The following is a 57,671-nucleotide window of genomic DNA, read 5'->3' as shown; positions in this document are numbered from 1 at the left end:
TGGATATATTGGAGAATTACGTTCTGGCATGCGGCATTCAGGGAACCCGCTGGACTGACAGCAATTACGAGTGGCGGGGCATTCCGAGCCTGTCGCTGGAGGAAGGCGGACGGTCCGACGGACGCATGCTGCCGCTGATGGAGAAATGCCGGGAGGCGGTAACGGCGCCGCTCATGGCATTCGAGAAGGCGGTCAGAAGAAGCAAGACCGGCCTGGATTTGTGCAGAGCGGTCTATGGGCTTCTGGACCGGACAGGGGCGGCGCGGAGACTCGAAACCATGAGCGCCGCTGCCCTTGAGGGGGGAAGAACGCTGGCGGCGCGGGAGCACCGCCAGCTGTGGGGAGCGGTGCTGGACCTGCTGGACCAGATCGTGGAGATGATGGGAGAAGAGACCGTGAGCTTCGACCTGTTCGCCGGCATTCTGGAGACAGGGCTTGCCGGGCTTCGGATGGGTCTTGTTCCGCCGTCCCTCGATCAGGTGCTGCTCGGAACGATGGACCGGACCCGGGTAACCGGCATCAAATATGTCTTTCTGCTCGGTTTCAATGAAGGCGTCGTTCCGGCGCTGGCGCAGGAGGACGGCGTTCTGTCCGAGGTGGAGCGCGCCGTTCTGGAGGAAGGCGGCATGGAGCTGTCTCCCGGCGCCTCCCGTCAGATGCTGGACGAACGCTTCCTGATCTATTCCGCCCTGACGTCGGCTTCGCGCCGCCTGTGGATCAGCTATGCCGCTGCGGACGACGAAGGCAAGAATCTGCTGCCTTCGGAGATCATCCGGCATGTACGCCGGATGTTCCCCGGCCTGTCAGAGCAATATCTTCCGGGTGTGCCGGTGTCGGCTCCGGAAGAGGATCATCATGGATTCATCGGGCATCCGGAGCAGAGTCTGCGGATGCTCATCATGCAGCTGCGGGAATGGAAACAGGGACGGGAGATCCCCGCCGTCTGGTGGGATGTCTATAACTGGTTCACAGAGAGCGAGGAATGGCGGCCCAAGCTTATGACGCTGACGGGCTCGCTGTTCTACCGGAATCCGGGGATGCCGCTGCGCAAGGGGACCAGCCTCCGGTTGTATGGAGGAACGACACTTCGGGGAAGCGTCTCACGGATGGAGAAGTTCGTCTCCTGCCCGTTCTCTCATTTCGCATCGTATGGGCTTCGCTTGAAAGACCGGCAGCTGTACAAGCTTCAGGCTCCCGATATCGGGCAATTATTCCATGCTGCCCTCAGCAGCATGGGATCGGATCTGCAGAAGCAGGGGAGAAGCTGGGGCAGCCTTACACCGGAAGAGTGCGTGAAGGAAGCCGGCCAGACGGTGGACAGGCTGGCCCCAATGCTGCAGGGCGAAATTCTGAGAAGCTCGAAGCGCTATGCGTATATCGCCCGCAAGCTCAAGAACATCGTCAGCCGCGCCTCCGTCATTCTGGGCGAGCATGCCCGCCGGGGCAGCTTCGATACCGCTTTTCTGGAGCTTGATTTCGGTCCGGGCAAGCCGCTTCCTCCGCTGCGGGTGGAGCTTCCGAACGGCTGCCTCATGGAGGTCGTGGGGCGGATCGACCGCGTCGATACGGCGGAAGGCGAGAACGGGATTATGCTTCGCGTAATTGATTACAAATCGAGCCGCAAGGATCTGAAGCTGCATGAAGTGTACTATGGCCTTTCGCTTCAAATGCTGACCTATCTTGACGTGCTGCTGACTTATGCCGAGGAATGGCTCGGGGAGAAGGCTTATCCGGCAGGCACTCTTTATTTCCATGTTCATAACCCGCTGCTGTCCTCGTCCAACGGAATGGGCAGAGAGGAAGCGCAGCAGGAGCTGCTCAAGCGGTTCAAGATGAAAGGACTGCTTGTAGCCGACCGCGATATCGTCTCGCTGATGGACACCACGCTGGACAAGGGGCATTCCAGCATTGTCCCGGTTGCGCTGAAGAGCGACGGAAGCTTCTACAGCAGCGCCTCCGTGGCGACGCCGGAGCAGTGGGAGACGCTGCTGGGCTCGGTAAGGGGAACGATTGCGGAAATCGGAACACGGATTACGGAAGGCGATACGGCGATCATGCCTTACCGGATTCAGCAGGAGACCGCCTGTACGTTCTGCTCCTACCGGTCCGTCTGCCAGTTCGACGAGACTGTGGAAGGCAACGCCTACAAGCTGCTGGGCAAGCCCGGCAAAGATGCCGTATGGGAGATGCTCTCCCGTGGAAAGGAAGGAGGACAAGAGCAGTGAGCATCATTATGCCGGCCAAGCCGGAAGGAAGCATCTGGAGCGACGACCAGTGGCGGGCGATCGCCGAGAGTGGGGACGATATTCTCGTTGCGGCAGCCGCCGGTTCGGGTAAAACGGCCGTGCTCGTCGAGCGCATTATCCGCAAAATCCGGGACGAGAAGGGCGGCTTCAGCGTCGATCGTCTTCTGGTGGCTACGTTCACCAAAGCGGCTGCGGCCGAAATGCGGCAGCGGATACGGGAAGCGCTGGACAAGGAGCTGGAGAGCGATCCGGACAACGGACATCTGCAGCGCCAGCTGGCGCTGCTCGGCAGAGCTTCCATCACGACGCTGCACTCCTTCTGTCTGGATGTCATCCGCCGCTACTATCAGCAGATTCCGCTGGACCCGGGCTTCCGCATCCTAAATGAGCATGAAGCGGAAATGATGCGCCAGGAGCTGCTGGAAGAGCTGTTCGAGGAAAAATATGAAGAGGCCGGAGAGGACGGGGTATTTATCCAGCTGGCGGATTGGTTCAGCGGGGAGCGCAGCGACGACGCCGTGTATGCGCTCGTTCAGCGTCTGCATGATTTCGCGCGGAGCCATCCATGGCCTGAGGAATGGCTGAGAGGGACGGCGGAAGCCTTCTCCGCGCCGGATACGGACAGCCTGTCCCGAACGGAATGGGTAAGCAGCATTCTGGAAGAGGCGAGACTGGCGCTTGCCGGAGCCGTCAGCCAGCTCAAGCGGGGGCTGCAGATTTCGCTGCAGCCCGGAGGGCCGGCGCCTTATGCCGACAATATGGAGGCCGATCTGGCGCTCGTCGAAGAGCTGCTGCAGGCGGTCAATGAACGGCCGTGGGCCGGGCTGCACGGTCTGTTCAAGAACGCCGCCTTCGGCAAGCTGAAGCCATGCAAGAAGGATTCCGCCGATCCCGCTCTTCAGGAGACGGTCAAGGGACTTCGCGACGAGGTCAAGAATACGGTCGCCGATTTGCGGGATTCCCTGTTCGGCCGTCCGGCTGAAACCTTCCTCACTGAGCTGCACGAGGCGGCTCCGCTGATGAAGGAGCTGGCGGAAACTGTGATCCTGTTCGGAGACCGCTTTCGGGAAGAGAAGGCCGCCAAAGGTCTTGTCGATTTCAGCGACCTGGAGCATTACTGCCTGAAGATTTTGCGGCACAAAGATTCGAAGCCGGGACTGCCCCTCCCATCCGACGCCGCCATGGAATACCGCTACCAGTTTGAAGAGGTGCTGCTGGACGAGTACCAGGACACGAACAGCGTGCAGGAGGAGATTGTCCGGCTTATTTCCCGCGAAGAGCCGGGGAACCGGTTCATGGTCGGCGATATGAAGCAGAGCATCTACCGTTTCCGTCTGGCGGAGCCGGGACTGTTCCTCGACAAGTATCGCAGCTTCGGCAGGAAGGGCCAGGAAGCAACGGGAGATACGGAGAGTAAAACCCGGAGCAGATTCCAGAGCGAATCTTGGGACGGGCATGCGGAAGGCGAATCCTCAGGCCTGGCGGAAGCCGGATTTGTGCAAAATGTGGAGGGGAACGGAAATCTGACTTCAAACCCCGACGCCGGAGCGGGCTCCAGAGGCATCGTGATCGATCTTTCGCGGAACTTCCGCAGCCGGATGGAAGTCGTGAACGCTGTGAACATGGTGTTCCGCCAGATCATGAACAAGACGGTGGCCGAAATTGCCTATGATGAACGCGCGGAGCTTGTGTATGGCGCGAACTTTCCGGGAGCGGCGGAGAAGGGGCCGGACTTGTCCTATGCGCCGGAGCTGCTGTTGATCGACAGAGGCGGCGCCAAAGGCCCTTCGGAGGAAGCGTCCAGCGATGGCGAAGGGGAGAGTGGCGAGAGCGAGCTGGCCGAGAGCGAGACGGCACAGCTTGAGGCTAGGGCTATTGCCCGGCGCATTGCCGTGATGACGGGCCGAGAAGGCGGGGAGCCCCTGCAAATCTATGACAAGGGTCTCAAGGCCATGCGCCCGGTAAGTTATGGAGACATTGTAATTTTGCTGCGCTCGGCCAGTTTGTGGGCGCCGCTGATGACAGAGGAGCTGCGGCTGGAAGGCATTCCGGCGTACGGCGACCAGAGCCGGGGCTATTTTCAGGCGATGGAGGTTGAAGTGGTTCTGTCTCTGCTGAAGGTGGTGGACAATCCCCGGCAGGACATTCCGCTGGCGGCGGCTCTGCGTTCTCCCGTCGTTGGCTTGACGGAGGAAGAACTGGCGAAGGTCCGGCTGTGCGGCGAAGGTTCTTTCTATGACGCGGTAATCGCGGCGGCTGCCGGCACAGGAGACGCAGCGGCGGATGAAGACAGCTGGAACATCAATGAAGTCGGGGCCGGACAGGATGTTGGCATCGCCGCTGCCCGCAAGAGCGCCGAAGATAACGGTTGGAATGAACAAGACGGCTGGAATGAACAAGACGTTGAAGAGCTGGCTTCTTCGGCGGAGCGGGAGAACCGGGCGATTGCCGAAAGTCTGCTGTCCGCCGGCGAACAAACGGCTGCAGCAGCCGATCGAACTTCTGGCGCGGCTTTCGCCGAAGGTGCTAAAGCGTCCGCACAACCGCAAGCCATATCCGCCAAACTTCAGGACAAGCTGCGCAATTTCCTGGCATTGCTTCACAGCTGGCGGGACGAAGCCCGCCAGGGAGAGGCCAGCGGACTGGTCTGGCGCATATACCGCGAGAGCGGCTATCTGGAATGGGTCGGCGGTCTTCCCGGCGGCGCCGGACGGCAGAGCAATCTGAAGGCTCTATACGACAGGGCCGTGCAGTTCGAGAACGACACCGCTTCCCGCGGTCTGTTCCGCTTCCTGGTCTATATTTCCAGGCTTCGCGAGAATGGCGGGGACCTCGGAGCTTCCGGTGGAAGCTCCGAGGAAGGAGAAGGCGTGCGGATCATGACAATCCACAAGAGCAAGGGACTGGAATTCCCTGTCGTCTTCATTGCCGGCATGTCCAAGAACTTCAACCGGCAGGATCTGTATGCGCCGTTTCTGATGCACAAGGAGCTGGGCTTCGGTCCCCGGTTCCTGGAGCGCGAGACGCGGGTCAGCTATCCGACGCTGCCCTATCTTGCCATCGGACGGCGTTCGCGGCTGGAGCTTCTGGCGGAGGAAATGCGCGTCTTGTATGTCGCCCTGACCCGGCCGAGAGATAAAATGATTCTGGTCGGCACGGTCCGCGATCTTGCGGGCCGGGCAGGCGCATGGATGTCTGCGGCGGGCGGGAATGAAGAGCTGCTGCCGGATCATCTGCTGGCCCGGGGCCGCAGCTATCTGGACTGGGTCGGACCGGCGCTGATCCGTCATCCCGGCGCGGCGCTGCTGCGCAAGATCGCTGGCAGGGAAGGAGCGGAGCCGCTCCAGCTCCGTGGGGATGCCTCCAACTGGAGCGTCGGCGTAGTCTCTTCCGCAGAGCTGGAGAACGGGCCGTCTGCGATCAGGATGGAAGGAGAAGATGCTCAGGAAGCGAGGGCATTGGTCCTGCAGGCGGTGAAGAAAGGCAAGCCGGTAACGGCGTTCACCAAAGGTTCAGGCTGGGCGGCGGAGGCGCTGTCCTGGAGCTATCCTTATGAGAGAGAGTCGCTTACTCCGGCCAAAACCTCGGTCACGGAACTGAAATCGCTGCTGACGCTGCAGAACGAGCCTTCCTACGATCTGCTGGAGGATGAGGTGGACAATCCGGGTGCGCTGAGTGCCGGCAGCGGTAATCTTCATCTGCGGCGGCCGAGGTTCATGGAGCAGCGGGGCGTTACACCGGCTGAACGCGGAACAGCTTATCATACCTTGATGCAGCATATTCCGCTTGAAGGAGCCGTCGACTCCACGATCGTCCGGGATACGCTGGATCGGCTGCGGCAGCTCTGCATCCTGACAGAGGAACAGGCTGAGGCGATTGATCCGGAGGAGGCGTCAGCCTTTTTCAGAGGCCCGCTCGGCGAACGTCTTCTCAAAGCTTCCTGGGCAAGAAGGGAAATGCCGTTCAGCTATATGGTTCCGGCATCGGAGGCGTATGGCGGGCTTCTCTTCTACGCCGATTCGGCGGACAGTGATCTGTTCTCCTTGAGCGGGGAACGAGATGTACTGATCCAGGGGGTGATCGACTGCCTGTTCCGCGAGGACGGCCGTCTGATCCTGCTGGATTACAAAAGCGACGCCGTGCTGGAGCATAAGGGCGGAATAGAGGCGCTGCGCGAGAAATACCGGTTTCAGCTGACGCTCTATTCGAAGGCGCTGTCCGACATCCTTGGCGAGGAAATCGCGGAGTCATGGCTGTATTTCTTCGATGGAAGCCAGGCCGTGCAGGTTAAGTAAGCAGCGGACGAATTAACCTGTCAACATTATCATCAACCGCCGGGAACCCGGCGGTTTAGTTATAGACGCCCATGAGGGCGGGAAAGAGGCGGAGCATGCGGATTTTGCATACGGGCGACTGGCATTTTGGCCGTACGCTTGAAGGGAGAAGCAGACAGAAGGAACAGGAGGATTTCGTCGACGAGCTGGTAAGCATCGCCGAGGAGGAGAAGATCGATCTCGTCATGATGGCGGGGGATGTATATGATTCCGTCAATCCTCCGGCAGCGGCGGAGCAGCTGTTCTATGAAGCCGCTTCGCGTCTTGCTGTAAGCGGAAGACAACTGGTGGTCATCGCGGGCAATCATGACCAGCCAGAGCGGGTGGCCTCGGTAACGCCGCTTGTCTCGGGCCACGGCATTTCGCTGGTGGGCCTGCCGGCCGGCGATCCGGTGACAATTGCCGTTCCCCGGACCGGGGAGACAGCCCTTATCGCGGCGCTGCCCTATCCTTCGGAGGCGCGGCTCGGAGAGCTGCTGGCGGAAGACAGCGAAGAGAACGGTCTGCGCCTGGCTTACAGCCAGCGCGTCGCGCGGCTGATGAAGCATCTGTCCCGTGATTTCTCGCCCCGCACCGTCAATCTCGCCATGAGCCATATTTATGTGCTGGGCGGTGTGGAGAGCGATTCCGAGCGACCGATTCAGGTGGGGGGCGCCTACACGGTCGACCCTTCCGCTCTTGCTTGCGGAGCCCAGTACACAGCGCTCGGACATCTTCACCGTCCCCAGAAGGTGAAGGGAGAAGGCGTCATCCGGTACAGCGGCTCTCCGCTCGCCTACAGCTTCTCCGAAGCCGGGCAGGCCAAATCCGTCACGCTGCTGGATCTGGCGCCCGGTGCGGGCGCGGAGCCGCAGGAGATTCTGCTGCGATCCGGGAGACCTCTCGTGGAATGGAACTGTACCGGAGGACTGGAAGAGGTCTACCGGCTGCTGGATGAAGGCCGCGATCCGGGAGCCTTCATTGATCTCCGAATCCGGCTGAACGAGGCAATGTCCGCGGCTGATATTCAGCGTCTGCGGAAAGCGCGGGAGGGGATCGTACATATCCGTCCGGTGTATCCCGAAATGGAGCAGGAGCTTGAGGCATCGCTTCGTTCACGGATGCCGGTGCAGGAGCTGTTCCAGAAATTTTACCAGCGGCAGACAGGCGGAGCCGAGCCCGAGGAAGAGCTCGTCCGGCTGTTTCTGGAGCTGGCGCAGGAAGAACGCAGCGAGCAGGAAGGAGAGGAGAGCGCATGAAGCCGGTACTGCTGAGAGTAAGCGGGCTGCAGAGCTACCGTGAAGCTCAGGAAATCGATTTTACGGCGCTGTGCGAGACCGGGCTGTTCGGGATATTCGGTCCGACCGGCAGCGGCAAATCAAGTCTGCTTGACGCGATCACGCTGGCCATGTACGGCAAGGTGGAACGCGCGGCGGGCGGCACACAGGGCATTATGAACCACTCCGAGGACTCGCTGTCCGTCTCCTTCACGTTCGAGCTGTCGTCACAGGGAGGCAGCAGCCGCTACCGGGTGGAGCGCCGCTTCAAACGGACGGGGGAGCAGACTGTCAGCAATTCGGTCAGCCGCTTCATCGAAATCGGCGGGGACGGGGAGACCGTCATCGCGGACAAGCTGGCCGAGGTGACCCGCTGCGTCGAGGATAAAATCGGGCTGAAAATGGATGACTTCACGCGAGCGGTCGTTCTCCCCCAGGGCAAATTCGCCGAGTTCCTCTCCCTGCGGGGCGTGGACAGACGGCAGATGCTCCAGCGGCTCTTCCATCTGGAGCAGTACGGCGACCAGCTGGCCATCAAGCTCAGCCGCCGCGTCAAGGAGAATGAGGCGGCACTCCGGGCGCTGGAGGCGGAGCAGCAGGGGCTTGGCAGCGCGCGGCTCGAAGATGTACAGGCCGCTGAAGAACGGCTCGCGGAAGCCGTGAAGACGGCGGCCGTCTGCCGGAAGCGGCTCGATGAAGCGCGCCTCCGTTCGGAACGCTACAATCGGATACGCGAGCTGCAGCAGGAGCGGGCCGTACGTGAAGCCGCATTGCGGGGACTTCAAGCCCAGGAGCCGGAAATCGCCGCACTGGAGGCGCGTCTGCTGCGCGGCGACGAGGCGGCCAAGATCGCGCCTGCGCTGAAGGCATGGCGAAGCGCCGATGAAGCATGGCGCACCCGCCTTGCAGCGGCAGAGCGCCTCGAAGCCGCGCTTGAAGGCTCTCAGCGCGAGGCCGCTGCCTCGGCGGAGGCCGAGCGGCAGGCGCAGGAGGCGCTTGCTGCCGAGGAGCCGCCGCTGCGGGAGCGTGAGGGCCGGCTGCGCCAGGCCCTGGAGCTGGAAGCCGAGCTCGCGGAGCTTCGGCGGGAGCTGGCGGCGCTGGAGGAGCGCCGCGCATCGGCTTCACGCGGCCTGGAGGAAGCGGCCGCGAAGCTCAGCCGGGAGCGGGAGCTTTTGGCCAAGGGCCAAAAGCGGCAGCAGGAGCTGCAGAGCAGCCTGCTGCCGCTTGCGGTCCGCTCCCAGGACCGTCAGGCTCTGCAGGATGCCATGCAGAGCCTCCAGAGCCTGCGCGCCGCCGAATCGCAGGCGGAGCAGGCGGCGCGCGAACGCGCCGAGCGCCTCGCCGCGCTGGCGGCGCAGCGGAGCCGCCTCGCGGAGGCCGAGGCGGCGGCAACGCTGCTGGCGGCGCGGAGGAGCGCCGCCGCGCGGGAGGCCGCCCTGCACCTGGAGGCGGCGGCCACCGCGGAAGAGAGCGCCGCCGGACTGGCCGGGCGGCTCGAGACAGCGCGCGGCGGGCTGCAGGCCGCGCTGCGGGAGCGGGAGCTGCACCGGCTGTCGCTGGCGCTGGCCCGCGAGCTGCAGGACGGGGCGCCCTGCCCCGTCTGCGGAAGTCAGCATCATCCGGCTCCCGCCCTGCCGGATGATGGCGGAGAGGACGCGGCGGCGGAGGAGAAGCTCCGGGAAGTGGAGGCTCTGGCCGCGCGGGTGTCCGACATCCGCGGCGCGCTGCGGAGTCTCAGGGAGCAGGACCGCGTCTGGATGGAGCAGGCATACGGCGAGCTGGCTTCCGCGGTCCCGGCTGCGGCGGCCCCCGAAGCGGCAGCCGCCGGGGCGTTGGCCGCCGATGGATCGGCAGCCATGCAGGCGAACCCGCTGCCGGAGTCTTCGGCTGCGGAGCCATTCTCCGGCTGGGTAAGCGACGCATCCGGCGCGCCAGAGTCGTCACGCGCGGATCAGCTCGTCCTTTCCCGGGAGCAAGACGCAGCCGGGCAGCTGGAGGCGTCGCTGGCCGGCCTGAAGGAGCGGTCCGCTGCGCTGCGCGCCGGAGCTTCCTCCCATCGGGAGGAAGAACAGCGCGTTCAGCAGGAGGTGCTGAAGGAAGCGGCTGCGGTTGAAGCCGGCCGAGGCTGGGAGGCGCAGACGGCCGTCCGGGAGGAGGAGCTGGCCAGGAAGCTGGCTGAGCTGCGCAGCGACTGGCAGCTTCGCTTCCCGCAGCTTGCGCCGGAAGAAGCGGAAGCCGCCTATAGGGAGCTCCAGCGCAAGGACGAGGAAGCGGAGGAAATTCGGGGACGGCTGGAAATCAGCGTGAAATTTCTGGATGAGAGGAATGCCTCCATCCAGAGTCTTCAAGAGGAGATCGCCGGACTTGACCGGGAGCTTGCGGGCTTGACGGCCCAGCAAGGCGGCAAGCAGGAGCTTCGGACTGAGAAGGAGCGCCGTCTGGTCGAGTGGACGGAAGGGCGTCCGGCCCGTGAGCTGCTGAACGAATGCGAGCGCCGGATTCAGGAGCTCCAGGTCGGGGCCGAGAAAGGCCGGCGCCGCAGCCGCGAAGCGTCCGAGCGGGCTCAGCGCGAGGCGCGCGAGGCGGCGATATCCCGCCAGGCGGCCGATTCCGCCCGCGAGCATCTTGATGCGGCGGAACGGAACTGGGAGGCTTCTCTGGCCGCCTCGCCGTTCGGGGACGCATCCGAAGCGGAAGCGGCGGGTGTCGGGCCCGAGGAACGGGAAGCGGCTGCCGCGCGAATCAAGGCGCACCGTGGTGGCGAAGCCGAGGTGACGCTTCAGCTGCGGCATCTGGAAGAGAAGCTGGACGGAGCGGTGCTATCTGAAGCCGAATGGATGGAGAGTGAAGAAGCGCTTCGCATCTGCAAGGAAGAGGATGAACAGGCGCTTCAGAACAGAGCACGGGGCGAACGGGATCTGGAAGACGTGAAGACCAGGCATGTACGCTATAGCGAGCTGGAGAAGGAGCGCTCCGGATATGAGGACCTGCACAGCCGGCTGTCCAAGCTGCAGTCCTGCCTGAGAGGCAACGCCTTTGTCGAGTATATGGCGGAGGAGCAGCTTATGCAGGTATGTCAGGCAGCCTCCCAGCGCCTCCGGTTCCTGAGCGGCCAGCGTTATGCGCTGGAGGTCGATTCCGGCGGCGGCTTTGTGATCCGGGACGACGGCAACGGCGGGGTCAAGCGGCCCGTAACCACCCTGTCGGGGGGCGAGACGTTCCTGACCTCCCTCTCGCTTGCGCTTGCCCTGTCCGCCCAGATTCAGCTTCGGGGACAGTATCCGCTTCAGTTCTTTTTCCTGGACGAAGGCTTTGGCACGCTGGACCCCGAGCTTCTGGACACGGTCATTACTTCGCTGGAGAAGCTGCACAACGATCATCTGTCGGTCGGGATCATCAGCCATGTACCGGAGCTTCGTGCAAGACTGGCCCGCAAGCTGGTTGTCGTTCCCGCACAGCCGGGAGGATTGGGCTCTAGAATCCTAATGGAAAAAAATTAAAATGGACATGGGGGTTGTGATAACTGTCACAGAGACACCCACACCCCCCTGTTATAATACAGTTAAGCCGACATCATTTGAAACACCTCGGCGGACGTATGATAGGGAAACATTTCCTTTTCATACGTCCGCCGCCGAATCAGCTTTATAAGCTGTGAAGGGTGTTTCTTTTTTTTTGTCTTTTTTCAAAAATGATGAATTAGATTAGCTTTCCGCTTAACATCGGCCTTCTATTTCCGGTAATGTCCAGCGCTTCTATGGGGCTGTAAGGCCGGGAATCTTTGTGTCCTGATATTTGATTAGAGCTGTATGTAATACAGTTAATCAGGCGTTTGTATGATGGCATTAACCTTCCAGCACGCAATGCGAGCAGACGGAGAGCATTCCGGAAGATGAAGCCAGCCGGGGGCTTGCGCGCCGAGAAAGCTGTCTCCTTTCGAAAACAAAGGATTTCCTGTATGATGGAAGACATGACGGCTTACTGCCGGCGAATGAACATGTCACTATCAATATAGGAGGAATTGTGGTTATGGAGACCATTTTCAGCAAAATTATCGAGGGCAGCATTCCCTGCAACAAGGTGTTTGAGAACGAGCGGATCCTGGCGTTTTACGATATCGAGCCCGCGGCGCCGGTTCATGTGCTCATCATTCCGAAGAAGCCGATTCCTTCCATGAATGAGGTCGCTCCCGAGGATTTGCCGCTGATCGGGGAGATGCACAGCGTGGCGCAGCAGATTGCCAAGGATCTTGGCATCGCGGAGACCGGCTACCGGCTGATCAACAACTGCGGTCCCGACAGCGGACAAGCTGTTTCGCATCTGCACTATCATTTGGTTGGCGGAGCGAAGCTCGGTGCGCTGGTCGGCGGCTCGTCTTCTCACGCTTAACTGACGCAACTTTTCGATTCTTTACAAAAAGAATGGGCTTATGGTTGACACCATCTTTCCGTTTCACCTATAATGAAATTTGATGAACCGTGTTATGCTCTTGGACGGTCTGGTCGGAGGGAGGGAAAACTGGTGTCTGAAACGAAAGTTCGCAAAAACGAGACAATTGATGCTGCACTTCGTCGCTTTAAACGTTCCATCGCTAAAGATGGCGTCTTGGCTGAGGTGAAGAAACGCAAGCATTATGAAAAGCCAAGCGTTAAGCGCAAGAAAAAGTCCGAGGCTGCTCGTAAGAGAAAGTTTTAGGAGGATCACCCAAGCATGAATCTTAGCGAACGATTGAACGAAGATATGAAGCAGGCGATGAAGAGTAAGGACAAGTTCAAACTCTCCACGATTCGAATGGTTCGTTCCACGATAAAGAATCTTGAAATAGATTTGAAGAGAACATTAGACGACAACGAAGTGCTTGATATCCTTAGTCGTGAAATCAAACAGCGCAAAGATGCCCTCCAAGAATTTGAAAAAGCGGGTCGAGACGAGCTTGCTGCAAGTAATAAAGCAGAAATCGAGATTATTCAGGAATATCTTCCCGAACAGCTTTCCGAAGAAGAAATTCAGGTTATTGTACAGCAGACCATCCAGGAAACCGGTGCTTCTTCGAAGAGTGAAATGGGCAAGGTAATGAGCGCGCTGATGCCGAAAGTCAAAGGACGCGCCGATGGTAAACTCGTGAACCAGGCGGTTCAGAAATTTCTGCAATAATATAAGGTGAACACCTCTTCTTTCGGAGAGGTGTTTTTCTTTTGTTAACCGTGAAACGGCAGAGGGGATAAATCGTATACTTATGTATAGGCTTCAAGAATGCTAAGAGGACAGGAGGGAAGAATGGTGACGCAATTGCGGAAGGCCGCGCTTGCCGTCTGGGCGCTGCTCCTGCTGCTTCTGACGCTGGGAGGCACAGCTCTGGCATCCCCGTCCGGGGAAGCCGCCAGCTCGAAGGAGGGCGCTGTATTTATTCTGCCTGTGGATCAGGAGATCGAGCGGGGGCTTGAGAACTTCCTGAAGCGCGGATTTGATGAGGCAGAGCGGTACGGAGCCTCGCTGATCATATTGGAGATTGATACGCCGGGGGGATTGGTGTCAGCAGCGGAGGATATCGGAACAATGGTTCGGGAGAGCAAGATACCGACGCTTGCCTTTATTAATGGAAATGCCGCTTCGGCCGGAAGTTATATCGCGCTGAATGCGAACAAGATCGTCATGAAGCCAGGCAGCATGATCGGGTCGGCTTCGTTAGTAGACGGCAGCGGTCACAAGGTCGACGATGCCAAACTGGTGTCGTTCTGGAAATCCAAGATGGCGGGAGCCGCCGCATTGAACGGGCGTGACCCCGACATTGCAGCCGGAATGACGGACGCCAATCTGGAGCTCGACAAGCCGGATCTCGGCGTGCATAAGGCCAAGGGCGAAATTATCGCTCTGACGAGCGATCAGGCGCTGAAGGCCGGGTATGCGGATGCCGTCAAAGATTCCCCGGAAGCTGCCGCCGAGTGGATGGGCTACAAGACTGGCGACGTCTTCCGTGTGGAGCATACGGGAGCGGAGAAGCTGTCGCAGTTTCTGACGCATCCGGTCGTCATGACGATTCTGCTCTTTGTCGGCATTGCCGGTGTGGTCATCGAGCTGCTGGTTCCGGGCTTCGGTGTACCCGGGATTCTGGGAACAATAGCTTTTGTGCTGTATTTCTTCGGCAACTATGTGGCGGGCTTTGCGGGCTCAGAGGTATGGCTGCTCTTCATTGTCGGGCTGGTCATGATGGTGCTTGAGCTGTTTGTTCCAAGCTTCGGCATCCTCGGTGTATTGGGATCGATCAGCCTTGTGGCGGGGGTTGTAAGGGCGGCATACAGCTTCACGCATGCCCTGTTCAGTCTTGGAATCGCCTTTGGAGCGGCTGTCGTAGTTATTGTCCTGGTCGCGATGGCGTTCAAGGAGCGGGGAATCTGGAACCGTTTTATCTTGAGCGACAGCCTCAGCAAGGATCAGGGCTTTGTTCCTGTACGGGAGAAGCTTGAGCTGGTGGGTATGATGGGAGTAAGCCTGACCCCGCTTCGGCCTTCCGGAACAGCAATGATCGGGAACGAACGCGTCGATGTCGTGACCGAGGGCGGCTTCATCGCTATCAATCGGCCCATATCCGTCGTGATGGTGGAAGGTTCGCGAATTGTAGTGAAGGAAGCCAATGATTAAGGTTAAACTATGGAAGTATGAACGACTCAACTTGAAGGCATTTTTGAAAAAAGAAAGGATCGATGTCTAACATGGAAGCATCTCTCATTACCGTCTTGCTGATCGCGGTTGTCGTGATCATCGTGCTAAGCGTCTTTCTCAGCTTCTTCCCGGTCATGCTGTGGATTTCGGCGCTGGCCTCCGGCGTCCGGATCGGCATTATTACGCTTGTCGCGATGCGGCTGCGCCGCGTTACGCCAAGCCGGATCGTCAACCCGCTGATCAAGGCGACCAAGGCGGGACTTGGCCTGAATATCAATCAGCTTGAAAGCCACTATTTGGCCGGCGGTAACGTCGACCGGGTCGTCAACGCCCTGATCGCCGCCCAGCGGGCTGATATTCCGCTTGAATTCACCCGTGCTGCCGCCATTGACCTTGCCGGACGCGATGTGCTTCAGGCGGTGCAGATGAGCGTAAATCCCCGCGTCATTGAGACGCCGATCGTTGCCGCAGTTGCGCGCGACGGGATTGAAGTCAAGGTCAAAGCGCGCGTGACCGTTCGCGCCAACATCGACCGACTCGTCGGCGGCGCCGGCGAAGAGACGATCATCGCCCGTGTCGGCGAGGGTATTGTTACGACAGTCGGCTCCAGTAACTCGCACAAGGACGTGCTGGAGAATCCCGATTTGATTTCCCGGACCGTGCTTTCGAAAGGGCTGGATGCGGGAACGGCGTTTGAAATTCTGTCGATCGATATTGCGGATGTCGATGTAGGCAAGAACATCGGCGCTTATTTGCAGACGGAGCAGGCGGAAGCCGACAAACGGATCGCCCAGGCGAAAGCCGAGGAACGCAGAGCGATGGCCGTTGCCCAGGAGCAGGAGATGAAGGCCCGCGTCGTCGAGATGAAGGCGCTGGTCGTCGAATCCGAATCCCAGGTTCCGCTTGCAATGGCGGAAGCTCTCCGGGGTGGCCAAATCGGCGTGATGGATTATATGAACCTCAAAAATATCGAAGCCGATACCCAGATGCGCGGCTCTCTCGGCAAGCTGAACGACTCGGACGGCGACGGAACGAAGAGGGAGAAGTAATGCGCGCCAATCCGGCAAGGGGAGGTGAAGCCCTGTGAGTTGGATCTATATCGTCGCGGTCATTATCTTCGCGCTTATTTCGAACGCGAATAAGTCCGGCAAGCGCAAAAAAGGAAACTCGCGCCGGGGCGGCATGCCTTCCTTCGGCAGGGGTCCGGATGAGAATTCCCGCCGTCCGCATGGGAACGCGGGTCAAGAGCAGTCCCGTGAAGCCCGGGGGAGCGGCTTCCCGCTTCCTTCGGAATCTTCTCCGTACAGGGAAGAACGGAGTACAGAGGACAGCCGTGAGGCGTCTGCTCCTGCGTTCCCCGAACGAGCTCTAAATCCGACTCCCGACTATGATACAGGCGAAGGAATGTCGATGGAGCAGCCCGAGGAGGACGGAGTGGAAATTCGGCAGGAGCGGATGCGCCGCGAGCTGCAGCGCGTTCATAAGGCGCTGGACCGCATCTCGAACGATATGGGTGGAGATGGAACAGGACCGAAATCGAATGTGGATGGTCCTGCATCGTCCACGCCATCCCACTCCGCCGTATCGCCGGCGGATCTTCGTAAAGGCCTGATCTGGGCGGAGATTCTCGGTCCGCCCCGTTCACGCAACCCCATGAGAACGCGGCGGTAAGATGCGTCTCAGCTAGTTTTGCGGCATATTTCTAAGAGAGAACAGGAGCACACCTGTATTCACAGGTCTTTTTCCTAAGATTAGGAGAAGAGGCCGGAGTACAGGGAGTGCTCCTTTTTCGGTTACGGGGCGGAAAGCTTCCGAGCGCTTCATAAATCAGCATGCTTCCGCATAAGGTGTACAGTACAGGAAGGGGGAGCGTCTACATATGACCCGGATCGGCCGCAGTCTGAAGGGATGGACGGGCGGACTGCTGGATTTGCCGCAGGATCTGCTGAGCGACATGCCCCGGATCACCCTCATCGGGAATCGGGAGATGATCATTGAGAATCACCGAGGCGTGCTGCACTTTTCCCCCGGGCAGCTTAAGCTTGCGCTTGCGAAGGGCTCGCTTGAGATCGTCGGAGAGGATCTGGTCGTTACGTCCATTCTGGGAAAAGAACTGACGCTTACAGGCATAATCTGCGAGATCAGATATAAGGAAAGTGGGGAGAGCAGATGAAGGAACCGCCGCTGTCATGGATACGTGGAACGGTGCGTCTGTCGATCAGGGGCGAGCGCCCCGAGCGGTTCATCAATGCCGTGAATGAAGCGGGTATCGCCATATGGAATGTCAAAGCGTCCGGTAACGGGGCGGAGCTGCATGTACTGCTGCATGACTTTTTCGCTCTTCGGCCGCTTCTGAAGCAGACAGGCTGCCGGATGCATGTCAAGGGCCGGATCGGACTGCCGTTCGTGGCGTCCCGGCTGCTGAAGCGTAAATTTTTCGCCGGTGGACTGCTGCTGTTCGGCGCCGCCCTCGTGCTTCTCTGTTCGCTCGTATGGAGCGTAAGGGTGGAGGGCAACAGCCGCCTGGCTTCGGAGGATGTGCTGGATGCCGCCCGCCAGGAAGGGATTTATCCGTTCCAGTGGATCTGGCGCATGAATTCGCCGGACAAGCTCTCCAAGCAGCTTGCAGCCCGTCTCCCCGGGGTATCTTGGGTAGGGATTCAGAGGAACGGGACAGCGGTCACGATCCAGATCGTCGAAGCCGCACTGCCGGAAGCGCAGAAGCTGAACAGCCCGCGTCACCTGATCAGCCGCACGGATGCGGTGATAACCGATATTTATGCGGAGCAGGGCAGGCCGGTCGTAGAGCGGAACGCAAGGGTGAAGAAGGGCGATATACTGATATCCGGCATTCTCGGCGATGAAGCGAACACCCGGAATGTTGTGGCGAAGGGCGAGGTCAGAGGCCTTGTCTGGCATGAATACAATATCGAGGCTCCGCTGTCGCGAACCTATACCGCCTACACCGGGGAAAGGAAGGACCGCAGCTTTTTGGTGATCGGCAACTGGGCCATTCAGCTGTGGGGGTACGGCAGAGGGCATTTTACAGAGTCGCGGACGCTGACCGAGCATGATCCGCTTACCTGGAGGGGATACAAGCTGCCGCTGGGCTGGATGACGGAGAAGGAATTGGAGCTCCAAACTACCGAAACAACCCTTACGCCGGCGGAAGCGAAGCAGGAAGGTCTTGCCCGGGCGGAGGCTGATATCAAAGCCCGTTACGGCAGCGACAGCGTCGTCAAAGCCCAAAAAATTTTGCATGAGAAGAAAGAGAATGGTAAAGTTTATATGAAAGTGTTGTTTGAAGTGGATGAAAGAATCGCGGAAGAGCTTCCGTTAGTATACAACCAAGGAGACTGAGGCTATTTGTCAGATAAGACTGCAAGCATACGCATATCTTTGCAAAACGCGGGAGAAGCGCTGGCGCTTTTCGGCCCGCAGGACGGATTCCTTAAGCTGATTGAGAGAGAAATCCCCGCCGTGATCGATTCGCGGGAAGCGGAGCTTAACGTGCGGGGCGGCGAGCGGGAAGTGGACATGCTGGCCCAGCTGTTCCAATCCCTGCTCTCCCTGGTAAGAAGCGGATATATCCTTAGCGAGCGGGATGTGCAGTATGCCGTCGAGCTGGCCAAGGATTTCCGGGCCGATCAGCTGCTGGATCTGTTCAAGGGCGAAATTACCACCACCTTCCGCGGCAAACCGATCCGAGTCAAGACGATTGGACAGAAGCATTATGTCACAACCATCAAGAAGAGGGACATCGTATTCGGCATCGGTCCTGCAGGGACCGGAAAAACGTATATTGCCGTCGTGCTCGCCGTCGCCGCTTTGAAGGAAGGATCGGTCAAGCGGATTATTCTGACCCGTCCGGCCGTGGAAGCCGGCGAAAGCCTTGGCTTTCTGCCGGGAGATCTGCAGGAGAAGGTCGATCCTTACCTTCGTCCTTTGTACGACGCGCTCTATGACGTCATGGGGCCCGACCAGGTGGCCAAGGCGCTGGAGCGGGGTCTGATCGAAATCGCGCCTCTTGCATATATGCGGGGACGCACGCTTGATGATTCCTTCATCATTCTGGACGAAGCGCAGAATACGACCCCCGAGCAGATGAAGATGTTCCTGACACGCCTTGGATTCGGGTCCAAGATGGTCATCACAGGAGACGTCACCCAGATCGACCTGCCACGGGGCAAAAAATCCGGATTGATCGAGGCCAACACGATCCTGTCCGGAATCGATGAGATCGGGTTCGTCTACTTCGCGGAACAGGATGTAGTGCGGCATTCTCTGGTGCAGAAGATCATTGTGGCCTATGAGCATTCAGCTGAAAACCTTGAATAAAGGGGACCGTCATCATGACTTCAAAGCAACCCTCCAAATTCAGCGGATTCACCTACAACAATTCCGGCTGGAAGTATAGCGCGGGGGCGCGCTATGCTTTGTTTTTGCTGCTGGGTATTTTGTTCTATTTCAGCCTGTCTCCGGATCTGCTCCCCAAACGGTATGACATCAAAGAGGGAACCCACAGCGCCAAGGAGATCACATCACCGAGCAGGATTCCCGATAAAAAGGCGACGCTGAAGGCGCAGGAGGAGGCCGCCCAGAACGTAGATACGAAATACGAGATTATCCAGATCCGTCCGGAGAATCTCGTAACTTCCCTGCTCGACCGCATCGACCGTCTTAATCAGGATGATTCGATCTCCCAAAGCGACAAAACCGCCATCTACCGGGAGGAGATCCCGCAGCGGGCGAATGATTATGTGCTGAGCTTTGTGGCGTCGGCCCGCAATTCCGGGACATACTCGAATAATCTGCTGGATGAGATGCAGACCCGGATCAAAGAACAGGCGTATTCTATCCCGGAAGAAACCTATATCAAGATTCCGCGCCTGACCTCCCAGGACATTATCGAGATGAAGCCGGTAGCCCGTGACATCGTCAGCCGTCTGATGAATGATCAGATCAAGGAGGCCGATGCCGCCCGGGCCAAGGTGGCCGAGCAGGTCAGCATCAGCTCGCTTACGCAGCGTACGGCCCGCGAGGTCGTGCAGGAGCTCGCCCGGCTGGCGATTACGGCCAATAAATTTTACGATGAGGATGCGACCAAGGATGCGGAGGTTCAGGCCCGCGAGAACACGCCTCCCGTCTATATCGAGCAGGGTGAGGTGCTGGTAGCCAAAGGCCAGCTTATCACGCCTGAGCTCTATCAGCTGCTGGACGAGAACGGACTGCTTCGGACCAACATCGATTATTGGCCGCAGCTTGGCCTCTTGATCCTGTCCGCTCTGCTGGCATTCGGTCTCTTAATGTTCATCCGGCAGTCGGGGAGCACCGGTTCTTCCGGCTTCAAGTATAATAACTCCCAACTGCTTATGCTGGTTCTCGTCTTTCTGATTACAATCTTATCCCTGCGAATCGCGGCGTTCCTCCAGAGCGATACCCGGCCTTATATGGGATATCTGGCACCTGTCGCCATCGGAGCGATGCTCGTCTCGCTGCTGCTTGATATTACGCTGGCTTATTTCTGTTCGTTCTTGTTCGCTGCGCTTGCCAGCGTCATTCTGAACCTGCAGCAGAATACGATCTTCGATTTCAATTACGGCTTCTTCGCGCTTGTCGTGTCGTTCACCGCCGTGTTCGCAACCTATCGTGCGGGACAGCGGGCGACGCTGTTCAAGGGCGGCATACTCGTCTGCCTGCTCGGATCGCTGACCGTATTCATGACCAAGCTACTTGGCGGCGGCGACTGGCAGCAGGTTCAAACCGTATATGCCATTGGCTTCGCATTCGCCGGCGGCCTTGTAACCGTCGTTCTAGTCATCGGACTAATGCCTTTCTTCGAATCGGCTTTCGGCATTCTTTCCGCTCTGAAGCTTGTGGAACTGTCCAATCCGAATCACCCGCTGCTGCGCAAGCTGCTGATCGAGACGCCGGGAACGTACCACCACAGCGTTATGGTCGGCAATTTGTCGGAGGCTGCAGCCGAGGCGATTGGCGCGGACGGTCTGCTGTGCCGGGTCGGCTCCTATTACCACGATATCGGGAAGACAAAGAGGCCGTTTTATTTTATCGAGAACCAGAACAATATGGAAAATCCGCATGATTCGATCGATCCCATGCTAAGCAAATCCATCATCGTTGCCCATGCCCGCGACGGGGTGGAAATGCTGAAGGAGTATAAGCTACCGAAGCCGATACGGGATATCGCGGAGCAGCATCACGGAACGACGTTTTTGCATTATTTTTACCATAAGGCGCTTCGGCAGGCGGAGGAAAAAGGCGTGGAGCCCGACTTCACCGAGGATGATTTCCGCTACCCCGGCCCGAAGGCGCAGTCGAAGGAATCGGCGGTCATCGGCATTGCCGACAGCGTGGAGGCGGCCGTGCGCTCGCTGCGTAGCCCTACTGTGGAACAGGTAGAGACGATGATCGAGAAGATTATCAAGAGCCGTCTGGACGATCATCAGTTCGACGAGTGCGACCTGACGCTGAAGGAGCTGGATATTATCGCACGAACGCTGAAAGAGACGGTGATGGGCATTTTCCATTCGCGGATTGAATACCCGGAGGAAGCCAAGAAGCCGAAAAAAGAGGAAGGGGCCGTGCATGCATGAGCTTGCAGCTGGTATGGAACAATGAGCAGCAGGAAATGGAAATCGGCGAATCGCTGATCTCGCTGATGGAGCAAATTTTGGAAAAAGCGGGCAAGCTGGAAGGGGTCGACGGCGGCGAAGTTGATCTGACCTTTGTCGATAACGAACGGATTCATGAATTGAACCGGGAATACCGGGGCATCGACCGTCCGACCGATGTGCTCTCATTCGCTCTGAATGAGTCCGGAGAGGACGAGCCTGAAATCGTCTATGAGGTTGAGGATTCGTCGGAAGACATTCCTGACATGCTGGGAGATATTATCATCTCCGTCACCCGGGCCAAGGAGCAGGCGGAAGAGTACGGACATTCGCTGGAACGCGAGCTGGGCTTCTTGTTCGTACACGGCTTTCTCCATCTGCTGGGCTATGATCATCAGGATGAAGCATCCGAGGCGGAAATGATGGGCAAGCAGGAGCAGGTGCTCTCGCAGGTGGGGCTGACCCGCTGATGCCGAAGAATACGGCGGCGGTCCCAAGCGTTTCTGGAAGTCGTTTCGGTATGCGGCCCAGGGCATCGCGCTTGCCTTCCGGAACGAACTGAATATGAGGGTTCACTCCGGAGTCGCCGTCATCGTGCTTGTATTGGCCGCTGTGTTCCGGGTGTCGCCGGGCGACTGGATGCTCCTGCTGCTGGCAATTACGCTGGTTCTCGGCACCGAGCTGATGAATACGGCGGTGGAATCGGTGGTCGATCTCGTGTCTCCGGACATTCATCCTCTGGCCAAGGCGGCCAAGGATACCGCCGCTGGGGCGGTGCTGCTGACCGCCGTGTTCGCGGTGATTGCGGGTCTGTATGTTTTTTACCATCCGGTGATGGACTGGATCACAGGGTTTATGTCATAACAAGGAATGCAGCCCAATAGGGCACAAATAATTGATATCAGGGAGATGGACAAAAGATGGATTCCAAACTTCTGCTGCAAGAAGCTGTCAAAGCACATGCCAACGCCTATATTCCATACTCCCGTTTTGGTGTGGGAGCCGCGCTTCTCGATCAGGACGGAAAGGTGCACCAGGGCTTCAACATTGAAAACGCCGCTTACGGTGCAACCAACTGCGCGGAGCGCACCGCTCTGTTCAGCGCGATGGCCCATGGACAAAAGCCAGGCACATTCAAGGCGCTCGCCGTTGTCGGCGACACGGATCTGCCGATCACGCCCTGCGGCATCTGCCGCCAGGTGATTGCCGAGCTGTGCGATCCCGATATGAAGATCATCCTCGGCAATATGAAGGGCGATATTCGCGAGACGACGGTCCGCGAGCTGCTTCCCGGCGCCTTCGGCTCCGAGGAATTGAGACAAGGACAGAAACCGGAGTAAGGTTCAGCAAAGGAACTTTGTGCCCTGCGCAGACGTAAGCCATGCTCCGAAGGAGCCAGCGTGCATACGCACACAGCAGCAGGCAAACGCAGCACATCGCTCTTCGTCTTTGTGCGCAGACGTAAGCGGCGCTCCGAAGGAGCCAGCGCGCACACGCACACAGCGGCAGGCAAACGCAGCGCATCGCCCTCGTCTTTGTGCGCAGACGTGAGCGATGCTCCGAAGGAGCCAGCGCGCACACGCACACAAGAGCAGTCAAGCACCCAACGCAACGCCTTCGTCTTTTCACGCAGACGTGAGCGATGCTCCGAAGGAGCCAGCGCGCACACGCACATAGCAGCAAATAACCCGCCACACTAGGCGCCCCACCTGTTTTCCAGGCGCAAACGTGAGCGGGTGACCAAAGGGAACGTAAGCGGGTCCTTCGCCACCGTCCCATCAACGACGCAACCGCAGCAGGCACGCCAATTTCAGGGTGTCCAGAGGGCGGAGCCCTTGGAGTCCCCCTATCAGGGGGATTGAGGGGGTAGAACAGGAGGAAACATATGTCATTCCATTCAGGCTTTGTCGCAATTATCGGCAGGCCCAATGTCGGCAAATCGACACTGATGAACCAGGTCATCGGCCAGAAGATCGCTATCATGTCGGACAAGCCGCAGACAACACGCAACAAAATTCACGGGGTATATACGACGAATAAGTCCCAGATCGTCTTCCTCGATACGCCGGGTATTCACAAACGCCAGTCCAAGCTGGGCGATTACATGAACCAGACCGCTATAAGCACGCTGGGCGAGGTAGAGGCGGTACTGTTCCTGATCGATGCATCCGAAGGACTCGGAGGCGGAGACCGCTTCATTGCCGAGCAGCTGAAAAATGTGAAGACGCCGGTCATACTCGTCATGAACAAAATCGACAAGCTGGAGCCGGATGCGCTGCTGCCGATGATTACGGAGTACAGCAAGCTCCATGATTTTGCCGAGATCGTACCGATTTCCGCCAAAGTGGGCAGCAATGTGAATACGCTTCTGGAGCAGCTGGAGAAGTATTTGCCGGAAGGGCCGCAGTATTATCCGGAGGATCAGGTCACCGACCATCCGGAGCAGTTCGTTATCGCCGAGCTGATCCGTGAGAAAATTCTGCACCTGACCCGTGAAGAGGTCCCGCATTCCATTGCGGTGGCGATTGAGGACATGCGCGCCGAATCGAACGGAGTCGTGCATATTTCGGCTGTTATTTTTGTCGAGCGCGATTCGCAAAAAGGCATTATTATCGGCAAGCAGGGCGCCATGCTGAAAGAAGTCGGCAGACGGGCCCGCACCGATATCGAGAACCTGCTGGGCTCGAAGACGTTTCTTGAGCTGTGGGTCAAAGTGAAAAAAGACTGGCGGAACCAGGAGCGCGTTCTGCGCGATTTGGGCTTCCACAAGGATCAGTAATTTCTTCCTCAGGCGCGCCGGACTGCCAGGAATTGCAAGGATAGAACCCATCGCAAAGGTCATCCTACTTTAGGAAGGCATCGTGATTTGCGAAGGGGGATATACGAATGCGAGATTTTTCGTGGAAGTATTTTGCAATGACTGGTGATGTCGACGCCTACCTGCTGTACCGCCAGGCAGCGGATATGCCTGAAGGGGAAGCCGGAACCGCGGGGGAAGATGAGCAGGTCTATGATGAAGAAGCTCAGTAAGGACTGGTTGCTTGCCCAGTGGTTGGGGGAAGAGGCATGCTACACAGGGTTGAAGGGATCGTCCTCCGCAGTATGGACTACGGCGAAGGGAATGCGATCGTTACACTTTGCACCGAAAACACGGGCAAGGTAGGCGTTCTCGTCAGGGGAGCCAAGAAGGTGAAGAGCCGCCATGCCGCTCTGGTCCAGCCTTTTACACAGGGTCTTTATGTTTTTTTTCGAAATAACAGCGGTCTCGGGACACTGAACTCCGGCGAGATTATCGATTCCCATCATGCGATCCGCGAGGATTTGGTCAAAGCGGCCTACGGCGCTTACGCCTGTGAGCTGCTGGACCGCGTGCTCCATGACGAAGAGACGGGCAGCTTCTGGTTCCGGCAGCTGTCGGCATGTCTGAACGCGCTGGAACAAGGCAAGGAACCGGGCGTTATCATCAATGTGTTCGAGATGAAAATTCTGCAGGCGGCCGGCTACGGACCGCAGCTTGATGCCTGTGTCGTCTGCGGCGAAGAGAAGCCGGACGAGGAGCTGAGAATCAGTCCGAGGCTGGGCGGCGTGCTGTGCCGCGCCTGCCGGCACAATGATCCGCCGGCTATGGAGGTCTCGCTCCGGACGCTGAAGCTCCTGCGCCTGTTCGCCGCCCTCGACCTGACCAGGCTCGGGAATGTCGATGTCAAAGAGAGCACGCGCGAGGAACTCAAAAAGGTCATGCGCGCGTTCATGGACACCCAGCTTGGTCTGCATCTGAAATCGCAGAGCTTCCTGGACCAGCTCGATAAATACGGGATTTGACGAAAGCCCTGTTTTCCGTTAATATAGGAACAGTTTCTTCTTGAAATCTGCCATTCAAAGGCAGTATATCGGAAGGGCCGCCGCCGGATGATCCGGCAAGCATGTTGAACGGAAAAGTAGTGGCCGAGATGCTGATTTTTAGCGAGCCGGGGGTAGTGGAAGCCCGGAGGAGGCAGCGGCTATGAAAGGGCGTCCGGGAGTGCGCAAAGCGGCAGCGAAAGTGGATTCTGATCATCGCCGGAGATCCGGAAGGTATGCGGAATCAAGTAGGGTGGAACCGCGGGAGAATGAACAGCTCTCGTCCCTATGTCTGAACTTCAGGCATGGGGGCGGGAGCTTTTTGATATGTCAAAAGCACCGCCTCCATCGCAGATAGAAATTAAGAAGCGAAGGAGTCGGTGTAACATGAATTTTCAGCAGATGATCTTGACGCTGAATGAGTTCTGGGCGAAACAGAACTGCATTATCGTCCAGCCCTACGATACGGAAAAGGGCGCGGGTACGATGAATCCGATGACGTTCCTGCGTTCGCTCGGACCGGAGCCATGGAAGGTTGCTTATGTCGAGCCTTCCCGCCGTCCGTCTGACGGACGTTACGGGGAGAATCCAAACCGCCTGTACCAGCATCACCAATACCAGGTCATTATTAAGCCGTCGCCGGACAATATTCAGGAAATTTACCTGGACAGCCTGAAAGCGCTCGGCGTCGATCCGCTCCAGCACGATATCCGGTTCGTCGAAGACAACTGGGAGAATCCGTCGCTGGGCTGCGCCGGCCTCGGCTGGGAAGTATGGCTGGATGGTATGGAAATCACACAGTTCACGTATTTCCAGCAGGTGGGCGGCATTGAGACAAGCCCGGTATCGGTTGAGATTACGTATGGCATGGAGCGTCTCGCTTCCTATATCCAGGAGAAGGAAAATGTATTCGACCTGGAGTGGGTGGACGGCCTGACCTATGGTGACGTGTTCCACCAGCCGGAAGTGGAGCACTCCACCTATACCTTCGAGGTGTCGGATGTGAGCATGCTGTTCGGACTGTTCAATACGTATGAGGCGGAAGCCAGACGGGCCATGGACCGGCATCTCGTGTTCCCGGCCTATGATTATGTGCTGAAATGCTCGCACACTTTCAATCTGCTGGACGCGCGCGGCGCAATCAGCGTGACGGAACGGACGGGCTTTATTACAAGAGTGCGCAACCTGGCCCGCCAGGTGGCGGCAACGTATGTAGAGGAGCGCGAGAAACTCGGCTTCCCGCTGCTGAAGAAAGAAGGTGTTCAGCTTGGCTAAGGATTTGCTGTTTGAAATCGGCCTGGAGGAAATCCCGGCGCGCTTCATCCGCGCAGCGATGGAGCAGCTCAAAGAGAGAACGGAGAAATGGCTGGAGTCTTCCCGCATCAGGCATGGCGAGGTGCAGGCGTTCGCAACGCCGCGCCGTCTGGCGGTTCTCGTGAAGGACGCTTCCGAGCGTCAAACAGATGTCAGCGAAGAAGTGAAGGGACCTTCACGCAAAATCGCGCTCGGCGAAGATGGAGCGTGGAGCAAGGCGGCGCTCGGATTTGCACGCAGCCAGGGCGTAAGCCCGGATGATTTTACATTCAAGGAACTGGGCGGCGTTGAGTACATCTACGCCACCAAGAACAGCAAGGGCGTTGAGTCGGCTTCTTTGCTGGCTGAAGGACTGACGGGCATCGTGCATGCGATGACTTTTCCAAAGAATATGCGCTGGGGCGCTTACGACTTCAAGTTTGTCCGTCCGATCCGCTGGCTGGTCGCTCTGTTCGGCAGCGATGTCATTGATTTTGAAATCGCCGGCGTCAAGACCGGCAATGTCAGCCGCGGCCATCGGTTCCTTGGGAAGGAGACGGTGATTCAGCAGCCCTCACAGTATGTGGAGGCACTTCGGGAACAGTATGTAATCGCTGACGTCAAGGAGCGCGAAAGCCTGATCCTGAAACAGATCAACCATCTTGCTGCGGAGAAGGACTGGACAATTGCAATCAAGGAGGATCTCCTTGAAGAAGTGCTCTTCCTGGTGGAGACGCCGACCGTGCTGTTCGGAACCTTCGATCCGTCGTTCCTGAATATTCCCCAGGAAGTGCTGATTACGTCCATGCGCGAGCATCAGCGCTATTTCCCGGTGCTTGACAAGGACGGCAAGCTGCTGCCGTATTTCGTAACGGTGCGCAACGGCAACGCGGAGCATTTGGATACGATCGCCAAAGGCAACGAGAAGGTGCTGCGCGCCCGTCTGTCCGACGCGAAGTTCTTCTACGAAGAAGATCAGAAGCTGAAGATCGAGGATGCACTCGCGAAGCTGGAGAATATCGTGTATCATGAAGAGCTCGGAAGCGTTGCGGACAAGGTGCGCCGCATCCGGCAAATTTCCGACGCGCTGGCTGCCAAGCTTGGCGCAGCTGAGAGTGCGAAGGTCAGCCGCGCAGCTGACATCTGCAAGTTCGACCTCGTGACCCAGATGGTCTACGAATTTCCGGAGCTACAAGGAACGATGGGCGAGGATTACGCCCGTCTCGCCGGTGAAGACGAGCAGGTCGCCAAAGCGGTGTTCGAGCATTATCAGCCGCGGTTTGCAGGCGACGTCATTCCGTCGACCGAAGCCGGGTCCATCGTCAGCATCGCTGATAAGATCGACACGATTGTCGGCTGCTTCTCGATCGGCATCATTCCGACAGGTTCCCAGGACCCTTACGCGCTTCGCCGCCAGACGGCGGGCATCGTGCAGATCGTGCTGGAGCGCAAACTGCCGATCGGATTAAACGATATTTTCGACATCGCCATTCAGGTGCATGAAAATAGCCGAAATTTGAAACTTTCTGAGGGTGAGCTGCGTATAACCCTATATGAGTTCTTCGGTCTTCGCGTCAAGCGTCTGCTGGAAGGCAGTATTAGATATGACGTGATCGATGCGGTGATGGCTGCAGGCTATGACAATATCGTATCCGTTGTGTCCCGAAGCCGGGCGCTGGCGGATACAATCGCGTCCCAGGAGAACTTCAAGACCACTGTTGATTCGTTCACCCGTGTCGGAAATCTGGCCTCCAAGGCCGGAGCAGCCGTGCTCGATCCGGCGCTCTTTAGCGAAGCGGCTGAGGGTGCGCTGTACGAAGCGTGGCAGTCGATTCATCTGCCTTACGCCAAGGCATTGGACAGCGGCGATATGACTCTTGCGCTTTCCCTTCTGTCAGGAATGAGCGACGCCATTACCGCTTTCTTCGATTCGGTTATGGTTATGGCGGACGACGAAGCGGTCCGCGGCAACCGGCTGGCTCTGCTCGCCGGCGTCGATGGAGACATGAAGAGCTTTGCGGATTTCGGCAAGCTGGTCTGGTAGCTTCATTTCGGCCCCTGATCTGACGATAAATAGAGAAGAGGCCGCAAAAGTAGTACAAATCACGTTTTTTGGGTATAAATATACGAAAAGGCGCCGAGCAGCGCTTGCTCTCGGCCTCAAAGCGGACAAACGGATAAGCCTCTGAGCTTATCCTTTGTCTTCTTCTGTGCCTCTTGGGAACAATTCAAGGTTCCTCAGCTGCGTGATCATCAACCGCAAAAGAGGGACAAGGTCTATGCTTCAAGGGAACTCAAAACGGAGTTTTTTCTTATAATATCAGACAGTATAAACCTCAAAGGCCCGGCTACCTGATATTGCAAGAAAAACTGCTCTTAAGAAGGATTTGGCGGCATCTTCGCAAAAACTTCGATTAGAGTTTTCTTATTTTTTAGTTACGGGGAACATGCCGGAAGGATTTTTCCCGCCCGGCGCGTATATATATTACACGGGAAACGGTGACAGCCCATGACAAGTCCTGGCGAAACAGTCGTAGTGGTGGATGCGGACGCCTGTCCGGTCAAGAAGGAGACGGCGGAAACCGCACGCAGCTGCGGCATACCGGTGTTGATGGTCTCCTCTTACGCGCATGAATTGCAGAGCCTGGAAGGAGTAGATATCATCCATGTTGACAACAGCGATCAAAGCGCCGACCTTTATATTGTCAATCATGTCAAGCGCGGAGATGTCGTTCTGACAAGCGATTACGGGCTTGCCGCGATAGCGCTCGCCAAAGGCTGTTATGTCCTTTCGTTCCGGGGACAGACCTACGACGAGAGCAATATGGATATGATGCTGGAAGGGCGTCACGCCAGAGCGAAGGAACGCAGGCGGGGCCGCTATTCCAAAGGGCCGAAGCCGTTTACCGAAGAGGATCGTCGCTTATTTCAACATAAACTGACAAAACTTTTGAGAAATTTGCAGGAGAACGTTCAGCCATAGCGAATACTATTTATTTGTCAAGAGATGAAGGTGGTTGTTAGTGGCAAGCGGACACGGCAATATTCCCGAGGAAGTTATCGAAAGCGTGCTGGCGCGTCATGATATTGTCGATACCGTAGGAAAGGTTGTCCATCTCACCAAGCGGGGTAAATATTTATGGGGCCTCTGCCCGTTCCATTCGGAATCCACCCCGTCCTTCACTGTAACTCCGGAACGAGGAGTGTTTCACTGCTTCGGCTGCGGCATGGGTGGAAATGCCATCAAATTCAGGATGGAAATCGAAGGGTTATCCTTTCCCGAAGCCGTAAGAACAATGGCCGAAGAGAGCGACATTCCGGTGCCGGAAGGTGCGGGCTCACAGTCCGCACACAGTCCCGAAGTGGACCGGCTGTATCAGGCGTATGAATGGTCTGCGAAGTTCTATCACTATCTGCTGAAGAATACGGAACACGGCAAAGCCGCGATGGAGTATTTAAGATCCCGGAAATTCAGCGATCAGATGATCGACCAGTTCCAGATTGGATTTGCGCCAGACCGCTGGGATACGCTTCTGCAGTTTCTGGAAAGACGGGAATTCGATCTCGCCGAGATGGAAAAAGGCGGTCTGCTCTCATCCAGAAGCGAAGGCAAAGGCTATATCGACCGTTTTCGCGGACGGATTATTTTTCCGATCGCGAACCGTGCGGGCAAGGTGGTGGCGTTCGCCGGGAGAATTCTCGGAGAAGGCCAGCCGAAGTATTTGAACTCGCCGGACAGTAAGCTTTTCAATAAAAGCCGGATTCTGTACAATCTGCATCAGTCCAAATCATCCATCCGCAAAACGCGGCAAATCGTACTGTTCGAGGGTTACGGTGATGTCATTTCGGCCTGGGATTCAGATGTGCATAACGGCGTTGCGACTATGGGAACCTCGCTCACGGAGAACCATGTGTCCATGATGAAGGCTCTGGCGGACGAGATTGTCATCTGCTATGACGGGGACCGTGCGGGACAAGCGGCGGCGATGAAGGCGATCCCGATGCTGGAAGGCGTAGGCCTGAGGGTTAAGGTTGCCGTACTGCCGAGCGGACTCGATCCCGATGAATTTGTGACCCGCTACGGCGGAGAACGATTCAGGGAACAGATCGTGGAGTCGGCAGTATCCACTGTAAAATTTAAGCTTATATATCTGAAAAAAAACCATATACTCCTAGAGGAAGACGGCAAGATTGCATATGTCAAGGAGGCGCTGCAAATTATCGCTTCCCTCCATTCCTCGACAGAGAGAGAAGTGTATTTGAAGGAAATCGCCTCCGAGCTGGAACTGAGCTATGACAGTCTGAAGCAGGATTGCAATTTGCTGCGGGCTTCTATGCAAAAAAACATGCCCGAAGGGGATAATAACGATAAAAGGTGGAATAATGGTAGGCATAAAAAAGGGCAGGTGCAGGCAAGAACGCTGCTGCCGGCTTACCATGCCGCCGAGCGGAGCCTGCTGTCGCTGATGTTTCAGGATGGCGACGCTGCCGCCTATGTGAATGAACGGCTCGGCGAAGAATTCAACATCGATGATCATGCGGCAATTGCCGCTTATCTATACGCCTATTACGCTCAGGGCAAGCAGCCGGATATCAGCCGGTTTCTGTCCTCGCTGCAGGACGACAGGCTTGAGAAGGTCGCGGCTTCCATTTCCATGATGGAGACGCCGTCGGCATGGAGTCCTGAGCTTCTGGACGATTACGTCCGCGAGGTCCGGAAGTATCCTAAACAGCGAATGATGGAGAAGAAACGGGAAGAGATGATTCAGGCTGAAAAAGCCGGTGATTTTTTGCGTGCGGCACAAATAGCAAGTGAGATTATAGCCCTAGAGAGACAGTGACCGGTCTCGGAGGAAACACTAGGGAGGAGGGAGTCGAATAATGGCGAACGATCAGCATACCGAACTGGAGACGGAATTCACGCTCGACCAGGTTAAAGATCAGCTTATTGAGTATGGCAAGAAAAGATCTTCACTGAATATCAAGGACATCATGGAGAAATTGTCGCCATTTGACCAAGACCCCGAGCAGATGGATGAGTTCTATGAGCAGCTCAGCGATCTGGGGATCGAAGTGGTTAATGAGAACGATGAGGAAGTATCGCTTCGCCCGAATGACGAGAACGATAACGACAGCGGAGACGATTTCGGTTTCGATGACGATCTTTCGCTGCCGCCGGGCATCAAGATCAACGACCCTGTGCGGATGTATCTGAAGGAAATCGGACGGGTGCCGCTGCTCTCCGCCGACGATGAAGTCGAGCTGGCCATGCGGATCAAGAACGGCGATGAAGAAGCGAAGCGCCGTCTGGCCGAGGCGAACCTGCGCCTTGTTGTCAGCATCGCGAAACGTTACGTGGGACGGGGAATGCTGTTCCTGGATCTGATTCAGGAAGGCAATATGGGTCTTATCAAGGCCGTTGAGAAATTCGACCACAACAAAGGCTTCAAATTTAGTACTTATGCCACTTGGTGGATCCGCCAGGCCATTACCCGGGCCATCGCCGACCAGGCGCGGACGATCCGCATTCCGGTGCATATGGTCGAGACGATCAACAAGCTGATCCGGGTCTCCCGTCAGCTCCTGCAGGAACTGGGGCGCGAACCCACGCCGGAAGAAATCGCGGCTGAAATGGAGCTGAGCGTCGAGAAGGTACGCGAGATCATGAAGATCGCGCAGGAACCGGTGTCGCTTGAGACGCCGATCGGCGAAGAGGATGACTCGCATCTGGGCGATTTCATCGAAGACCAGGAAGCACTCGCGCCTGCGGACGCCGCTGCATACGAGCTGCTGAAGGAACAGCTCGAGGACGTGCTCGACACGCTGACCGAGCGTGAAGAGAATGTGCTTCGTCTCCGCTTCGGACTGGATGACGGACGTACCCGCACGCTGGAGGAAGTCGGCAAAGTGTTCGGCGTCACCCGCGAGCGTATTCGCCAGATCGAAGCAAAGGCGCTGCGCAAGCTGCGTCATCCGAGCCGCAGCAAACGGCTTAAGGATTTTCTGGAATAAAGGCTCTTTATGGACCTTCTGCTGCATGCGGCAGGGGGTCCTTTTGTTTTACAATATAGGAAAGCTGAAGCTGAGCATACATCATTGGTCTTCTATTTCTCGGTAAACGTTCGTGTCAGAGGACACTGCAAACGTTTATCCTTGAGTTCACCCAGCTACCGTCTGAAATGAGGGATAAGCCACTTGAACATGGAAAAAAGGGACATTATTTTAAGAGAAATCCAGTATTGGCGGCGGACCAAGCTGCTCTCCGAGCAATACTGTGATTTCTTGACCAATTTATATGATGACGAAGGAATGGCGAAGAACCAGAATCCCATTACGCTGAAGAATCTGCAGCAGGGAAGCATCAGAATATGGCTGTTTGCTTTTGGAATTATTTCCTTGATTTTGTTAATTGGTTTTTATTTTAGCGTTTTTCCATTAGGTTTGCAACTTGCTACTGCCCTGTCGATGCTGGTGGTGGCCTACGGTTATGCCGGTTTATTGAGAGATCGAATGCCTGCATTCAGCTTCTCGTTGGCGGGAATTGGAGGGTTTCTGACGCTCGGCTTTGGTCTATGGATAATCTCGCTGCATGAGCTAAATGAAGGGATTTGGATTCCCGTCCTTGTCGCACTGTGCGGCTTACTCTGGATTGCGCTCGGCTTCTTCCTCCGGATCGGCCTGCTTCATTTCAGCGGCTTCGGCGCGCTCTGCTTGCTGTATGCTGGATTTGCGGACAGGCTTCGCCCGGATGCCGGGGTCTGGGAGCTGCAGCTGCTCTGGCTGCCGCTGTGCGTGCTGATGATCTGGCTAAGCTGGCTGCTGCATCATCGGCTCAAGGGTGTGTCCGGCGTTTATTTCGGGGTCGGAGCTCTTCTCTGGCTTATGCCGGAGATCGATATGGTGCTTCTGGGCAAGGATTATCCCGGCTGGATGTCGCTGCTCCTGATCGGTAAAATCGCAGTGGAGCTTGCTGGGCTGTTCCTCTTTAGAAAAAAATGGATCGAATGGGTGACTGCATGAACAACATCAAATTATCGCGAAGATTAAGCCTGCTGCTGGAGCAGATTCCGGCTGGAGCCACGGTAGCCGATATCGGTTCCGATCACGCCCTTCTGCCTCTGGCGGCCGTTCAGACAAGGCGAGCGGAGCGGGCCATCGCAGGCGAGGTGAATCCAGGGCCGTTCCGCGCAGCTCAGAAGGCTGTACAGGACGCGGGCCTCGGCGATCTTATCTCCGTCCGCCGAGGTGACGGGCTTGCTGTGCTTCAGCCTGGGGAGGCGGACTGCATCACTATTGCCGGCATGGGCGGCTCCCTGATCGCCGCCATCCTGCAGCGCGGCGCTGAGCAGGGCAAGCTGACAGGCGTCCGGCGCCTTCTGTTACAGCCGAACGTCGGCGAGGACATCCTGCGCCGCTGGCTGCTTGCGAACGGCTGGGTGCTGACGGCGGAAGGGCTGCTGGAGGAAGACGGCAAGCGGTACGAGGTACTGACCGCCGAACCGGAGGACCCGGAGGCGGGGAGAACCAATGACGCACTCTATGCTAATGCGGCTGAGGCAGGAGGCGCGAAGCCGTACAGCATGGAGACGCTTCTGCTCATGGGCCCCTGGCTCATCCGGCAGCGGGGGCCCGTATTCGTAGACAAGTGGGAGGACGAAATCCGGAAGCTGGAGCGGATTTTTCATTCACTGTCCAAGTCGGAGCTGGAATCCGCAGACGAGAAGCGGACGGAATTTGAATCGAGGTTGCGGGAAATCAGGGAGGTGCTGTCATGACCGTCAAAGGTCAAACGGTAATTCAATATATGGAGCAGCTGGCTCCGAAATCGGTAGCTGAGGAAGGCGACAAAATCGGGCTTCAGCTCGGCAGCCTGAACAAAGAAATTACCGGTGTGCTGGTCGCGCTTGACGTGACGGATGATGTGGTGGAGGAGGCAATTGCGAAGGGCTGCAATCTCATCATCGCCCATCATGCGATTATTTTCCGGCCCATACAGCAGCTGCAGACGGACACTCCGATGGGTCGTCTTTACGAGAAGCTGATCAAGAATGATATCGCCGTGTACATCAGCCATACGAATCTGGATGTGACGGAAGGCGGGATGAACGACTGGATGGCTGAAGCTCTCGGCATCGAGAACACTGCTTCGCTCAAGGATATTCATACCGAGCAGCTGTCCAAGCTGGTCGTCTTCGTGCCGAAGGACCATCACCAGAAGGTGCTGGACGCCATTTTGAACGCGGGAGCAGGCTGGATCGGCAATTACAGTCATTGCAGCTTCAACATTGAAGGCGTCGGAACCTTTGTTCCGCGTGAAGGCTCCGATCCCTTCGTTGGCAAACAGGGCCAAATGGAGCGCGCAGAGGAGATCCGTATTGAGACGATCGTTCCGTTCAGCATCCGCAGCAAGGTGGTACAGGCGATGCTCAAGGCCCATCCTTATGAAGAAGTCGCATACGACCTCTATTCGATGGATCTTAAAGGCCGCAGCTTCGGCCTCGGCCGGGTCGGGCGTCTGAAGGAGCCAGTGACTCTGGAGCAGTTCATCGAGACTGTTAAGGCAGGACTTAAGGTTGATAAGGTTCGGGTTGTCGGGGATCTGGGCAAAAGCATTCACAAAGCGGCGGTTCTCGGCGGCTCGGGCGGCAAGTTCCTCTCCAGCGCTATTTTTCGCGGGGCGGATGTGCTCGTGACGGGAGATATCGACTACCATACGGCGCAGGATGCCCTGATGGCGGGCGTGGCACTGATCGATCCCGGCCATAACGCGGAGAAGATCATGAAGGAGAAAGTAGCCGAATGGATTAAGGACAAGCTGAGTGGCAGCAAGAACGATACGCCGGTATACGCTTCGGCTGTCGACACGGAGCCTTTTCAGTTTCGATAAGAGGACTGGAAGCCTGCCCAGAGAATTCTCTCTTAAGGGGAAAGTTAACACTTGTTATAGGTCGTATCAATCTGTATAATATACAATGTTGTTCGGAAAGTTTGACAGACAATCGCCGGCGGCCGCAGGGCCGCGGGAGGAAAGTCCGGGCTCCATAAGGCAGGGTGCTGGATAACGTCCAGTCGGCGCGAGCCGAAGGATAGTGCCACAGAAATGGACCGCCGATGGCTGCAGGTCGTCAAGACATGCAGCACAGGCAAGGGTGGAACCGAGGTGTAAGAGACCCCGAGGAGCGATGGTGACATCGTTCCTGGTAAACCCCACCTGGAGCAAGACCTAATGGAACGCAGCCGATTCCCTTGCGGATGAGGCAGCCTTAGCCTGAGGCGCGTTCGGGTTGGTCGCTGGAGCTGTGCAGCAATGTACGGCCTAGATAGATGATTGTCGCTCACAGTGGGAGGGTAGTTCCCGACAGTACCACAACGAGCACAGAACCCGGCTTACGGCAAACTTTCCTAAACTGGCAACACCTTGATATGACTAATCAAACGTCATAAAGCGGCGGCGCATCCGATAATCCGGAGGCGCCGCCGCTTTTTGTACTTGCTGTTAGAGGGCCGGAGTCCCGGCCAGGCTGTTCCACTCTTCAATCGCTTCGCCCAGCCGCTCTACGGCGAGCGGCAGCTGCTTCGGCGGTGTATGGGTGAAGTTCAGCCGCATTGCATTGAGCTTCGGCTGCCCCGGGTAGAAGACCTCGCCTGGTACAAAGGCGACGCCTCTGTCCAGCGCCAGCGGCAGAAGCCGGGTAGTGTTGATAGAAGGGTCCAGCATCAGCCACAGGAACATGCCGCCCTGCGGTTCTTCGAAGGAAGCGCCCGCCCAACCGGCCGAATGCAGCGCAGCGGACAAGGCCTTCGTGCGCGAAGCATATTCGCGCGAGATCAAGGCGATGTGGCTTTCCAGATCGAAGAAGGACAGCAGCTCGGCCAATGCTCTCTGATCGATTGTGCTTGAATGAAGATCGGCGGCCTGCTTGGCCCGGGCAAGCGTCGCGATGAGCTCGCGGCCGCCTGTAATCCAGCCGGTACGGAGGGCGGGAGCGACGATTTTGGAGAAGGTGCCGGTGTATAGGACCGTGTCTCCGGCGCTAGCGTCGTCAAGCGCCTTCAGAGAGGGAAGCTGGCTCCGCTCTCCGCCCGGAAAGGCGATCTCCCCATAAGGGTTGTCCTCCAGAATTAGCGTATCGCTGCGGCGGCACAGCTCAAGGGCAGCTTTCCGGCGTTCTTCGCTCCAGGTGGCTCCGGTCGGATTGCCGAAAGTCGGGACAGCATACAGAAGCTTGGGGCGGTGGGCCGTCAGCTTCCGCTCCAGATCGTCCGGGAGCATGCCGTCATTGTCACTTTCTACCGCCACGATGTTCGCGCGGTAGGAACCCAGCACCTGGAGAGCGGCCAGGTAGGTGGGGGACTCCACGAGAACGGTGTCGCCGGGATCGATCAGCATGCGGCACAGCAGATCGATCGACTGCTGCGAGCCGGTGGTCAGCAGGAGGTTATCGGGGGAAGCCTGGATTCCCTGCCGGGCAAGCCGGGAAGAGAGACGTTCGCGAAGCGGAAGATAGCCTTCCGTAAGACCGTACTGCAGAACCGAGGAGCTTCCCGACAGGACACGGGAATACGCCTCGCGCACCGCCTCAACCGGGAACAGGTCTTCACCGGGCAGCCCGCCCGCCAGAGAGATGACATCGCTGCCCTGGGTCAGCTTCAGAATATCGCGGACAGCGGACGAACCGAGATGATTCGCCATAACGGAATAGGAAGGTTTCATGAACTTTTTGCTCCTCGTTTTTGATTTTGATGGTATCATAGCGGCAGAGCTGTATAACAGTAAAGGAGCGAGTATAACAGTCGGAGGCGATTGTCATGCATATCGAGATTAACCGGGGCAGCGGCAGGCCGCTGCCGCTTCAGATCAGCGACACGCTGAGTCAGCGCATTTCGTCGGGTCTTCTACAGCCCGGGGAACAGCTGCCTTCCGTGCGTAAAATGGCGGAGATGCTTGAAGTGTGCCAAGTTACAGTCAGCAAGGCTTACGCCGATCTCGAAAGGCGGGGATGGCTGATCCGGCGTCAGGGGCTCGGCTGTTTCGCGGCAGCCCCGGGGAGCGGAGCCGGTCCCAAGCCGCTGGCGGACAGACAAGGCACAACCGGCAGCCATGCAGCCGGGAAGCGGGGAGCTTCTGAAGAGCAGCCGGCAGCGGCAGCGTATGCAGGGAAGCATGCGACCCGCTTCGCTTCAGGCCGGACGGAGCCGGAGTGGCAGAAGGATTATGAGGATTATTTGCCCCGCGCCCAGCTATGGCGCAATTTCAATTTCTCTGAAGCGGAGTACTCGTTTCATCTGGCTGCAATCGATTCCGGCATGCTGCCGCTGAAGGAAATCGGAGCCGCCATGACTTCACTTGTTGCGAAGCGGCCGGAGCTGATGTCGGCCTACGGCAATTTTCAGGGCGATCCTTCGCTTCGGGAGGCGGTGCGCAGGCATCTCCGGACCCGGGGCATCGTCCTTCCGCAGGAAGGGCTGCTGATTACGAGCGGAACGCAGCAGGGCATTGATCTGGTGGCCCGGACATTCGTCGGTCCGGGCGATACGGTCTATTTGGAGGCGCCGAGCTATACCGGAGCGATCGATGTCTTCGCCGGCAGGGGGGCGGACATGATCGGCGTCCCCGTTGATAAGGACGGGATGCGCGTCGATCTGCTGACCAAGCTGTGCGACCGGCGGCCGCCCAAGCTGATCTACACGGTTCCGACGTTTCAGAACCCGTGCGGCGCCACGATGAGTCTGGAGCGGAGACAGCGGCTGCTGGAGCTGGCCCGCAGCTACGGCTGCCTGATTGTGGAGGACGACCCTTTTTCCGATTTGCATTTTGGGTCGCCACCGCCGCCATCCATCAAGAGTCTGGACACGGAAGGTCATGTCGTCTACATGAAGAGCTTCAGCAAGGTGCTGGCTCCCGGATGCCGGGTGGCCGGGGTTGCCGCGGAAGGCGACATTCTGGAGCGGCTCACCGCCGCCAAGGCGGCAAGCGATCTCGGCAGCCCGCTGCTCATCCAGCTGGCTGTGCTCCCTTTCATCGCAGACCGGTATGAGGCATACATGAAGGGATTAAGATCCGCGCTGAAATCGCGGATGGCACGTGCGGCGGCGCTGCTGAAGCGCCATGCGCCGAAGGGGGTCCGCTGGAATATCCCTGGAGGCGGACTCAACTTCTGGCTGGAGCTGCCGGATTACATTGATACCGGGGAGCTCTACAGCCGGGCAATCCGGGAGGGCATCTCCTTTCTGCCGGGCAATGTCTGCTATTCGGGCGAGCCGCCGGCCCATCATATCCGCATCTGCTACGCCCAGATGGACGAAGCGAAGATGGAGCAGGGGCTGCTGAAGCTGCTGTTGCTTCTTGCGGAAGCAGCAGGGGACTTCAAAGCAGGAGAAGGCGCCAAATAAAGAAGCCAGCCAAAGTGGCTGACCTAATTATTCGAAGAGCGGCCGCGCTCTTCTTGAATATCAATCTCTGATCCAAGCGAGCCTGAGCCTGTTCATTTCACTTGAGCGGTTGTTTCGCTCTGCTTGATCGCTCTACTTACATCGTTCTGCTCATCGTTCTGCTTACATCTTTCTTGCTTAGCATACACCACTCTGCCTACATCAGGCCTTTCAGCCGCCGCTGAAGCTGCTGCAGCCGGCTCTGGACATGCTGCGGCCACTGCTCGACAGCAACCCCTTCCCCGGCTGCGGCCTGAAGGGTGCGGTATACATCGAGCCGGCCCCAGCCGAAATATTTGTCATGTCCCTTCGCGCCCAGATCCACCGCGTTCTTGGTCATGAGACTCATGACCTCCTTGTTGGTCAGATCGGGATTCAATGAGCGGACCAGACCCGCTAGGGCGGCCGCATGGGGGCTGGCCATCGAAGTTCCGGACAGCGCGGCGTACTGGCTGCCGATATAGGTGCTGGCAATGCTCTCGCCCGGGGCGGCAACATCTACATAATCTCCGTAGTTGGAGAAGGATGCTCTCTCGTCGGAGGCGGTGGTCGCGGCTACTGCCAGTACCTCGGGATAGGCGGCGGGATACCCGGGCCGTTCCGTATTGTCGTTGCCCGAAGCCGAAACCAGTACGACATCCTTGTTATAGGCGTATTTAATGGCGTCATGCAGGAACTGGGAATCCGCATAGTTGCCCAGACTGAGGTTAATGACCTTGGCGCCGTGGTCAGCCGCCCATATGATGCCTTCCGCGACGGAATACGTCGTGCCCGCGCCTGTGTTGTCCAGCACTTTGACCGGCAAAATCTTATTGTACCAGCTGATGCCGGCTACGCCCTCGCCGTTGTTGACCAGGGCGCCGATAATGCCTGTAACATGCGTGCCGTGGCCCACATCGTCATCCGGCAGTCCTGAGCCGATGATGGCGTTGTATCCTTTGAGCAGCTGCCCCTTCAGGTCGGGATGGTCGGCCTGCACGCCCGTATCCACGACAGCCACCGGGACTGTGTTGCTTCCCCGCGACAAGTTCCATCCCTTGCCGGTCTCAATGACGGGGAGATTCCATTGGTAAGCGGAGAAGAGCATGTCGTTCGGAGCAGCATCATATGTCATATTTTCGCTGACGGTATCGTTGGTTAAATACATATAGTGAGGCTCGGTGTACTGCGGATGCCATCTGCTTTCGAAGTAATTCTTAAGCTCCGGATACGTCATGTCCGACGAACGGAAAATATAGGCATACCCCAGCTTGCGGGGCGCGCTGCCGTGGATTTCGCGGGCGATGGCCTGCAGCTGCCGGTTATCCGGAATCTCGTTTCGAAACCGGACGACGATTTCGTTCTCGTAATAGTGGCTGGCGTTCTCGTTGTCATGCCCGGTCTTGACAGTAATGTCCCGCAGTGTATCGGTATGAACGGACTCCACCCGGAACCGCCCTTCCTTCGGATAGGGAATAAGCCGCAGATTCTTCTGCTGATGGTTCGTGACCTGTTTAAGAACCGTCCGGTCGATCAGGCCAATGACGCCGTACCGGCCGTCCGAGCTGCGCTGCCCCATCAGAAAATAGCTTTTGTCCCCGACAGTGAATGCCGGAGATTCATAAGCGCCCTGCCGCTTGATCGCCGTCTTGGCTGCACTTAGGTACTGCTGCATAATCTTCTCCTGCTGCGCTGTACCTTTGGGCTGCACCGACTTGAAGGTGCTGGCCTTGCCGGTGGAGAAGTCGATCCACATCAGCATGGCGATATGCCCGTGGCTGCGCTGCAGCTTTCTGGCGTAAGACGCAACTTGATCGGCGGGCTGTCCGGCGGCCTTCGACAGCATGGTTTTCAAATCGCGTCCTGCATCGAGGTGAGTTAAGGATTCCGTTGTCTGCACGTCCTGCGAAAGATACGTTTTCTTGACAGTCTGCTCCCGGGCAGCCTGGCTGCGAACGCTCTTGGAATTACCGGTTTGCGAAACCCCGGCTTGACGAACGGTTCCGTCATTCGAAGAGCGAACGCCGAGTATGAGCGCCGAAGCGCAGACGGTCGTCAGCAGGCCGGCAATCGCGATATTTTTTCGGGACATACTTTCCGCTCCTTCCTGTGTTATCTGCTATCGTTAGCATGGAAGGGACCCGCCAGATTTATACATGCGTAAAAAGGATACCGCCAAGGCAAAATTTGTGATAGGATAGACATGAAAACGATTAATTTGCAAGTAATTTTGTAACACGACGCCAAGGAATTCTAAGGGGGATGGGCCGCCATGTCAGCCAATGTTCAAAAACTGTGCGAATCCACAAGAGAAAAACTGAAAATTGCCATCGAAAAACTGGAATTGTTCCTTAACCATAACGCAATGCCGCAGCTTGCCGAGGGCGGGCAGGATGAAGAAACGACCCGCTACTATGAGGGCTTTCTGTCTGACTTGCGTCATTTGCTGGTCTTCTCCGAAATGTCGTACGAGAAGCTGGGCGTAGCGCTCCGCCGCGCCAATTTCGACGAGGATTTTGCACAAAAGGCATTGTACAACGTGTATCACTATGGCGTGAACAACTTCTTCTACCCCAAGAATGAAAGCTATTCCGAGGACGGCCGTTACGCCTACACCGGGCAAGACGCGATCCGCTTCCGCAAGAAGCCGGTTCAGGCGGCGCGCAGCATTGTGCTGGATATTACGAAGGTGTATGAAGATCTTCGCGACGAGCTTACCTATTACGAAAATGATTATTTGACGGAAAAGCGAATGCAGAACCAAGTGTAGACAAGAGGCTTCCGGCGCCATGCGAGCGCCGGAAGCTTTTTTATAATATCAGAAAGCATAAACGCCGCAATGAAAGCCGACTCCCGTATTACCGTCTGTGGCTTCTTTTGGCTGTCCGAACATCGAATATCGACGTCTTGGCAGGGACATAATGATTCCGAGGTGATCATTAATGACCAATACCGCGAGAACGGTAGTCAACTGCAGCGTAAGCAACTGTAATTATTGGGGAGAAAGCAATGTGTGCCGCGCCGAATCCATCATCATCGAAATCGACAAGCATTCCGGAAACCGCATCAAAGAAGAGTATGCCGAAGAGATGACCTTCTCGGATCATCGCGATGTCGCCAACAATTCCTCTGCAACCTGCTGTCTGACCTTTAAGCCAAAAGCTTAGGAGGCCGCCATGGACAATGAACAGAGAGGCACTGAGCCTGTCCGGTCCAGACGCAAAAAAATTATGATCCGTCCCCGGACTGATTATCCTCGCAAATCGCCCGAGCACCGGGAGGAATACGCCGCTGAGGTCAGTCCGGTGCCGGTTCGAGACCGTTCGCCGGAAGTGCAGGGAGCTGCCGACAACGATGATGCATACAAGTCGGTCGGCTATGCCGCTGTAGGTCTTGGGCTTGCATCCCTCTTCATCTGGCCCATCATTCTTGGACCGCTTGCCGCCGTGCTGGGTTATTATGCCTACAACAACGGCCGCAAAACGGCAGGAGCCTGGGGGCTTGGGCTGGGCATTGTCGCTGTACTCAGCTATTTTGTGATGATTCCTTTTGCCCGCTGACACAGGCCAAGCAGGAAGAAGACCTTCAGGTCCGGTAATACGGATCTGAAGGTTTTTTGCTAATAGTCTAAGCCTTGAGCTTGAATGCGAAACGTTCCGTGCAAAGGAAGCCGCTTCCTGGTAAAATAACGAAATCCTTAATTATTCCGGCTCTTCTGCCGATAGATTAAGTAACAGAATGAAACCAGGAAAGAGGGTATGCGGCAGCATGAATATCAACCCCGCCGTAACCGGCCGGATCGAGCAGCTGAAATGGATTAATCTGAAGAACTCTTCTAGTGCTTCGGGAGCCGCGTCGGTTGAAGATAAACAATCAACAGGAGATTCGAGGTTCCAGACCATCCTTGATGATGCATCGGCCAAAAGAGCCTCGGAAAATATGTCCTCTCAGAGCACGGCATCTTATACCGAGGACGGTCTACTGTGGCAAAATCTCGGTGGTGCAGTTGATTCTATTTCCGGGGAAATAGCAGGGCTAGGCACAGAGAGCAAGCCGACCAATTACGAAGATCTCATTCAGGCTGCGAGCGCCAAATACGGTGTACCGGCAGATCTGATCAAAGCGGTTATCGATACGGAATCATCGTTTAATCCGAATGTTGTCTCTTCCGCCGGGGCCAAGGGACTTATGCAGCTCATGGACGGAACGGCTCAGGGACTAGGGGTTTCGGACCCATTCGATCCCGCACAGAGCATTGACGGAGGCACTCGTTATTTGTCCTATCAGCTGAAGCGGTTTGACGGACAGGTGAACATGGCGCTTGCCGCCTATAACGCCGGACCGGGCCGCGTGCTGAAGCTAGGCGTCAACTCGGACGCGGAGCTATTGCAGAGGCTGGACGAGCTTCCGAAAGAGACGCAGGACTATATCGCCAAAATTGAACGCGCGCGAAGCAAATACGCGCTATAATATAAAGGGTCAAACGGTCCGTAACTCTGCCGCATGAGCGGCAGTAGGCACCGTTTGATCCTTTCAATTTATGGTCAGAGAAGGAGTTAGCCCATATGATTTACTGGGATTATGCCGCTGCTGCGCCTCCGTATGAAGAGGTTGTGCGGACGGTGGAGCAGCTGATGCAGCTGCATTACGCCAATCCCTCCTCGCTTCACCGGGCCGGAGCCGATGCCGCAGCGCTGATCAGACGCGCACGAGAAGTATGCGCTTCCGCGCTGGGCGTTCGCACGGAAGAAATAACATTCACTTCGGGCGCGACGGAGAGCAACAATCTGGCTATCAAAGGTGCCGCGCTTCAGTATTCAGGCAGGGGCAGGCATATCGTAACGACGGAGCTGGAGCATCCCTCCGTCTATGAGAGCTGCCTCCAGCTGCGGGAAATGGGCTGGGAGGTTGACTTCGTGAAGCCGAAGCCGGACGGCGGTATCGATCCTTGGGATATTGCGGCCGCCGTGCGTAAAGATACGGTGCTTGTCAGCGTCATGCACGTCAATAACGAGACCGGGTCCGTGCAGCCGCAGCGCGATATCGCTCGCGCCGTTAAAGAGGCGAATCCGCGGACGCTCTTCCATGTGGACGGCGTTCAGGGCTTCGGGAAGCTTCCCGGCGGCCCCCGAGACTTCGGAGCGGATCTGTACAGCCTGTCCCCGCATAAAATCCGGGGGCCGCGCGGTGTCGGCCTCCTGTATGTCAGGGAAGGCGTCCGGCTGTTCCCGCTCATCAGCGGAGGCTCTCACGAGAACGGCATGCGCGCCGGAACCGAGAATTTGCCCGCAATTGTGGCGGGCGCCAAAGCGGTGCGGCTCGCTTCGGAGCGGCAGAGGGAGCTGGCGGGCCGGCTGCTGCCGCTGCGGGATCGCCTGCTGTCATTCCTGCGTGGGATTCCGGAGCTTGTAGTGAACAGCACGGAAGCGGGCGCGCCCCATATCGTGCATTTCTCCTACCCGGGCATGAAGGGAGAGGTGCTGGCGCGCCAGCTGGAACAGCTCGGCATGCTGGTATCCACCCGTTCCGCCTGTTCCTCCCGAACGGCGGAGCCAAGCCGTGTGCTGCTTGCCATGGGAAGAGATGAAGCCGCCGCGCTTGGCGGCATCCGGATCAGTCTCGGCGACGGACACACGGAGAGCGATGTTGCCGCACTGGAGACCGCCATTGTTAAGGCGGTGCTGGCATTGAAGATAGCTGAAGGAGGCATGCGGTAACATGAGACAGACAGATTCCGCCAAAGGCTTGAAGGGCGGTACGGAATACGCGGACATGCTGCTGCTGCGATTCGGCGAATTCACACTGAAAGGCAAGAACCGCAGCCGGTTCGAGAAGACGATGCTGCGGCAAGTAAAGGAGCGGGTCAGGCTGTATCCGGGCGCGAAGCTGATCACGGAATACGGCCGGATCTATGTCGAACTGGGAGGCGAACCGGCGGAGCCGCTCATTGCGACGCTAGCGAAAGTGTTCGGCATTGCGTCGATCAGCCCGGTGAAGGTTGCCCGCTCCGAGCTTGAAGATATCGTGACGAATAGTCTCCGCTTTATGGAAGCCATCGCTCCGGCTCCCGGCACCACGTTCAAGGTCAATGCCAGACGGGTATGGAAGGACTTCCCTTATGGCTCCCAGGAGATGAACCGTCTCGTGTCGGGGCCGCTGCTGAAAGCCTTTCCCGCGCTGACGGTCGATGTCCGTGAGCCCGAGTTGGAGCTGCGGGTCGAGGTTCGGGAGAACGGCACTTATTTATTCTGCGACAACATTCAGGCTGCAGGCGGCTTCCCGCTCGGTACGAACGGCAAGGCGATGCTGCTGCTGTCCGGGGGCATCGACAGTCCGGTGGCCGCCTGGTCCTCCATGCGGCGGGGGCTTGAAGTGGAATGCATCCACTTTTTCAGTTACCCGTATACGAGCCGGGAAGCGCGGCAGAAGGTTGTCGATCTTGCCAGAGTGCTGTCAGGATACAGCGGCCGAATTCGGCTGCATCTCGTTCCCTTCACGGAGATTCAGACATCCTTTGCCGGGATCGGGCAGGACAACCTGATGATCACGCTGATGCGCAGGTCGATGCTGCGAATTGCGACGATGCTGGCCGAGCGCGAAGGAGCGCTGGCGATTGTAACAGGCGATAGCCTAGGCCAGGTTGCGAGCCAGACGCTGTCCAGCATGAACGTGATCGGCCGGGCGACTGATCTGCCGATTCTTCGTCCTCTTGTCATGATGGACAAGGGAGAAATAACGGAGCTGGCGCAGACCATCGGCACTTATGAGCTGTCGATTCTACCATATGAAGACTGCTGCACGCTGTTCGTTCCGCGGTCGCCCACGACGAATCCGAATTTGCGTATTGTCGAGCGGATTGAAGCGACGCTTCCGGGCTATGCCCAGCGGCTTGACGAGGCAGTCGCCCAGACCGTGACGGTTGATCTCACTCCGCACGGTAACGAACGCCCGGCGGATGAAGAGGAAGCGGCGGTTCAGCAGGAAGAATGGTTTTAAGACAACTGAAGGGACAAGAAGCATAGCTTGCCCGAACCACGCATACAAGTGGATATATGCAGGTTCGGGAGGGGTGTCAAATGGAATCGATTTGGCTGCTCGGCGAGATTTTGATGGTCAACCTCGTACTGAGCGGAGACAACGCGATGGTCATTGCAATGGCCAGCAAAAATCTGCCGGACCACCATCGCCGGAAGGCAGTCTGGTGGGGCTCGGCCGGAGCCGTGCTGCTGCGCATCGTGCTGACGCTGGTTGCCGTGCTGCTGCTCAAAATCCCTTACATCCAGGCAGGGGGAGGCCTTCTGCTTCTGTGGATCTCCTTCAAGCTGCTTCTGGAGGAAGAGGATGTGCATCGCGTCAACGAAGCCGCGACGGTGTGGAAGGCGATCCGGACGATTCTGACCGCTGATTTCATCATGAGCCTGGACAATGTGCTTGCGATTGCCGGACTGGCGAAGGGCGATCTGGCGCTGGTGATTATCGGAATTGGGCTTAGCATCCCCATTGTCGTCTGGGGCAGCGGACTGATCGTCGGCTGGCTGCATCGGTTTCCGGTGCTGATTTATATCGGCTCCTATATTCTGGCTTATACAGCGGGAGACATGCTTCTGCAGGATGCCAAGTTCGGTTCCCTGCTCTCGGTGCTTCTGCCCGGAATCCACACCGTGCTTCCGGTTGCGCTCGGCATTGCCGTCGTGGCAGCCGGAGGAATCAAGCGCCATACGCCGAAAGCGGGATAGGCGAATTGTCAATGTGAAGACCTAATGCTGAGAGACAGGCAGTATCAGCGCGCCTGTCTCTTTGCATTTTCACCCAATGCCGCCAATCTATTGTATCCAGCTGCCTGTCTGTCCGGATTCCAGCTGAAGGATGCGGAAGATGGCGTTTTTCGTCTTTTTCGGATAGAATAAGAAATATGTTGGCAGAGCCGAAGGCGTCCGATGTTTCAGGATAAGCTGCCATTTAGATTTTGTTGAAGGGATGATACCGATGTCTTCCAAAAACGACATGAAGCTGGGTCTGTTCATCATCTGCGCCGGTTTATTTATTTTGCTGGGCAAGCTGGGCGTCTTCGGGTTTCTGGGACGTGCGCTCTGGCCGCTGCTCCTCTTGATCCCCGGACTGATTCTGCATGTGTTTGTCTTTGGCAGACGCCTCTCGCCGGCAGCGCTCATTCCCGCCGGGATCATGACCGTCTATGGGCTGCTCTTCGGGCTGTGCAATACCTTCGGATGGTGGATGATGGCGTACCTGTGGCCGGTGCTTCTGCTCGGCATAGCGGTCGGCCTCTACGAATACAGCCTGTACGCTTCTCCGCGCAGCGGCGGACTAACTGTCGGATCGGCCGTTCTGGGCATTGTGAGCCTTCTGCTGATGTTCCTTGGCGTACTGGGTTCGGGATTCATCTATATCGTCGGAGCGGTGCTGATTGTGGCGGGTATTTGGCTGATGCTCGGACGGGGCGGACGTCGAGGGCGTTATCGCAGAGGCTGGTAATTGTTTTTTCATGAAAAGACTTGCTTTTCACACTGCTTTCAAGCTACAATTAATCATATTGTTGAAGCGTCGGGATGAAAGTCCGGCGCTTCTTTTGTGGAACCGTTGCCCCTGTTTCAAATTTTCTTTATTCGATAAATGAAAGGATTTGGATACAAATCATGCATTCAAGAGAACAGATTCGCAATATCGCGATTATCGCCCACGTCGACCACGGCAAAACGACGCTAGTCGACCAGTTGCTGCAGCAATCGGGGATTTTCCGCGAGCATGAGACCGTACAGGAACGAGCCATGGACTCCAATGATTTGGAGCGGGAACGCGGCATTACGATTCTGGCCAAGAATACGGCCATTACCTATAAAGACTTTCTGATCAACATCGTGGATACGCCCGGACACGCCGACTTCGGCGGTGAAGTGGAACGGATCATGAAGATGGTAGACGGCGTTCTTCTCGTCGTCGACGCCTATGAAGGCTGCATGCCGCAGACGAAATTCGTGCTTCGCAAAGCGCTGGAGCAGAATTTGACGCCGATCGTCGTCGTCAACAAGATCGACCGTCCGGCCGCCCGTCCGGCTGAAGTGATCGACGAGGTGCTGGACCTGTTCATCGAGCTGGAAGCAAGCGACGAGCAGTTGGAATTCCCGGTTGTGTACGCTTCCGCTCTTAACGGCACTTCGAGTCTTGACCCGGAGAAGCAGGACGACAACATGCTGGCTCTGTACGAGACCATTGTCGATCATATCCCGGCTCCGACGGAGAGCGTTGAAGAACCTCTCCAATTCCTTGTTACCCTGATGGACTATAACGAGTATCTGGGCCGGATCGCCATCGGCCGTGTGAACCGCGGCATCATCCGCGCGGGACAATCGATTACAGTCATTCAGCGCGACGGCAAGCACAAGACCGCGCGCATCGAGAAGCTGTTCGGCTTCCAGGGCCTGAAGCGAGTAGAGACCGAGGAAGCCGGCGCCGGCGACATCGTCGCTATCGCGGGCATCAAGGACATCAATATCGGCGAGACGATCGCCGACCCGGCGAATCCGGAGGCGCTGCCGGTTCTGAAGATTGACGAGCCGACCATGCAGATGACGTTCCTCGTCAACAACTCGCCTTTCGCCGGCAAGGAAGGCAAATGGGTCACCTCCCGCAAGCTGCGTGAGCGCCTGTTCAAGGAGCTGGAGACAGACGTATCCCTTCGCGTGGTGGAAACGGACAGCCCCGACGCCTTCATCGTATCGGGACGCGGTGAGCTGCATCTCGGGATTTTAATCGAGAATATGCGCCGTGAAGGCTATGAGCTTCAAGTTTCCAAGCCTGAGGTTATCGTTAAGGAAATCGACGGCGCGAAGATGGAGCCGCTTGAACGGCTGCTTATCGACGTGCCGGAAGATAGCATGGGCGCCGTAATGGAGAGCTTGGGAACCCGCAAGGCCGAAATGGTGAACATGATCAATCACGGAACCGGCCAGGTTCGTCTGGAATTCCTGATTCCTGCACGCGGTCTGATCGGCTACAATACGCATTTCCTGACGCTGACACGCGGCTACGGCGTTATGAACCACGCATTCGACAGCTATGCGCCGCTGATCGGCGGACAGGTTGGCGGACGCCATCAGGGCGTGCTCGTCTCGACCGAGACCGGCGTCTCCACCTTCTACGGCATGATGGGCGTGGAAGATCGAGGCATTCTGTTCCTCGAGCCGGGTACGGAAATCTATGAGGGCATGATCGTCGGCGAGCATACGCGCGACAACGATATCGTCGTTAACATCTGCAAGGAGAAGGCTCTCACCAACGTCCGTTCGGCTACGAAGGACGAGACGGTCAAGATGAAGACGCCTCGCCTCTTCTCGCTGGAAGCGGCTCTGGAGTACCTGAATGATGACGAATACTGCGAAATCACGCCGAAATCTGTACGTCTTCGCAAGAAGATTCTGAACAAGAGCGAACGCGAACGTGCCGAGAAGCATCGCAAAATGGCCGAAGCCAATATGTAATTGCAGCACGTAAATCAGCCGCCGGGATATCATCCATCCGGCGGCTTTTGCTTTGAAGAGGCCATGCTCTGAAGAGGCCATGCTCCGTGGCTGCAAAACCATCTGCTGGAGGCAGTAAGAACGGGGCGACACTGAGTGATGATCGCAACTTTTGGGCGGAATTTACGTCTGATTATTGACGGCGGTGCCGAATATCCAAAGACGAAGAAAAGGACTTTGAATCAATATGAATACAAATAAAGACGGTCTGCCTCCCCGGTCCAGAGGACAGGGAAGCGGCGGCAAAAGAGCTCCGGGGCCGGTCTCCAGGCCAAAGCCCCAGGCAAAAAAGAAGAAGAAGCGGGGCTTCATGGCCCGCTTGGGAAGAATGGTGCTGATCGGCGCGCTGCTTGTGGCGCTCGTTGTGGTTGGCTACTTTTTATACCTGTACTACAAGCTTGACAATGGACTGCTGAATACGGGCGTCGACAAGCCTGTGGCGGCGGAGAACTCCGCCAAGGTCAAACCGCTGACGGTGCTGCTGCTCGGCACGGATTATCGGGAGAAGCACAAGTCCTATTTGACGGATGTTATCATGGTCGTGGCATTGAATCCTTCAACCCAATCGGCGACGGTTGTCTCGCTGCCCCGTGATACATATGTTGAACTCGACGGCTACAAGCGGACCAAAATCAATGAGTTCTATACCCGCTTTCGAGGCAAGGAAGATACCTCGGGTATTTCAGCCGAGAATGAAATGAAGACGATGATGGGCAAATATCTGGGTGTGCCTATCGACTATGTAACCGTGCTGAATTTCGATGGCTTCCGCAAAGCGGTGGACAAGCTTGGCGGCGTCGATGTCAATGTGAGCTACAATATGTGCTATAAAGACAACGCCGACGGAACGAATATTAATCTGAAACAGGGCGAGCAGACACTGGATGGCGATAAGGCGCTTGATTATGTCCGCTACCGCAAATCCAACTGCAGCCCGAAGACGAAGGCTTCCGACGATTTTGACCGCAACCGCAGACAGAACGAGGTGCTGCATGCTCTGATGGACAAGATGCAATCTCTTGGCGGTGTCGTGAGAATTGGCGGTGTCCTGGACGCCCTCGATGACAATATGAAGACCGACATCGAGAAGGAACAGATCAAGAACATGATCTCTACCTATTGGCAGATGTCGAAGAACAATGTGGAGTTTGTACCCGTAACCGGCACCTGGCGAAGCCCTTATGTATATATTAACGATAAGGAGCTTGAGGTGGCCAAGATGAGCCTGAGTGACCGTCTGGCTGGAGCAGCTCCGGCCTCACCTGCACCTTAAGGCAGCCGTTCCACCAAATTGAATGCAAGTTTAAGCCTATGCTATAATATAAATAAGATTAGCTTAAAGAGATGCGACATAAGGGGGCTGCACAATGTCCGAATCTGCCGCTGGGCTTACCGATTCCCTTCTGAAGATGCTGCAAAATGAAACCTTCGTCCTGCTGAACACCGTTGATGCGGAGAGCGGAGGCCCAACCTCCTCTGCCATATCATGGGTATATGCAGTGGACGCGTTCACGCTGCGGCTGGCCATCGATCACCGTTCTCGGCTCGTTCGCAACATGAAAGAGAATCCTCTTGTGACGCTTACGGTTTTTGGAGACCATTCGATCTATGCCATTAACGGCCGGAGTGTCGTGAAGAGCGATCCGCTTCCGGGCGTTCCTTTTGAAATGTGCTGTTTCGATGTGGAAATTTCCGCGGTTCGAAACGCACTGTTTTACGGTGCCCAACTGGAGTCCGCCCCGACGTATACCAAAGTGTATGACGTGCGCGCGGCAGAGAAGCTGGATGGGCAAGTATTTTCCGCCATGCAAAAAGCCTAGTGAATATTCACTGGGCTTTTTTTGGCTTCGCATCAGCTGAATTGACTTCAGGGCGCAAGACCCGATTTCTTGTAAATTTTGATCCTCTTCTTTATTGCGGCGGCCTGTCAGCCGATAAACATCTTACTGCTGGCCCCGTGGTGTCGTATCGTCCGGCAGCTGCGGAATGATCCGTCCGATAATATCGGCCATTTCGGCGGAGAAGCCGGAGACCGGGTGGCCCTGTCTCACATGCTTGCCAAGCTCGGCAATCCGTGCGGAAATGTCCATATCGGCGGTAACCATCGAGTTGACGGCAGCAGGGTCCTTGCGAAGGGCTTCGGCCACGGAGTATTTGATCGTTCCGACTCTTGAGCGGCTTAAGGACCCGTCGACATCGATGCCGACCACGGCATTCTTGCCGAGCACGACACAATGCGCTCCCTTCACGCCGGGAACCCGCAGGGCGAGCTGTTCCAGATGATCTTTCAGTTCCACGTCGCTCCGGGTGACGACCCCTGTACCGTCGGCGGCGTAAGGCTCATAACCCGCCGTTCCGTTTTCGGTAAGCGGACGAACACCATTGTTCCCGTAACGCGCCGCGTTTACCGCAGGCCGTTTATCCTGAGGAGAGGGTGATGACTCTTTTTTGACCATACCGCAGCTTGTCAGCAGCAGCAAAAGGACCAGCAACAGACATATTGATTTTCTCATGGGTGCTTGCTCCTTTCGTTCAAGATAAGTACTGGCTTTAGCTTTTCCAGTGGCGAAAAGAGTTATGTATCCTATGACAAACCAGGCGCTGTGGAGGGGATACCATGAAAAAGATCTTTGTACTGGATACCAATGTACTGCTTCACGACCCCAATTCGATTTTTTCGTTTAAGGAGAATGAAGTGATTATTCCCGCCGTAGTGCTTGAAGAGATCGATTCCAAGAAGCGTAACGCCGATGAAATCGGACGTAATGCCCGCACAGTCTCCCGCCTGCTGGACGGTCTCCGGGAACGGGGACATCTGCACAGCGGCGTGACGCTGGAGCATGGAGGGACGCTGAAGGTCGAGCTGAACCATCGCAGCTTTGTCCGGGTTCAGGAAATGTTCGGCGAGGTATCCACCGACAACCGGATTTTGGCTGTTGCGCTGAACTATTTGCAGGAGGAGAACGAGAAGCCGGAGCCCCGGCCGGTCGTCCTTGTCAGCAAGGACGTGCTTGTCCGGATTAAAGCGGATGTGCTGGGCATAACGCCTGAGGATTATTTATCCGACCGGACGGCCGATCTGAACGAGCTGTATGCCGGTTATCAGACGCTGCCGGTTCATCCCGCCTTGATCGACGAGTATTACAGCAACCGGTCGCTTGCCGTCAAGCAGCTGCAGCTGTCCTATCCGCTCTATCCTCATGAATTCATCATTCTGAAGGATGAGATTGGTACAGGCAAATCAGCGCTGCTCAAGGTAACTGCCGACGGCACCCGCCTGGAGCCGCTCTACCTCGGCAACGATCCGGTATGGGGAATCAGCGCGCGCAACGCCCAACAGCGGATGGCGCTGGAGCTGCTGCTTAGCGACGATATTCCGCTTGTCACCATCACAGGCAAAGCCGGGACCGGCAAGACGCTGCTGGCGCTGGCCGCAGGACTGTTCAAGGTGGAGGATGAGCATAAATACAAGAAGCTGCTGATTGCACGGCCAGTCGTTCCCATGGGGAAAGACATCGGATACCTTCCCGGCGAGAAAGACGAGAAGCTCCGGCCCTGGATGCAGCCGATATACGATAATCTGGAATTTCTGTTCGATACGAAAAAAGCGGGCGACATCGATAAAATTTTGATGGGCCTCGGAAGCATTCAGGTCGAGGCGCTGACTTATATTCGCGGCCGTTCCATTCCGTCACAGTTCATCATAATCGATGAAGCGCAGAACCTGTCGCGTCATGAAGTGAAGACCATCGTATCGCGGGCGGGCGAGGGCAGCAAGGTTATCTTGATGGGCGACCCCGAACAGATCGACCATCCCTACCTCGACGCCGCGAGCAACGGGCTCAGCTATATCGTTGAGAAATTCAAACAACAAGGCATCAGCGGACATATTACTCTCGAAAAAGGCGAACGTTCCCGCCTGGCCCAGCTGGCGGCGGATCTGCTCTAAGGCGGTTTCGCGTTTCGCGCTCAGATGTTGGAGGAGCTCAGGAAGATTATAGGTTAGGCCGGGAGAATGTTCTCCCGGCCTATTTTATGCCCATCGCCGCTAAAGGATATTACCCTATATAATAGAAGAAAGCGTTATCAGAAGCGCAGACAAAAAGCCGCCGGACTGGTAAAATGGGGAAGACGGTTTTGGTTAACGGACAAGGAGGAGAACATGCTGAAACGCAAAAATTATGGTCTGCTGTTCGCGATTCTGCTGCTGGCACTAACCAGCTTGTCGCCTTCTGTGGACCTGAGTGAAAGCAATAACCCGCTTCCCCAAAGCGATAATCAATCCCCCTCCCGGACCTCCTCCCTCCGGCAGACGGGGGACCCTGTGGCCCTACGCGTGGCGGTGGCGCTGGACGATAACGGCTTCTCGGAACTGCAGCGGATCAGCGATCGTTATGCGCTCTCCAAAGGAGTGTCGGTTACGCTCGAAAATATGGGGCCGCACCCAAATAGCGAAACCCTGATTCACGAACTTACGGTAGGCACCATGCCTGATATTGTCATGACGGATGCCGGGCAGATCCGGGAGCTTGCGCAAGGCGGCTATCTGCTTCCCGCAGACGCCTATCAGAATTCCCCCGGGGGAACGCCGCTGACGCCGCTTCTCCCCCTTTTGCAGTGGAACGGCTATACGTGGGGCGTACCGCTTGACGTCGATCCTTATGTCTTCGTCTACGAGACTCAGGTGTTAAAAAGCCTCGGGATGGATCACGTACCGGGATCGGTGGAAGAGTGGGACAGTCTGCTTCAAGTGATGAAACCGGCAAGCGGTAAATATGTGCTGGCTTTAGACAAAAATAATCCTTATGGCTTATCCGCGCTGCTGGAAAGTATGGGCAGTCCGCTGTATCCGGCGGCCCGCAAGGCGCTGGAATGGGTGCAGAAGAACCGCGCTTCGATCTATTCCAGCGGCGGTCAGGAGGAAATTGTGTGGGAGATGCTCAAGCAAGGGCGTATCGGCGCTGCGGTCATTCCATATTCCGTCTGGCGAGAGCATGCGGGGAGCGAAGAGGGGCTGACGGTGGAGACTCCCTGGGGAGCTGAGGGAGCAGAGCCTCAGTCGCTGCTCAGCCGCAGCTTCGCATTGTCCGCCCAATCGCACAACCCCGAAGCTGCAGCCGATTGGCTCTATTATCTGACCTCGCCGGAGGCGCAGACCGACTGGCTTCAGAGCACCGGCATGCTGCCGGCGGCTTCTGAACCGTACCAGAATGAGCCGGGCGTCGCGGCAAGTCTTCCCTTCGATCCCGAAGCGCTGCTGAAAGAGAAGGCGCAGGCGGACGAACCGAAGCCGGCGTGGACGACCATGGTAACCGCCGCCAGGGAACTTCTGACCGGCAAGCTGGATGCGCCGGGCTTCCTGGCAGCGGTAAGCTCGGCCGCGAAGTAACCCATTAGAACTTAATGGCGAGCTCTACATGAAGCACACCGTCTCGGCTGCTGACCTCTGTTGTCTTCAGGAGGGAAATGAATTGAGACGGGTAGAACCCCAGATCGAACTCCTTCTCCAGCTCCCGGCATGTTGTGTCCGGGAGCTGGAGTCCGTTAAAGATGATGCTGTCAACATGGAACATGATCCCGTTAACCGGCTCATCCTGCACAGAGTAGTGGCCCGTAAGGGTCATGGAGAGATCGCCGTTAGTTCCGGAGACGAGCACCTGATCGTTCTTGAAGGTGAATCCGAATTGATTGAACATGTCATTCTGGCTGCGGAGGAAGGTATTCAGGTCCTCCTGCTTCAGGTTAAGCTCGTACTTCATTCCTTTGCGGGTCAAGATATCGTCCCGGCCTTCCACGAATTCCGGCAGCTTATCCATCGCCTTGGACAAAGCCTTGAAGTAGGTCTTGATTTCATGAAGGCCGACATTCTGCCAATATATCGTAAATTCCTCCAGCAGCGAGGCCATGCCGCTTGGATCTTCGCTTTCGTTGATTCCGCCTTCGATTTCCCTGTTCAGGGCATCCACGCGATTCTTCTGCTCCTCAAGTGATTTCTTAAGTCCGTCCAGTTCCTGATAGGAGCGGTCAGCGGCCGCAAGCGTCCGCTGCAAATCCCGGTAATCCTTCTCATAATCCGCAAGAATCTCTTTGTCGCGTCCCATTATGATCTCATAATAGTCCAGCAGCACGAACCATGAACTCAGCGTGTCCGCGGACAGAAAGGCCGTAATCCATGGCTCGCGGTCCCCGGTATAATAGGCGCGGACAACAGCCCCGGCCCGCTTTCTCTTGTCCTCGATGTCGGCTTGCTTCCGGTCGGCCTGCTTTCTCAGATCGGCGGATTTCTCTGCCAGCTTGCTCTGCTCGGCGGAGATCCGGTCGATTTCTTTCTGAATCTCCGTCTTGGACAGTGTCTGCTGCATCAGTCTGCGCGTCTCCTCAGTGTCCGGAAAAGCGGACAACGATGAAGGCGAGGAGGGGGCGGTTGCCGCCGACGGAGTCGCAGACGGGCCAGCGGAACCGGCCAGGGACCGCGAAGCCGGAGGAATCAGCAGCAGGAAGCATAATGGAAGCAGAAGCAGCGGTTTCAGCTTCTTATAGGTATGCAGCGTTCTTCGCCTCCAATCCGGGCATGTCATCTTAAGAACCGCCCGATTAATCCATCATATGTACAGCCTTTCAAAAATATAAGGCCGACGATAAGCGCCCAGCTTACCATCAGCCTTATATGCTTGCCTCTCATTCATTATACCCGCCACCCAAAAGGGAGTAAACGAATTCGGCTATAAAATAGGTATTTTCTTCCGATTTGTGAAAAGGTTGATTGACAGGATACGGCTGGAAATGAAATCGCTTTTATTTCATCAATCGGTGTATGTCATGCAGTCAAAATGGAAATACAAAAGAGTATCAAATAGATTCTATGAACTCTATGAGAGGCATAGAAATGGAGTAAACAGCTTTTATCCCAATAAATCCGCCGGCTGACGCAGCCGGTTGTGAAAAGGGTTATTTCAAGATGTCACTAGGAGGTTTGGCTTTATGACAGCCATTAGACAAGATGCCTGGAGCGAAGAAGACGATTTGGTACTGGCAGAGGTAACGCTGCGCCACATCAGGGAAGGCAGTACCCAACTGGCAGCTTTTGAGGAAGTCGGGGAGAAGATCGGCAGAACTTCGGCAGCCTGCGGGTTCCGCTGGAACAGTTGTGTCCGCAAAAGCTATGAGGAAGCCATTGCGATTGCCAAAGGGCAGCGCCAGAAGCGGAATTATCTGAAAAAGCAGGGTGCGTCGCGCGGCGCACAGGTAGCGGGCTTCACCGCAGGCGACGGAGAAGAGGCTTTTGTCCATGAAGAAGCCCAGAATTCATTATCCATCGATGCAGTAATCCGCTTTCTGCGCCAATGGAAGGGGACCTATCAGGAAGCGGGCCGTCAGCTCAAAATGCTGGAGCGCGATCTTCGGGAGAAGGAAGAAGAGCTGGCCGAGCTGCGAGCCGAGAACGAAAGGCTGTCCAAGGAAGTCAATACGGCTCAGAGTGATTACCGGGTCGTGAACGACGACTATAAGGCGCTGATCCAAATCATGGATCGGGCGCGACGATTGGCTTTTTTGAGCGAGGAAGAGGAAGAAATCAAGAATCGGTTCAAGATGGACGCCAACGGCAATCTGGAGCGGATCGATTGACTTATTGGATCAAACAGAGAATCCCGTTTTCAAGGCATGGGGACATGTCTGAGAACGGGATTTTCTTTTGCATTAATGGCATTTATACTAGAAGCAAAACTGCGGATGGTGACAGACAAACGTGAAAATCGATATTATAGGCGCCGGATCGCTAGGTCTTCTGCTGGCAGGAATGCTGATGAATTCCGGCTGCGAGGTCCGGCTGTGGTGCAGAACCGAAGATCAGGCGGCCTCGCTCGCGGAAAGCGGCTTGACTGTATGTAATGTGGCGGGCGAGGTCCAAGCGCATCTGAAAGGCGAAGCAATGAGCGCGGCACCCGCGCCTCTTTTTGCCGCAGAATGGTTGAAATCGCCGGGCGACTGGCTGCTGCTTGCCGTCAAACAGACGGTGCTGCACAGTGAATTGCCGGATCTGCTGATGCCGCTGCGGGACATAACGATGAATATTCTGTGCCTTCAGAACGGATGGGGGCATCTGGAGATGCTTCAGTCGCTGCTGCCGGCGGCTTCTTTGTATGCCGGTGTTACAACGGAAGGAGCGAAGCGGGAATCCGGGGTCCGGGTGATTCATGCTGGAAAGGGCCACACCTACATTGGACGATGGGGAGAGGGCGGGGGAGGAAGTCTTAGTCCCGAATCCCTTCTGGCTGCCCGGCTAGAAACGGCAGGATTTTCGGCATCAGTGTCGAATCAAGTGGAAACCATGATCTTTCGGAAGCTGATGATCAACGCCGTCATCAACCCGCTGACCGCCATCTGGCGCGTATCGAACGGAGAGCTGCTGGCATCCGCTGCACGGATAGACCTAATGAGAGAACTTTACGATGAAGCGGCAGCG

The 57,671-nt window shown here is 56.9% G+C and carries 48 protein-coding genes and 1 other RNA gene (2 of these 49 cut by a window edge); 45 read left to right on the top strand and 4 right to left on the bottom strand.

Features of this window, described 5'->3' with window-relative positions:
* The 29 genes from addB to rnpB all read left to right on the top strand — a co-directional run.
* A protein-coding gene (gene addB, locus PSTEL_RS19015; RefSeq protein WP_038697762.1) for a helicase-exonuclease AddAB subunit AddB crosses the window boundary here: on the top strand, positions 1–2,225 show its 3' portion. It extends 1,279 nt beyond the left edge of the window; only the last 2,225 of its 3,504 coding nucleotides appear in the window; its start codon lies off the left edge, out of view; its stop codon occupies positions 2,223–2,225.
* Positions 2,226–2,233: 8 nt separating this feature from the next.
* Positions 2,234–6,541 carry a UvrD-helicase domain-containing protein gene (locus PSTEL_RS19010; protein WP_038701276.1) on the top strand — a complete coding sequence of 1,436 codons (4,308 nt, stop codon included), beginning with the start codon at positions 2,234–2,236 and terminating at the stop codon, positions 6,539–6,541.
* A gap of 95 nt (positions 6,542–6,636) precedes the next feature.
* A complete protein-coding gene (locus tag PSTEL_RS19005; RefSeq protein ID WP_038697760.1) occupies positions 6,637–7,818 on the top strand; it encodes an exonuclease SbcCD subunit D in 1,182 nt (393 codons plus the stop codon).
* Positions 7,815–11,336 (top strand): AAA family ATPase, encoded by a 3,522-nt coding sequence (locus PSTEL_RS19000; protein WP_038697758.1) that lies wholly within the window; start codon positions 7,815–7,817, stop codon positions 11,334–11,336. Before PSTEL_RS19005 ends, PSTEL_RS19000 begins: the two co-directional genes overlap by 4 nt.
* Before the next feature lie 529 nt (positions 11,337–11,865).
* Entirely contained in the window at positions 11,866–12,225 is a 360-nt protein-coding gene (locus tag PSTEL_RS18995) for a histidine triad nucleotide-binding protein (protein ID WP_038697756.1), read from the top strand.
* A gap of 132 nt (positions 12,226–12,357) precedes the next feature.
* On the top strand, positions 12,358–12,531 hold the full coding sequence (rpsU, locus tag PSTEL_RS18990) for a 30S ribosomal protein S21 (protein ID WP_005547957.1): 174 nt from the start codon (positions 12,358–12,360) through the stop codon (positions 12,529–12,531).
* Positions 12,532–12,546: 15 nt separating this feature from the next.
* Positions 12,547–12,990 carry a GatB/YqeY domain-containing protein gene (locus tag PSTEL_RS18985; protein ID WP_038697754.1) on the top strand — a complete coding sequence of 148 codons (444 nt, stop codon included), beginning with the start codon at positions 12,547–12,549 and terminating at the stop codon, positions 12,988–12,990.
* Between the two features lie 123 nt (positions 12,991–13,113).
* The gene (locus tag PSTEL_RS18980) at positions 13,114–14,475 is read left to right on the top strand and encodes an NfeD family protein (protein WP_038697752.1); all 1,362 of its coding nucleotides are present in this window, start codon (positions 13,114–13,116) and stop codon (positions 14,473–14,475) included.
* A 71-nt stretch (positions 14,476–14,546) separates the two neighbouring features.
* Positions 14,547–15,545 carry a flotillin-like protein FloA gene (gene floA, locus PSTEL_RS18975; protein WP_038697750.1) on the top strand — a complete coding sequence of 333 codons (999 nt, stop codon included), beginning with the start codon at positions 14,547–14,549 and terminating at the stop codon, positions 15,543–15,545.
* Positions 15,546–15,579: 34 nt separating this feature from the next.
* Entirely contained in the window at positions 15,580–16,167 is a 588-nt protein-coding gene (locus tag PSTEL_RS18970; RefSeq protein ID WP_038697748.1) for a hypothetical protein, read from the top strand.
* A 208-nt stretch (positions 16,168–16,375) separates the two neighbouring features.
* Positions 16,376–16,669, top strand: coding sequence for a sporulation protein YqfC (yqfC, locus tag PSTEL_RS18965; RefSeq protein ID WP_038697746.1), 294 nt, complete (start codon positions 16,376–16,378; stop codon positions 16,667–16,669).
* On the top strand, positions 16,666–17,856 hold the full coding sequence (gene yqfD, locus PSTEL_RS18960) for a sporulation protein YqfD (RefSeq protein WP_038697744.1): 1,191 nt from the start codon (positions 16,666–16,668) through the stop codon (positions 17,854–17,856). The genes yqfC and yqfD overlap by 4 nt, the downstream gene beginning before the upstream one ends.
* Before the next feature lie 6 nt (positions 17,857–17,862).
* Complete coding sequence (locus PSTEL_RS18955) at positions 17,863–18,834, top strand: PhoH family protein (protein ID WP_038697742.1); 972 nt, start codon at positions 17,863–17,865, stop codon at positions 18,832–18,834.
* A gap of 14 nt (positions 18,835–18,848) precedes the next feature.
* Entirely contained in the window at positions 18,849–21,110 is a 2,262-nt protein-coding gene (locus PSTEL_RS18950) for an HD family phosphohydrolase (RefSeq protein WP_038697740.1), read from the top strand.
* Complete coding sequence (gene ybeY, locus PSTEL_RS18945) at positions 21,107–21,598, top strand: rRNA maturation RNase YbeY (protein ID WP_038697738.1); 492 nt, start codon at positions 21,107–21,109, stop codon at positions 21,596–21,598. Before PSTEL_RS18950 ends, ybeY begins: the two co-directional genes overlap by 4 nt.
* Positions 21,599–21,692: 94 nt before the next feature.
* On the top strand, positions 21,693–21,992 hold the full coding sequence (locus PSTEL_RS18940) for a diacylglycerol kinase family protein (protein WP_425415238.1): 300 nt from the start codon (positions 21,693–21,695) through the stop codon (positions 21,990–21,992).
* Between the two features lie 56 nt (positions 21,993–22,048).
* Positions 22,049–22,468, top strand: coding sequence for a cytidine deaminase (locus PSTEL_RS18935; protein WP_038697736.1), 420 nt, complete (start codon positions 22,049–22,051; stop codon positions 22,466–22,468).
* Between the two features lie 545 nt (positions 22,469–23,013).
* Positions 23,014–23,907, top strand: a complete 894-nt coding sequence (gene era, locus PSTEL_RS18930) for a GTPase Era (protein ID WP_038697734.1) — start codon at positions 23,014–23,016, stop codon at positions 23,905–23,907.
* A gap of 107 nt (positions 23,908–24,014) precedes the next feature.
* Positions 24,015–24,158 (top strand): YqzL family protein, encoded by a 144-nt coding sequence (locus tag PSTEL_RS27170; protein WP_084065182.1) that lies wholly within the window; start codon positions 24,015–24,017, stop codon positions 24,156–24,158.
* Positions 24,159–24,194: 36 nt separating this feature from the next.
* Positions 24,195–24,950, top strand: a complete 756-nt coding sequence (gene recO / locus PSTEL_RS18925) for a DNA repair protein RecO (RefSeq protein ID WP_038697732.1) — start codon at positions 24,195–24,197, stop codon at positions 24,948–24,950.
* 405 nt (positions 24,951–25,355) lie between these two features.
* A complete protein-coding gene (gene glyQ, locus PSTEL_RS18920; RefSeq protein WP_038697730.1) occupies positions 25,356–26,243 on the top strand; it encodes a glycine--tRNA ligase subunit alpha in 888 nt (295 codons plus the stop codon).
* A complete protein-coding gene (glyS, locus tag PSTEL_RS18915) occupies positions 26,236–28,305 on the top strand; it encodes a glycine--tRNA ligase subunit beta (protein WP_038697728.1) in 2,070 nt (689 codons plus the stop codon). Before glyQ ends, glyS begins: the two co-directional genes overlap by 8 nt.
* 465 nt (positions 28,306–28,770) lie before the next feature.
* Positions 28,771–29,244: a YaiI/YqxD family protein gene (locus PSTEL_RS18910; RefSeq protein ID WP_038697726.1), complete on the top strand. Its 474-nt coding sequence runs from the start codon at positions 28,771–28,773 to the stop codon at positions 29,242–29,244.
* 40 nt (positions 29,245–29,284) lie between these two features.
* Entirely contained in the window at positions 29,285–31,102 is a 1,818-nt protein-coding gene (dnaG, locus tag PSTEL_RS18905) for a DNA primase (RefSeq protein WP_038697724.1), read from the top strand.
* A 40-nt stretch (positions 31,103–31,142) separates the two neighbouring features.
* On the top strand, positions 31,143–32,273 hold the full coding sequence (gene rpoD / locus PSTEL_RS18900; protein WP_038697722.1) for an RNA polymerase sigma factor RpoD: 1,131 nt from the start codon (positions 31,143–31,145) through the stop codon (positions 32,271–32,273).
* A 183-nt stretch (positions 32,274–32,456) separates the two neighbouring features.
* The gene (locus PSTEL_RS18895) at positions 32,457–33,281 is read left to right on the top strand and encodes a hypothetical protein (RefSeq protein WP_038697720.1); all 825 of its coding nucleotides are present in this window, start codon (positions 32,457–32,459) and stop codon (positions 33,279–33,281) included.
* Positions 33,278–34,036, top strand: coding sequence for a tRNA (adenine(22)-N(1))-methyltransferase (locus PSTEL_RS18890; protein ID WP_245624986.1), 759 nt, complete (start codon positions 33,278–33,280; stop codon positions 34,034–34,036). The genes PSTEL_RS18895 and PSTEL_RS18890 overlap by 4 nt, the downstream gene beginning before the upstream one ends.
* Complete coding sequence (locus PSTEL_RS18885; RefSeq protein WP_038697718.1) at positions 34,033–35,148, top strand: Nif3-like dinuclear metal center hexameric protein; 1,116 nt, start codon at positions 34,033–34,035, stop codon at positions 35,146–35,148. Before PSTEL_RS18890 ends, PSTEL_RS18885 begins: the two co-directional genes overlap by 4 nt.
* Before the next feature lie 96 nt (positions 35,149–35,244).
* Positions 35,245–35,666, top strand: an RNA gene (gene rnpB, locus PSTEL_RS26580) — RNase P RNA component class A.
* 91 nt (positions 35,667–35,757) lie between these two features.
* On the opposite strand, the gene PSTEL_RS18880 is transcribed toward rnpB, so the two are convergent.
* Complete coding sequence (locus PSTEL_RS18880; protein WP_038697716.1) at positions 35,758–36,975, bottom strand: aminotransferase-like domain-containing protein; 1,218 nt, start codon at positions 36,973–36,975, stop codon at positions 35,758–35,760.
* Between the two features lie 95 nt (positions 36,976–37,070).
* Between PSTEL_RS18880 and pdxR the strand changes: the two genes are divergently transcribed.
* Positions 37,071–38,654: a MocR-like pyridoxine biosynthesis transcription factor PdxR gene (gene pdxR / locus PSTEL_RS18875; protein ID WP_038697714.1), complete on the top strand. Its 1,584-nt coding sequence runs from the start codon at positions 37,071–37,073 to the stop codon at positions 38,652–38,654.
* 196 nt (positions 38,655–38,850) lie between these two features.
* On the opposite strand, the gene PSTEL_RS18870 is transcribed toward pdxR, so the two are convergent.
* Positions 38,851–40,764 (bottom strand): S8 family peptidase, encoded by a 1,914-nt coding sequence (locus tag PSTEL_RS18870; RefSeq protein WP_038697712.1) that lies wholly within the window; start codon positions 40,762–40,764, stop codon positions 38,851–38,853.
* A 180-nt stretch (positions 40,765–40,944) separates the two neighbouring features.
* Between PSTEL_RS18870 and PSTEL_RS18865 the strand changes: the two genes are divergently transcribed.
* From PSTEL_RS18865 to PSTEL_RS18810, 11 genes are all read left to right on the top strand, one after another.
* Positions 40,945–41,442 (top strand): YpuI family protein, encoded by a 498-nt coding sequence (locus PSTEL_RS18865; protein ID WP_038697710.1) that lies wholly within the window; start codon positions 40,945–40,947, stop codon positions 41,440–41,442.
* A gap of 172 nt (positions 41,443–41,614) precedes the next feature.
* Positions 41,615–41,839: a DUF1540 domain-containing protein gene (locus tag PSTEL_RS18860; RefSeq protein ID WP_038697708.1), complete on the top strand. Its 225-nt coding sequence runs from the start codon at positions 41,615–41,617 to the stop codon at positions 41,837–41,839.
* Positions 41,840–41,848: 9 nt separating this feature from the next.
* Complete coding sequence (locus tag PSTEL_RS18855) at positions 41,849–42,232, top strand: hypothetical protein (protein WP_038697705.1); 384 nt, start codon at positions 41,849–41,851, stop codon at positions 42,230–42,232.
* Positions 42,233–42,440: 208 nt separating this feature from the next.
* The gene (locus PSTEL_RS18850) at positions 42,441–43,142 is read left to right on the top strand and encodes a lytic transglycosylase domain-containing protein (RefSeq protein ID WP_038697703.1); all 702 of its coding nucleotides are present in this window, start codon (positions 42,441–42,443) and stop codon (positions 43,140–43,142) included.
* Between the two features lie 95 nt (positions 43,143–43,237).
* Positions 43,238–44,389, top strand: a complete 1,152-nt coding sequence (locus PSTEL_RS18845; protein WP_038697701.1) for a cysteine desulfurase family protein — start codon at positions 43,238–43,240, stop codon at positions 44,387–44,389.
* Position 44,390: 1 nt separating this feature from the next.
* Positions 44,391–45,668 (top strand): tRNA uracil 4-sulfurtransferase ThiI, encoded by a 1,278-nt coding sequence (thiI, locus tag PSTEL_RS18840; RefSeq protein ID WP_052098683.1) that lies wholly within the window; start codon positions 44,391–44,393, stop codon positions 45,666–45,668.
* Between the two features lie 80 nt (positions 45,669–45,748).
* Positions 45,749–46,408, top strand: coding sequence for a TerC family protein (locus PSTEL_RS18835; RefSeq protein ID WP_038697699.1), 660 nt, complete (start codon positions 45,749–45,751; stop codon positions 46,406–46,408).
* Positions 46,409–46,658: 250 nt separating this feature from the next.
* On the top strand, positions 46,659–47,165 hold the full coding sequence (locus PSTEL_RS18825; protein WP_038697695.1) for a hypothetical protein: 507 nt from the start codon (positions 46,659–46,661) through the stop codon (positions 47,163–47,165).
* 161 nt (positions 47,166–47,326) lie between these two features.
* Positions 47,327–49,168 carry a translational GTPase TypA gene (typA, locus tag PSTEL_RS18820; protein WP_038697693.1) on the top strand — a complete coding sequence of 614 codons (1,842 nt, stop codon included), beginning with the start codon at positions 47,327–47,329 and terminating at the stop codon, positions 49,166–49,168.
* Positions 49,169–49,394: 226 nt separating this feature from the next.
* Positions 49,395–50,480 carry an LCP family protein gene (locus tag PSTEL_RS18815; RefSeq protein ID WP_038697691.1) on the top strand — a complete coding sequence of 362 codons (1,086 nt, stop codon included), beginning with the start codon at positions 49,395–49,397 and terminating at the stop codon, positions 50,478–50,480.
* A 94-nt stretch (positions 50,481–50,574) separates the two neighbouring features.
* Positions 50,575–51,027, top strand: coding sequence for a pyridoxamine 5'-phosphate oxidase family protein (locus tag PSTEL_RS18810; RefSeq protein ID WP_038697689.1), 453 nt, complete (start codon positions 50,575–50,577; stop codon positions 51,025–51,027).
* A gap of 123 nt (positions 51,028–51,150) precedes the next feature.
* Here the strand turns inward: PSTEL_RS18810 and PSTEL_RS18805 are convergent, their stop codons facing one another.
* Positions 51,151–51,720 (bottom strand): YhcN/YlaJ family sporulation lipoprotein, encoded by a 570-nt coding sequence (locus PSTEL_RS18805; RefSeq protein ID WP_038697687.1) that lies wholly within the window; start codon positions 51,718–51,720, stop codon positions 51,151–51,153.
* Positions 51,721–51,824: 104 nt separating this feature from the next.
* On the opposite strand from PSTEL_RS18805, the gene PSTEL_RS18800 reads away from it, so the two are divergent.
* Both PSTEL_RS18800 and PSTEL_RS18795 read left to right on the top strand, forming a co-directional pair.
* Entirely contained in the window at positions 51,825–53,156 is a 1,332-nt protein-coding gene (locus PSTEL_RS18800; RefSeq protein WP_038697685.1) for a PhoH family protein, read from the top strand.
* A 213-nt stretch (positions 53,157–53,369) separates the two neighbouring features.
* The gene (locus PSTEL_RS18795) at positions 53,370–54,596 is read left to right on the top strand and encodes a sugar ABC transporter substrate-binding protein (protein WP_038697683.1); all 1,227 of its coding nucleotides are present in this window, start codon (positions 53,370–53,372) and stop codon (positions 54,594–54,596) included.
* A 4-nt stretch (positions 54,597–54,600) separates the two neighbouring features.
* Here PSTEL_RS18795 and PSTEL_RS18790 read toward each other — a convergent pair whose 3' ends face one another.
* Positions 54,601–55,785, bottom strand: coding sequence for a coiled-coil domain-containing protein (locus PSTEL_RS18790; protein ID WP_052098682.1), 1,185 nt, complete (start codon positions 55,783–55,785; stop codon positions 54,601–54,603).
* Between the two features lie 403 nt (positions 55,786–56,188).
* Between PSTEL_RS18790 and PSTEL_RS18785 the strand changes: the two genes are divergently transcribed.
* Together PSTEL_RS18785 and PSTEL_RS18780 are read left to right on the top strand one after the other, a co-directional pair.
* Positions 56,189–56,833, top strand: coding sequence for an RsfA family transcriptional regulator (locus PSTEL_RS18785; protein WP_038697681.1), 645 nt, complete (start codon positions 56,189–56,191; stop codon positions 56,831–56,833).
* Positions 56,834–56,954: 121 nt separating this feature from the next.
* Positions 56,955–57,671: the 5' portion of a ketopantoate reductase family protein gene (locus tag PSTEL_RS18780; protein WP_038697679.1), read on the top strand. It continues 231 nt past the right edge of the window; the window shows 717 of its 948 coding nt (coding positions 1–717); it begins with the start codon at positions 56,955–56,957; its stop codon lies off the right edge, out of view.

Source organism: Paenibacillus stellifer, from assembly GCF_000758685.1.
Classification (GTDB): Bacteria; Bacillota; Bacilli; order Paenibacillales; family Paenibacillaceae; genus Paenibacillus_AQ; species Paenibacillus_AQ stellifer.
This window is presented reverse-complemented; position numbering and strand designations above follow the sequence as displayed.

What these genes read in the sequence shown, in the direction of transcription:
- PSTEL_RS19010 (WP_038701276.1), top strand. Translation starts at nt 2,234, where the DNA reads ATGCCGGCCAAGCCGGAAGGAAGCATCTGGAGCGACGACCAGTGGCGG.
- PSTEL_RS19005 (WP_038697760.1), top strand. Translation starts at nt 6,637, where the DNA reads ATGCGGATTTTGCATACGGGCGACTGGCATTTTGGCCGTACGCTTGAA.
- PSTEL_RS19000 (WP_038697758.1), top strand. Translation starts at nt 7,815, where the DNA reads ATGAAGCCGGTACTGCTGAGAGTAAGCGGGCTGCAGAGCTACCGTGAA.
- PSTEL_RS18995 (WP_038697756.1), top strand. Translation starts at nt 11,866, where the DNA reads ATGGAGACCATTTTCAGCAAAATTATCGAGGGCAGCATTCCCTGCAAC.
- PSTEL_RS18985 (WP_038697754.1), top strand. Translation starts at nt 12,547, where the DNA reads ATGAATCTTAGCGAACGATTGAACGAAGATATGAAGCAGGCGATGAAG.
- PSTEL_RS18980 (WP_038697752.1), top strand. Translation starts at nt 13,114, where the DNA reads ATGGTGACGCAATTGCGGAAGGCCGCGCTTGCCGTCTGGGCGCTGCTC.
- floA (WP_038697750.1), top strand. Translation starts at nt 14,547, where the DNA reads ATGGAAGCATCTCTCATTACCGTCTTGCTGATCGCGGTTGTCGTGATC.
- yqfC (WP_038697746.1), top strand. Translation starts at nt 16,376, where the DNA reads ATGACCCGGATCGGCCGCAGTCTGAAGGGATGGACGGGCGGACTGCTG.
- yqfD (WP_038697744.1), top strand. Translation starts at nt 16,666, where the DNA reads ATGAAGGAACCGCCGCTGTCATGGATACGTGGAACGGTGCGTCTGTCG.
- PSTEL_RS18950 (WP_038697740.1), top strand. Translation starts at nt 18,849, where the DNA reads ATGACTTCAAAGCAACCCTCCAAATTCAGCGGATTCACCTACAACAAT.
- ybeY (WP_038697738.1), top strand. Translation starts at nt 21,107, where the DNA reads ATGAGCTTGCAGCTGGTATGGAACAATGAGCAGCAGGAAATGGAAATC.
- PSTEL_RS18940 (WP_425415238.1), top strand. Translation starts at nt 21,693, where the DNA reads ATGAGGGTTCACTCCGGAGTCGCCGTCATCGTGCTTGTATTGGCCGCT.
- PSTEL_RS18935 (WP_038697736.1), top strand. Translation starts at nt 22,049, where the DNA reads ATGGATTCCAAACTTCTGCTGCAAGAAGCTGTCAAAGCACATGCCAAC.
- era (WP_038697734.1), top strand. Translation starts at nt 23,014, where the DNA reads ATGTCATTCCATTCAGGCTTTGTCGCAATTATCGGCAGGCCCAATGTC.
- PSTEL_RS27170 (WP_084065182.1), top strand. Translation starts at nt 24,015, where the DNA reads ATGCGAGATTTTTCGTGGAAGTATTTTGCAATGACTGGTGATGTCGAC.
- recO (WP_038697732.1), top strand. Translation starts at nt 24,195, where the DNA reads ATGCTACACAGGGTTGAAGGGATCGTCCTCCGCAGTATGGACTACGGC.
- glyQ (WP_038697730.1), top strand. Translation starts at nt 25,356, where the DNA reads ATGAATTTTCAGCAGATGATCTTGACGCTGAATGAGTTCTGGGCGAAA.
- PSTEL_RS18910 (WP_038697726.1), top strand. Translation starts at nt 28,771, where the DNA reads ATGACAAGTCCTGGCGAAACAGTCGTAGTGGTGGATGCGGACGCCTGT.
- rpoD (WP_038697722.1), top strand. Translation starts at nt 31,143, where the DNA reads ATGGCGAACGATCAGCATACCGAACTGGAGACGGAATTCACGCTCGAC.
- PSTEL_RS18890 (WP_245624986.1), top strand. Translation starts at nt 33,278, where the DNA reads ATGAACAACATCAAATTATCGCGAAGATTAAGCCTGCTGCTGGAGCAG.
- PSTEL_RS18885 (WP_038697718.1), top strand. Translation starts at nt 34,033, where the DNA reads ATGACCGTCAAAGGTCAAACGGTAATTCAATATATGGAGCAGCTGGCT.
- PSTEL_RS18880 (WP_038697716.1), bottom strand. Translation starts at nt 36,975, where the DNA reads ATGAAACCTTCCTATTCCGTTATGGCGAATCATCTCGGTTCGTCCGCT.
- pdxR (WP_038697714.1), top strand. Translation starts at nt 37,071, where the DNA reads ATGCATATCGAGATTAACCGGGGCAGCGGCAGGCCGCTGCCGCTTCAG.
- PSTEL_RS18870 (WP_038697712.1), bottom strand. Translation starts at nt 40,764, where the DNA reads ATGTCCCGAAAAAATATCGCGATTGCCGGCCTGCTGACGACCGTCTGC.
- PSTEL_RS18865 (WP_038697710.1), top strand. Translation starts at nt 40,945, where the DNA reads ATGTCAGCCAATGTTCAAAAACTGTGCGAATCCACAAGAGAAAAACTG.
- PSTEL_RS18860 (WP_038697708.1), top strand. Translation starts at nt 41,615, where the DNA reads ATGACCAATACCGCGAGAACGGTAGTCAACTGCAGCGTAAGCAACTGT.
- PSTEL_RS18855 (WP_038697705.1), top strand. Translation starts at nt 41,849, where the DNA reads ATGGACAATGAACAGAGAGGCACTGAGCCTGTCCGGTCCAGACGCAAA.
- PSTEL_RS18850 (WP_038697703.1), top strand. Translation starts at nt 42,441, where the DNA reads ATGAATATCAACCCCGCCGTAACCGGCCGGATCGAGCAGCTGAAATGG.
- PSTEL_RS18845 (WP_038697701.1), top strand. Translation starts at nt 43,238, where the DNA reads ATGATTTACTGGGATTATGCCGCTGCTGCGCCTCCGTATGAAGAGGTT.
- thiI (WP_052098683.1), top strand. Translation starts at nt 44,391, where the DNA reads ATGAGACAGACAGATTCCGCCAAAGGCTTGAAGGGCGGTACGGAATAC.
- PSTEL_RS18835 (WP_038697699.1), top strand. Translation starts at nt 45,749, where the DNA reads ATGGAATCGATTTGGCTGCTCGGCGAGATTTTGATGGTCAACCTCGTA.
- PSTEL_RS18825 (WP_038697695.1), top strand. Translation starts at nt 46,659, where the DNA reads ATGTCTTCCAAAAACGACATGAAGCTGGGTCTGTTCATCATCTGCGCC.
- typA (WP_038697693.1), top strand. Translation starts at nt 47,327, where the DNA reads ATGCATTCAAGAGAACAGATTCGCAATATCGCGATTATCGCCCACGTC.
- PSTEL_RS18815 (WP_038697691.1), top strand. Translation starts at nt 49,395, where the DNA reads ATGAATACAAATAAAGACGGTCTGCCTCCCCGGTCCAGAGGACAGGGA.
- PSTEL_RS18810 (WP_038697689.1), top strand. Translation starts at nt 50,575, where the DNA reads ATGTCCGAATCTGCCGCTGGGCTTACCGATTCCCTTCTGAAGATGCTG.
- PSTEL_RS18805 (WP_038697687.1), bottom strand. Translation starts at nt 51,720, where the DNA reads ATGAGAAAATCAATATGTCTGTTGCTGGTCCTTTTGCTGCTGCTGACA.
- PSTEL_RS18800 (WP_038697685.1), top strand. Translation starts at nt 51,825, where the DNA reads ATGAAAAAGATCTTTGTACTGGATACCAATGTACTGCTTCACGACCCC.
- PSTEL_RS18795 (WP_038697683.1), top strand. Translation starts at nt 53,370, where the DNA reads ATGCTGAAACGCAAAAATTATGGTCTGCTGTTCGCGATTCTGCTGCTG.
- PSTEL_RS18790 (WP_052098682.1), bottom strand. Translation starts at nt 55,785, where the DNA reads ATGACATGCCCGGATTGGAGGCGAAGAACGCTGCATACCTATAAGAAG.
- PSTEL_RS18785 (WP_038697681.1), top strand. Translation starts at nt 56,189, where the DNA reads ATGACAGCCATTAGACAAGATGCCTGGAGCGAAGAAGACGATTTGGTA.